Raw genomic sequence first — 57671 nt, forward strand, 5'->3', positions numbered from 1 at the left:
TCACGCCGTCGGCATGGATGTACTGGTTCAGGGTGCGCCGGTTCGAGGTGCGCTGCTCGCCGAGCTCGCGCACGTTGCCCTCACCCGCGTGGACCAGGGTGGTCGGGTAGGTCGTGTGCGCGGGCGCGGAGAACCCGTAGAACCGGGCCGGTGTTGCGGTGTCGGACGACGCGAACGTGACGTGCTCGGCGCCCCGGCCCACGTACAGGCAGGCGCCGTGACCGACTTCGTACGCTGCGCCGTCGACCGTCACGGTGCCGGGGGCACCGACGTTCACGATGCCGATCTCGCGCCGGGAGAGGAAGTGCTCGGCGCGCAGCTCCGCCGGTGCGACCAGGCCGATCGGCCGGTCCGTGGGCATCGCACCGACCAGGACCACGCGGTCGTGGTGGGAGTACGTCACGCTCACCTCCCCCGGCTGGAAGAGGTTCTCGACGAGGAACCGGCCGCGGAGCGCGTCGGTGTCCATCGAACCGATCTCGGAGGGGGAGGTGGCGTAACGGATGTCCACTTCAGGAGCCTGCTTTCGTCTCGGCTCGGCGGCGGGTGCCGCCGGGAACTGCTGACCGGTCAGCGGGCGGCGCGGCCGGCCTGGAGGACCTCGGGGTTGAGGATGTTGCGGGGGCGCTTGCCCGCTACGACGTCGACGGCGTTCTCGGCCGTGCGGCGCTTCAGCTCGGAGTAGGACTCCTCGGTGTAGAAGGCCGCGTGCGGGGTGAGGATGACGTTGTCGAACCGGGCCAGCGGGTGATCGGCCGCGATCGGCTCCTCCTCCAGCACGTCGATGCCGGCCGCGTGCAGGCGGCCCGACTCGAGCGCTGCGACGAGGGCGTCGGAGTCGACCACGCCGCCACGTGCGGTGTTGACCAGGATCGCACCCGGCTTCATCGCCGCGAACGCGGCGCCGTCGAGCAGGTGGAGGCTGGCGGCGTCGAGCGGGGTGTGCACGGTGATGACGTCCGACTCAGCCAGCAGCTGCTCGCGGGAGACCGCCTGCCAGCCCTCGGGGCGGACCTCCCCGGGGGTGAACAGCACGTCGTGGACGAGCACCGTGAACCCGAGCGCGGCGGCCTTGCGGGCCGTCGCCGACCCGATCCGGCCGCACCCGAGGACGCCGACCGTCTGGTTCGAGAACTGCCGGATCGGCAGGGCTGGTCCGAGGTCGTGCTCGCCGCGCCGGATGCCCCGGTCGAGATTCACCAGACCGCGGATGGTGCCAAGGATGAGAGCGATCGCGTGGTCGGAGACCGCCTCGGTGCCGTAGTCGGGCACGTTGCAGACGGCGACGCCGAGCTCCGTGGCGGCCTCGACGTCGACCGTGTCCACGCCGACGCCGTAGCGGCTGATGACCTTGACGTCCGGGAGCGCCTCGAGGACCTCGCGGGTGATCTTGGCGTACTGCACGATGAGGCCGTCGGCGCCCTGCGCGCCGGCGATGACGTCCGCCGGTGCGTTGGTCTGGTTGAGCGTGAACTCACCCCCGGCGGCCGCGACGACGTCGCGTTCGATGTCCAGGGTGGCGTGGTCGCAGTCGGTGACGACGATGCGCATCGGTGCTTCCTTTCAGCTAGATGAGGCCGAGTAGTCCGGGTAGCCACAGTGACAGTGCCGGCACGAACTGGATGATCAGGAGCATCACGATCAGCGATACGTAGAACCAGAGCAGCGGTTTGAAGACCTTCTCGACCTTCACCTCGGCCACCTTCGCGCCGACGAACAACACCGGTGCCGATGGTGGACTGATCACCGCGATACACATGTTGAAGACCAGCATGATGCCGAAGTGGATCGGGCTGATCCCGTACGCCTCCACCGCGATCGGCAGGAAGATCGGCGTGAAGATCAGCACCGCAGGGGTGGCGTCCAGGGGGATCCCGATGATCAGCAGGATGACCATCATGATGAGCAGGAACACGATCTTGGAGTCGGTGATCTGCGTCATCCACTCCCCGATCAGCTGCGGCACCCGGGAGTAGGTCATCGCGAAGGACATGATCGAGGAGAGCCCGATCAGGAAGATGACCACCGAGGAGGTCCGGGTGGACTGCAGCAGGATCCTCGGGAAGTCCTTGATCTTGACCGCCCGGTAGATCATCGCCAGGGCTGCGGAGACCACCACGGAGACCGCGGCGCCCTCGGTGGGGGTGAAGAACCCGAAGATGATCCCACCGATGACGATGAGCACCATGGACAGGGATGGCAGCGCGCGCCCCAGGATCGTCAGGAACACGCGGAACGTCGGGAAGCCCTTCCCGCGCAGCTCCGGCTTCTTGCGGGCGTAGAGCCAGATGATCACGGCACAGGACAGGCCCCAGAGGATGCCGGGGATGTAACCGGCGACGAAGAGCGCGCCGACGGACGCCTGGGAGACCAGTGCGTACACGATCAGGGTGTTGGACGGGGGGATCAGCATGCCGGAGGGGGCCGATGCCACGTTCGCGGCGGCCGCCCAGTGCATGTCGTGGCCATCCTTGCGCTGCTGCGGTGCCATCGAGGATCCGACGGCGGCCGCGCCCGCGAGGGCGGAGCCGGAGATCGAACCGAACAGCATGTTCGCGACGACGTTGGTCTGCATGAGGGAGCCGGGCATCCGACCGGTCATCGCTCTGGCGAGGTCGATGAGTCTTGTGGCTATGCCGCCGTTGTTCATGATGGCGCCGGCCAGCACGAAGAGTGGGATGGCGAGCAGCGCGAACGAGTCGATGCCGTTGTAGATCTTCTGGGCGCTCGTGTAGATGCCCTGGTCGTTGCCCTGGAGCAGCACCAGGCAGATCGAGGCGGGAAGCCCGATGGCGACCGAGACGGAGACACCGAGGGCCATCAGGCCGAACATGCCGATCACCATGATGAGAGTGACCATGAGTGCGTCGTTCATGTCAGATCCCCTCTTCCGCGATCTTGCTGATGTCCACGTCTTCCGGCTCCTCGTGGTGAGTGATCTCCTCAGCCGAGGCCCGCACGATGTCGATGGTGTGCAGGAGGCTGTAGATGACGATCAGTGCACCCGCGATCGGGAGCACCAGGAACGTCTGACCCTGGGTGACCGGCATCAGCTGCACGTGGTCCTCCCAGCCGGCCATGACGTTGCGCATGCCGCCCCAGATCATGATCCAGACCGCGAAGAAGGCCACGATCGCGTGGGCCAGGATCGAGACCCCCTTGACCGCCTTGACCGGGAGCTTGTTGACGAGCCAGTCGATGGCGACGTCCTCCTTCTCACCGATCACGTAGGCCGCGCCGATGATGCCCTGCCAGATGAACACGATCCTTGCGCTCACCTCGGTCCAGGGAAGTGAGACCCCCAGGAACCGGACTACCACTTGGGCAATCACCAGGCCGACCATGGCCACGAAGAGGATGACGCAGAACCAGCGCAGGAACGCGTTCAACCCCTTGTGGAACCCGTCGATGACCTTCATCGCTGCTCCGATTTCTTATCGCTCAGGTGTCGTGAACGGCCGAACGGGGGTGCGGCTGAAGTCGCCCGCACCCCCGCTCGGGTCAGTGCCTGGTCAGCTCCCGGCGGGGAACTGCTCGTTGTACTCCTGGATCGAGTCGAACAGGTCCTGGCGGACCGGGTTGCTGATGGACTCCTCGACGAGCGGGGCGACCCGCTCACGGAACGCCTCGACGTTGACGTCGTCGTTGAACTGCGCGCCGGCCTCCTCGGAGGCGGCGATCGACTCGTCGATGAACTCGAGGAAGCCCGTGTTGGCGCTCTCGACCAGGTCCGGGACCAGGCCCAGGAAGGCCTCGCGGTCCTCGTCGCTCATGTCCGCGAGGATGTCGGTGTTCATGAGCAGGTAGTCCGGGATCATGAGGTGCCGGGTGTAGGAGTAGTACTCCGCGACCTCGTCGTGGTTGAGGGCGTTGTAGACCGTCTCGTTGTTCTCGGCGCCGTCGAGCACGCCGGACTGGAGCGCGGTGTAGACCTCGCCCTGGCCCATCGGAGAGGCCACCCCGCCCATCAGCTCGATCATCCGCACCTGGGAGTCGGACTGCTGCACGCGCAGCTTCAGGCCGTCCAGGTCCTCGGGCTCCACGATCGGACGCTCCGCGTTGTACACGTTGCGGACGCCGGCGAACAGGGCCGCCAGGACCGTGATGCCCTTGGACTCCTCGATCGAGGCGAACAGATCGCCGGTGACCTCGGTGTCTGCGAACACCGCGGACTGGGCCTCGATCGACGCGAACATGTACGGCAGGTTGAACACGATGAAGTCCTCGTTGAAGGACTCCATCACGGGCCCACCGATGTACATCATTTCGACGCTGCCCTCGGAGACGTTGTTCACGACGTCCGCCTGGGTGCCGAGGAGCTCGTTGGCGTACACCTCGATGCCGTAGCGGCCGTCGGTGGCCTCGTAGAGGGCCTCACCGAGTTCGACCGCGGCGATGAACTGCGGGTGCTCCTCGGTCTGGTTGAACGCGAGTCGCCAGACCGTGTCTGCGCTCGTCACGTCGATGTCGCCACCGTCGGCTCCGTCACCGTCGCCACCGTCGATTCCTCCGCCGGAACCGCAGGCGGCCAGGCCGAGGGTGATGGTCAGGGCAGCTGCTGCGGTCGCGAGGACCTTCTTGCGTGTCATTACAGACCTCTTCGTCCGGGGATCTCACCGAATGTAGTGCGGACGACCGGCGGCCGCCCCTCGGCTCCGCGATTCTCGTGGAGCCCCCCACCATGCTAGGTCAATAGTCATATCAAAGCGGGTGGAATAGTGATATCAAAGTGCCAGCGAGTGTGCAAGTCGACGAGATCGGCTGCAGACTGCGCCTGGGCATGGACGCCCAGCGACACGACGAGAGGGACCGGGACGAAGATGACGGATATGACGAGCGGGACGAGTGGGACGGGTTCGGCAGGGTCGGCGCAGGCGCACGGCGGGGCCGTGTCGCGCGCGGCCGGCACCAGGGTGGGGGTGATCGGGCTGGGCGTGATGGGCGCGCCGATGGCGCGGCACATGGCGACGGCGGGCATCCCCACCACGGTGTGGGCCCGGCGTCCGGCGATCACGGACGCGCTTGCGGCGCACGGCGCCTCGGTGGCGGCCTCAGCCGCGGAACTGGCGGCCGCGAGTGACGTGGTCGTCCTGGTGCTGCCGGGGATGCCCGAGATCGACGCGGTGCTGGCCGGTCCGGATGGCCTGCTCGCTGGCGGGGCGAACCTGCCCGACGGCGTCGCTCGCGCCGGCGAGGTCGGCTCGCCCGAGGAAGGTCCCGACGGCGTCGCTCGCGTCGCCGAGGTCGGCTCGCCCGAGGATTCGGCTGCGTCGCAGTCCTCTCGTCTGCTGGTGATCTGCTCGACGGTATCCCCGCGGGACGTGCGGGAACTCGCGGATCGACCGGAGTTGCGCGACGCCGGCTGGCGCGTCGTGGACGCCCCGATCTCCGGCGGCGAGCAGGGCGCCGAGGCCGGAACCCTCGCGATCTTCGTCGGCGGTGAACGCGAAGACGTCGAGGTCGTCGCCCGGGTCCTGGGCGCCACCGGCAACCCGGTGCACCTGGGCCCGCTCGGCTCCGGTCAGGTCGGCAAGGCCTGCAACCAGGTGATCGTGGCGGCCACCGTCACCGCCCTCGGCGAGGCCGCGGTCCTCGCCGAGCGGTCCGGGCTGGACGTCGCAGCACTCTTCGACCTGCTCGGCGGCGGCTACGCCGGCTCCCGCCTGCTCGAGGTCAAGAAGGACCGGTTCGTCGCGCACGACCACTCGCCGTCGGGCGCCGCGAAGTACATGGTCAAGGACCTCACCGGAGCCCTCGACCAGGCCGAGGACGCCCGCACCACGCTGCCACTGACCAGGCAGCTCCTGCAGACCTTCACCGACCTGACCGCGGCCGGACTCGGGGACAACGACACCGCCGTCGTCCAGGCATGGATCGAGCGGCAGGGCGAACAGTCGTCCTGACAGGCATTGCGAACCCGGACAGGTGATTGGTAGTATCAATTCCTGCTCGGGCTCAGCCCGCAACGATGCGCACCGCGATACCCGCGGTACTCGCCCCGTCCTGACGAAGGTGACCAATGACGACTTCCCTCTTCGACCTCACCGGTCGGCTCGCGTTCGTGACCGGCTCCGCCCGCGGCATCGGCAACGCACTGGCGCTCGGGCTGGCCCAGGCCGGTGCGGACGTGGTGGTGCACGGCCGTAGCCCGGAGGCCACGGCCGAGGCGGCGGCACGGATCGCCGCCGAGACGGGCGTCACCACCCACCCGGTCTCCTTCGACGTCACCGACGCGGATGTGGTCCGCGAGAAGGTCGCCGCCCTGATCGAGGAGTTCGGCGTACCGGACATCCTCGTGAACAACGCAGGCATGCAGCACCGGGCACCGTTCAACGAGTTCCCCGCCGACAAGTGGGACCAGGTGCTCGCCACGAACCTGTCCTCGGTGTTCTACGTCTCGCAGCCGATCACCACCGCGATGGCTGAGCGTGGCTCCGGCAAGGTCATCAACGTCGGCTCCGCGATGTCCGTGCTCGCCCGTCAGACGATCGCCCCGTACACCGCCTCCAAGGGGGGCGTGGTGATGCTGACCAAGGGCATGGCGGCGGATCTGGCCCGCTTCGACATCCAGGTGAATGCGATCTCGCCGGGCTACTTCGCCTCCGAGATGAACCGCGACCTGTGGAGCGACCCGGAGTTCGATGGCTGGCTCAAGAACCGTACCCCGGCCAACCGCTGGGGCCGGCTGGAGGAACTGGTCGGCGCTGCGGTGTTCCTCTCCTCGGCCGCGTCCGGCTTCGTCTCGGGCCAGAACATCCACGTCGATGGTGGCCTCACCTCCGTCGTCTGACCACGACCCCGACCGGGCCGCGGCGCCGCGGCCCGCACTCCCACCCTCCAACAAGTCAGCAAAGGAACCCGCGTGCGCGCACTCAGCATCCACGGCAAGGAAGACCTTCGGCCCGTCGAGGTCGACGTGCCCGAGCCCGGCCCGGATCAGGTCCGGATCAAGGTCGCCTACGTGGGGATCTGCGGCTCGGACCTGCACTACTACTTCCACGGTGCCAACGGTGCGTTCGTGGTGCGTGAGCCGCTGGTACCCGGGCACGAGCTCTCGGGCACGGTCGACGTGGACCCGAGCGGCCGGCTTGCCCCGGGCACCCCGGTGACCGTGCATCCGGCCACGTTCGGCCCGGTCGTGGCCGGCCTCGAGGACGCGCGGCACCTGTGGCCCGGCGGTTCCTACCTCGGTTCGGCCTCCACGTGGCCGCACACCCAGGGCGGGATGGCGCAGTACCTGGTGGTCGGCGCGGACATGATCCGCGAACTGCCCGCGGAGCTGCCGCTGACCCGGGCCGCCCTCGCCGAGCCGCTCGCGGTGGCGCTGCACGGCGTCTCCCAGGCCGGTGGCGTCGAGGGCGCGCGCGTCCTGGTCAGCGGCGCCGGCCCGATCGGGCTGCTCGCCGCGTTCGCCGCGAAGGCGCTCGGCGCCGCCCACGTGACCGTCGCCGACGTGGTGCCCGAACCGCTCGAGCGAGCCACCGCCGTCGGCGCGGACGCCACGATCCTGCTCGGCAGCGCCGAGGTGCCCGCAGGAGCCTACGACGTGGTGCTCGAGTGCGCGGGCGTGCCCGCGTCCATCACCACCGCGATCGGGGCGGTGCGCCCCCGCGGCGTCGTCGCCCAGGTGGGCATGCTCCCGAACGCCGAGGTGTCGGTGCTGCTCGCGCCGCTGATCTCGAAGGAGGCGCGCCTGGTGGGCTGCTTCCGGTTCGACGACGAGATCGGTGAGGCCGTGCGGTTGCTGAATGAGCACCCCGAGGCCGAGGCCGTGGTGACGCACGTTATCGGCGCGGCCGACGCCGTCGAGGCGTTCGCGACCGCCAAGGACAGCCGCGCCTCGGGCAAGGTCCTCGTCGCGCTCTGAGCCTCGAGCGGTCCGGGGTCCGAGGAGGGCAGCCGCGTGGGGAATGAGGTTCAGCCGACCTCGTCCCGGACCAGCGACAGCATGGTGCGGGAGGCCTCCTCGGCTGCCTGCGCGCTGCCCTCGGACACCGCGCGGGCCGCGCTGACGTGGCAGGCCAGGGCGAGCGGGTTCGGGTGCGCCGGCGTCAGGCCGAGGTGGGCGCGACCGATGAGTACCTCGGTCACCGCCGGCTCGAGCGCGAGCAGCATCGGGTTGCCGCTGGCCCGCAACAGCGTCACATGGAACTCGACGTCCACCCGCAGGTACTCGACGGAGTCGCCCCGGCCGGCGTCCCCGATCGCGCTGAGCTGGTTGACCAGGTCGAGCAGGAGGGCGCGCTGGGCATCCGTCGCGTGCTGGGCCGCGAGCCGGGTGGCCGTGGGCTCGATGGCGATGCGCAGGTCCATGAGTGCGAGGAGCTGGGCGTCGCGGCCCTCGCCGAGCAGGTTCCACCGGATCACCTGCGGGTCCAGCACGTTCCAGTCCGCGGCGGGGGAGACGATCAGTCCCACGCGCCGACGCGCGGTGATCATCCCGAGCGACTGCAGCGCGCGCATGGCCTCCCGGGCGACGGTCCGCGAGACGCCGAACTCCTGCTCCAGGCCCGCCAGCGACATCACCTCGAGTGGCGCGAGCTCGCCACTGACGATGCGACTGCCGAGCACGTCGACCATGTGCTCGTACATGGAGGCCTTAGCCATCGTTGCCAATCTCCGAACCGGGGGGACTCGACCGCGCCACTGACATGACATCCGATCTTTACGGCCGAATCTAGCCGATTTCCGCACCGATTCCTAGTCAGGGTGGAAATTCATCGGATGACTGAATAGGGTTCTTGTGGTGCCCTTCGGGTGCCCCTGCCTGCCCGGATCCGACCCAGGAGAACCCACATGACTCGCATCGTCGCCGTCGACATCGAGGACGTCCGCTTCCCCACCTCCCTGACCGCCGACGGTTCGGACGCGATGAACAAAGACGGCGACTACTCCGCCGCGTACGTGGTGCTGCGCACCGACGGGCATGGGCCCGACGGCGTCCCGCTGGCCGGTCATGGCCTCACCTTCACGATCGGTCGGGGCAACGACATCGTCGCCGTCGCCGCGCGGGAGCAGGCCGCCCAGCTCGTCGGGCGGGACGTCGCCGAGGTCGTCGCGGACCTCGGTGGCGTCTACCGCGACCTCACGTCGGACTCGCAGATCCGCTGGCTCGGCCCCGAGAAGGGTGTGGTGCACCTGTCCCTGTCCGCGGTGATGAACGCCGTCTGGGACCTCGCGGCGCGCGCCGCCGGCAAGCCGCTGTGGCGCCTGCTCGCGGACCTGAGCCCCGAGCAGCTGGTGGACGTCGCGGACCTGCGATACCTGTCCGACGCCCTCACCCGGGACGAGGCCATCGCGATCCTGCGTGCGCAGGAGGCCGGCAAGGCCGAGCGGATCGCCGAGCTCGAGCGCACCGGCTACCCCTGCTATACCACCTCGGCGGGCTGGCTCGGCTACAGCGACGAGAAGCTGCGGCGGCTGTGCCAGGAGGCCATCGACGACGGCTACAACCACATCAAGCTCAAGGTCGGCGCGAACCTCGAGGACGACATCCGCCGCTGCTCGATCGCCCGCGAGGTGATCGGCCCCGACCGGACCCTGATGATCGACGCGAACCAGGTCTGGGACGTGCCGCAGGCGATCGAGTGGACGAACGCCCTCGCGCGGTTCGACCTGCTCTGGATCGAGGAGCCCACCTCACCCGACGACATCCTCGGGCACGCCGCCACCAAGAAGGGCGTGGCACCGATCGGGGTCGCGACCGGCGAGCACGCCCACAACCGCGTGATGTTCAAGCAGTTCATGCAGGCCGGGGCGATGGACTTCTGCCAGCTCGACACCGGCCGCCTCGGCAGCCTCAACGAGATCATCGCCGTGCTCCTGCTCGCGGCGAAGTTCGACGTGCCGGTGTGCCCGCACGCCGGCGGCGTCGGCCTGTGCGAGATGGTCCAGCACGTCTCGATGCTCGACTTCGTAGCCGTCTCCGGCACTCGCGAGGGCCGGGTCACCGAGTTCGTCGACCACCTGCACGAGCACTTCACCGACCCGTGCATCGTCTCCGGGGCCGCCTACCGGGTGCCGACCAAGCCGGGCTACTCCACGCAGATGCACGAGTCCTCGATCGCCGAGTACCGGTTCCCGGACGGTTCGTACTGGGCCGGACGGCTCACCGCGACGTCGGCATGAGCCCCGGTCCGGGGTCCGCACCGGCGCCGGATCCGCGCGCGGAAGCGGGTGACGGCCGGCGCGGGTCCCGGACCGATCATGTGGTCACCGGGATCGCCCGGCTGATCATCGACGGCGACCTCGCCCCGGGGGACCGGCTGCCCGTCGAGAAGGACCTGGCCGCCCGGTTCGACGTCTCTCGCGGCTCGCTGCGGGAGGCCGTCCGCGCACTGGCCGCCCTCGGTGTGGTCGAGTCCCGGCAGGGTGACGGCACCTACGTGACGAGCCTCGACCCGGCCCTGCTGGTCGGGCCGATCGGCCTCGCCGTCGACCTCCAGGCTGCCGGGCACGGCACGCACATCCATTCGGTGCGTCGGCTGCTCGAGGTGGAGGCGGCCGGCCTCGCCGCCAGCCAGGGACTCGCGTCGACGCCGGAGCTGAGCGACGCCGTCGACGCCCTCGAGGCCGCCGCCGACATGCTGGCGGACGTGCCGCTGGGCGGGCTCGACCGCGCGGCGTTCCTGGATCTCGACCTGGCCTTCCACCGTGCCATCGGCGCGGCCTCCGGCAATCCCGTGCTCGCCGCGCTCATCGAGGCGCTCGCCGGCCGGACCGCACGGCATCGGCTCCTGCGCAGCGCCACCGAGGCCGGGGTGGAGGACCGGACGCAGGCCGAGCACGAGGCGATCCTGAGCGCCGTCACCGCAGGCGACCCCGAGCGGGCCCGGGTCCGGATGGCCGCGCACCTGCTCGCCGTCGAGGACTTCCTGCGCGGGAGCGAGTGAGGTCCACGTCCGTGATGCGAGCCCCGATGCCACCGAACGACGGCACCTGGGCATCGAAGGTGGAAGGTACCATGTCATGGTAGAACCTACCGATGAGCCTCAACATCAAGAATGAGCGCGTCCATGCGTTGGCTCGCGAAGCGGCCGAGCGCACGGGCCGAACACAGACAGGTGCGATCGAGTTCGCGCTCGAACGGCTCCTGGCGACGTTGCCGGAGCGCGACGAACGCGGCGGAGCGCGCGTCGACCGTCTGCTCGACGACCTTCGTGGGCGGCTCGGTGATGACACCCTCACGACGGACGACCTCTACGACGAGACCGGCCTCTACAGGTGATCGTCGATAACTCGGCCGTCGTAGCCCTGATCCTTGACGAACCCGAGGCGGCTGCGATCCGCGCCGCGCTCGTGGCGGGTGCGGCGATGTCGGCGGCCACGTACGTGGAGCTCGGTGTCGTCGTCCACCGTAAGGGGGGTGAAGCCGCGACCAGAAGACTCGACGCACTGGTGGAGGAGCTCGGGATCGAGATCGTGCCACTCACGCCGCGACAGGGCAGGCTCGCCCGGGCGGCCTACGCGGAGTATGGCCGAGGCAGTGGCCATCCCGCGGCGCTGAATCTCGGTGACTGTTTCAGTTATGCACTCGCAGCCGACCGACGTGAGCAACTGCTGTTCGTCGGTCGTGACTTCGTCCATACCGACGCGGTGGGTGTGCTCTGACCCGACCGGCCCCGGGGTATCGTCACGGTTCTGCTGAGCCGGGCTCGTCCCCCGACACGCTGGCCGCGTTGACCGCGTCCGTCGGGATCGCGCTCACCGGCCTGCTTGTGACGGCTCGCCGGGCGGCGTGGGAACGCTGAGTGGCCACGGGCCCCCGTGTTGCACGTTCGCCGATGGGGTGGCTCGGTCCGTGGGCCCTCCACTAGGGTCGGCTGGCCTACGACGACGTCGCGCTCAAGACGTCGCGAAGGTGCGTGACCATTCCCCCACGATCCCCGACGACGGGAGTTGACCGACGGTGCCATTCGCCACTGACACGGTGCTGACCGAGCTGTACCTCCTCTGTATCGCGTTCGTCCTCTGTGCGGCCATCGGCACCGAGCGCCAGGTCCGCCAGAAGGCCGCGGGGTTCCGCACCCACGTGCTGGTCGGCACGGGCGCGGCGGGCTTCACGCTCGTGTCCGCGTTCGGCTTCGAGAACGTCCTGGGCGCGGACGTGAACCTGGACCCGTCCCGGATCGCCGCCCAGATCGTCAGCGGGATCGGGTTCCTCGGCGCCGGGGTCATCTTCACCCGCAAGGACGTCGTGCGCGGACTGACCACGGCGGCCACGATCTGGGTCGCCGCCGCCGTGGGCATGGCTGCCGGGGCGGGGATGGTCGCACTAGCCGGCCTGCTCACCGCGCTCCACCTGCTCTGCCTGGTGGTGCTCGCTCCACTGGTCCGGCGGATCCCGACCAAGGACCGCCGCCGGGTCCTGCGGCTGACCTATCTAGACGGCAAGGGTGTCCTGCGCCGCATCCTGGCGGCCGCCAACGGGGCCGGCTTCGCCGCCTCGCTGCTGTCCACCCGGCACACCAGGATCGACGGCGAGGATTGCGTCCTGATGGACCTCCGGTTCTCCGGCCGGTACCCGCTGGCCGACCTCATTCCGACCCTGTCCGAGATCGAGGGCATCCGCGGCGTCGCCGTGCGTGACATCGATGACGACATTGACGACGAGCTCGCCTGAGGCGGACTACCTGGCGACCGACACGGACTCTCCGATGGTCGTCGGGTCCTCCAGCAGGTCGACCATGGCGCGGGCGAGGTCGGCGCGCGCGATCAGGATCCCGCCGCGCACGTTGCCGTCGCGGCGCTCCCGGTAGCCGGAGCGTGCGCCGCTCTCGGTGAGCATGGGTGGGCGCACGATCGTCCAGTCGAGGCCGGAGTCGTGGATCACCGCCTCCGTGGCCACCATGTCCGCGAACTGCTCCCGCAGGATCCGCTGCACGATCGGCTTCGCGACGTAGCGGGTGAACGGTCCGTCGCCGTCGTCGAACGGACCGCTCGCGGTGATGAGCACCAACCGGTTCACGCCGGCGATCCTCATCGCCTGGACGGTCGCGATCGCGCTCTTCTCCATCACGCCGGCGTCCGTCTTCTCGACCGGTCCGATGCAGAACGCGACGGCGTCGGCGTCCGTCATCGCCTCGGTGAGGGCGGCGGAGTCCGTGCCCTCGGCGACGGCGCTGTTCCAGTCGGATCGGGCCTTGGCGGGATCGCGCACGACTCCGATCACGTCGTGCCCGCGGGCGCAGGCATGGTCGACGAGCTCACGGCCGGTGCGGCCGGAGGCTCCGAGAACTGCGAGTCGCATGAGTTCGGTCTCCTTTGTCACGTGGTGAGTGAGTGTTCACTCACCTATGAGCAAGGATAGGGTGAGTGGACACTCACTTGTCAAGGAGGCAGTTCACCATGTCGGCACGGGAGCGGATCCTGGACGCGGCCGCGTCCGTCATGCGCGAACGCGGCATCGTACGGGCCACCACCAAGGAGATCTCCCGCGTGGCCGGCTGCTCGGAGGCCCTGCTGTACAAGTACTTCGCCGACAAGCAGGAGATCTTCCTCGGCGTGCTGTCCGAGCGGATGCCGCCCATCGCCGGCGCCGCCGAGCTCACCGGCACGGTCCGCGAGAACCTCGAGACGCTCACCCGGGACGTGCTCGTGTTCTACGTCCGGACCTTTCCGATCGCGGCCTCGGTGTTCAGCGAGGCTGGCCTCCTCAGCGCCTGGCGGGACGGCTTGCGCGCCCGCGGCGCCGGCCCGCACGTCGTGCACGCCATCGTCGAGGACTACGTGGCGAGCGAAAGGCACGCCGGCAGGCTTCCGGCCTCCGTCGATCCGTGGGCCACGGCCGTCCTGCTCTGCGGGGCAGCGCTCCAGCAGGCCTTCCTGGCGGCGTTCGCCGGCGAGACCGAGATCCCGGACGCCGACGAGATCGCCGCCCGACTCGTCGCGGGCGTCCTCGGCCCCACCGAACGACACGCCCCGCGTAGGTGAGGCTGCCCGGACAGGTCTGGGTTTCGTCGGATTTCCATCCAAACGCGGCCGATCCGGCTCGGCGGCACCCGCGCGCCGGCGCGCGTCCGGCCGGTAGGACCCCCAGGGGCGCGGGTTCCCATGGGGCATCGGCGCTGCTAACCTCCCGAAGGTCGGAGGGATGGTGTGATGCTGCACACTCACTGGGGCACGAGTGGGGGACGAGCGGGACCCGTACTCGTGATCGCCGCCGTCATGGCGCTCCTGCTTGCCGCGCTCATCGCGCCCCACGCCGAGGCGGCGCCCGGCGAAGATCCTCGCAGCACCGTGAATCCGGACCTGGTCGCGTCCTGTGGGCTCGACATCCATGTCATCCTCGACGAGTCTGGCTCCATCGCCACTGCAGGTGCCACCGCAAACGTCCGGCAAGCGTTTCGAGGGTTCACGGACGCACTGCGCAACACCGGCTCACGCATGGCCGTGTCAGAGTTCTCGACCGTCGCCCGGCTTCCATTGACCGGCGCCGCACAGCGCACCTACACCACGGTCACCGACGCGACGATCGCCTCGACGTTCGAGCCGTACATCGCGAACGGCTTCCAGCCCCAGGGAAGCACGAACTGGGAGGACGCGCTCCGGATGGGGCGTCACTTCCTGCCCCGCCAGAGCGCTGCCGTCCCGCACCTGACCGTGTTCATCACCGACGGCGATCCGAACCGGGCCATCGGTGCCGGCGTCACGTCCACTCAATACGAGACGGTCGTCCCGCTGAGTGACGGCCAGACCGCCAGCGTGTCCGCGGCTGCAGCGACGAGTGCGGCCGTGCCGAATGCGAACGCGATCCGCGCGCAGGGATCGCACGTGCTGGCCGTCGCGGTCGGGAGCGCCCTGAACAACCAGACGTCCCTGAACCGGCTCATCCAGATGTCCGGGCCGAACGTCTACAGCGGTGCGGGCGACTTCGACATCTCGACGCACGACGTGTACCGGGTTCCCAATTTCGACAGTCTCGAGGCTGCGCTCCGGGATGCCGCATTCGACCTGTGCGCGCCATCGGTCACGGTCCGCAAGCTGATCGACCAGGACGCCGACCCCGGGCTCGGCACAACGATCCCGGGCGCCGGGTGGGCGCTCACCGGGACAGTCTCCCCGGAACCTGCCGAGTGGGTGCTGCCCGCCGGTGCCACCGGCACCACGGCGACACAGGCCACCGACGCCGCCGGATTCGCGACCTTCCAGTGGAACCCGACCCAGGCCGGGGACGCACAGATCACCGTGACCGAGCAGGACCCGGGTGGCATGGATCCGGGCTACGTCAACGTGCCCGAGCAGACGCAGTGCACGTACCGGACGCAGGCCCAGGCCGCCGACCTCCCGCTGCCCGTGGCGCCGGTCACGAACGGCTTCACGACGACCGTTCCCCAGGAGTCGATCGTCACGTGCACGATCGTCAACGAGGCCGTCCCCGAGCCGGCCGTCACCCTTCAGAAGTTCACCAACGGGGCCGACGCGAATGTCCCGCCCGGCCCTTTCATCCCAGTGGGCGAGCCGATCACATGGACCTACCTCGTCACGAACTCCGGGAACGTCACCCTCTCGGACGTCGCGGTCACCGACGACCAGGGCGTCGTTGTCGAGTGTCCCCCCGACGCCATCCCCGCCGGTGAGCAGATCACCTGCACCGCCACCGGTACCGCCACGACCGGGCAGTACGCGAACATCGGCAACGTCATGGCGACGGACCCGTACGGCACGGTAGTCACGGCCGAGGACCTGTCCCATTACGTCGGTTCGCTGCCCGGCATCGACGTACAGAAGTCCACGAACGGTGACGAATCCGATGAACCCTGGGGGCCGTTCATCCCCGTCGGGGACGCGGTCACCTGGGACTACACCGTCACGAACACCGGGACCGCGCCGCTCGCGGACGTGATCCTCACCGACGACCAGGGCGTCGTCCCGGTGTTCGAGGGCGGGGACGAGAACAACGACGGCATCCTCGACCTCGACGAGACCTGGATCTACTCGGCCACGGGCACCGCAGTCGCCGGACCGTACGAGAACCTCGCGCACGTCACGGGAACGGATGTCGCAACGGCACAGGTGGTCGCCGACTCGGACCCGTCCCACTACTTCGGTGAACTGCTCGGCATCGACATCGAGAAGTACGCGAACGGCGAGGATGCCGACGACGCTCCCGGTCCGGTCGTGGGCGTCGGCGAGGAGGTGGCGTGGACGTACCAGATCACGAACACCGGCAATTTGCCGCTGACCTGGGAGGTGAGCGACGACCGGGTCGACGCGCTCGTGTGCCCGCTGATCGGTGCCCTTGTCCCCGGTGAGTCCCTGTCCTGCTACGCGAGTGGCATCGCCCAACCTGGTCAGTACCTGAACCTCGGGACCGTCATCGGCACGAGTCCGTCCGGTGCCACCGGAACCGACACCGACCCAGCGCATTACTTCGGCCTGGCCGGTGCGATCGAGTTGGCGAAACTGACGAATGGTCAGGATGCCGACGTGCCGCCGGGGCCGGTGATCCCGGTTGGCGGCGCGGTGACGTGGGACTACGTGGTCACCAACACCGGGAACGCGTCGCTGACCGACGTGGACGTGGCCGACGACCGTGGCGTCGGCGTGTCCTGCCCGCAGGACGCCCTCGCGCCCGGCGCCTCGATGACCTGCACCGCTACGGGCACGGCCGTCGCGGGACAGTACACGAACCACGGGTCGGTGACGGCGGTCACCGAACTCGGACTCACTGTCGGTGACAGCGACCCCTCCAACCACTTCGGCGATGAGCCGGGGATCTACCTGCAGAAGCTCACGAACGGCGTGGACGCCAACGAAGCACCGGGACCGTACATCCCCGTCGGTGAGGAGGTCACCTGGACCTACGTGGTGCACAACACCGGAAACAGTGCGCTGACGGACATCGCGGTCACCGACGACCAAGGCGTGACAGTCACCTGCCCGCAGACCGGCCTCGCCGCCGGTGAGGAGATGACCTGCTCGGCGACGGGGACATCCGTCGAAGGGCAGTACGAGAACGTGGGGACGGCCACCGCGACCAGTCAGCAGGGCGAACTGACCGACTCCGATCCGTCGTACTACTTCGGCTCGGTGTCCGCACTCGAACTGGTCAAGTTCACCAACGGCGAGGACGCAAACACCGTGCCCGGCGTGCTGGTGCCGATCGGTGCGCCGGTTACGTGGACATATCAACTCGGCAACGTCGGCAACATTGCGGTGCTCGACCCGGTCCTCACCGACGACCAGGGGTTGATCCCGGCGCTGGTCGCCGGGGACGACAACGACAACGGCGATCTCGACCCCAGCGAAACCTGGACGTTCGAGGCGAGTGGCACGGCCGGGGCGGGTCAGTACACGAACGTCGCGACTGCGACCGCTCTGGACGTGCTCGAAAACCCGCTCACGGCGACCGATCCCTCGAACTATTTCGGCTCAGCGCCCACGCCCCCGCCAGAGCCCGGTCCGGACCCCGGGCCGCCCGACGCCGAACCGCCGCCTGACACAGGGCCGCTGCCGGACACCGGTTGGACGGCGGGCGGGTATGCGCTCGTCGCCGTCGTGCTCCTGCTCGTCGGCACCGCGCTCACCCTGGTCGGCCGGGCCGCGCGGCGCCGGACGCACTGATGGGGCCTCTTAGGAGGTCGAGAGTGGGACTGAATGGCCAATCCGTGATCCATGCCACCTCGGACTGGGACCGCGTGGCCTCTGAGGCCCCCCCTCACGTAGGCACCGCCAGCGCCATCACGCCGGCGACCGCAGCTGCCCCCGAGTCGCCCATCGACGCCGACAACTGCTACCGATGACCAGATCGGCGCCAAGGATCTCGGCACTGGACCGATGGCACAAACCGGACGCATGATGCTGACCCCGGATGCTCGCACGGAACGGCTGCCCAGGCATGCTCCACTACATCGGTGACCAAACTTGTCCCCCGGAATGCGCGAGTTGGGCATCGAAGTCCCGGCAGGGGCATGGCAGCGTCACCCCCGGATGGCGCGCCCGCTGAGGCGCAAGCGCCGTCACCGCGACGCCGGGTCAGAGGCCGAGCAGGACCCGGCTGCCGCGGGCGCGCACGAGGGCGGCGGCGGCGGCGATGATCCGCGGGGCGAGCGTCGTGGAGACCCCGGGCAGGGTTGCGACCAGGGCGGGGTCGGCGCCGGCGAGCGCGACGACGTCCGGCACCCCGGCGGCCGCCAGCGCCGCGGCCCGGGCCGGCCCGATGAACTCGACCTCCTCGAGGGAGGCCTCGACCACGACCTCCGCGACCAGGGCCGGGCCGGTGGCGGGGGTCCGGGCCGGCAGCCGGAACGTCGGGACCGCGACTGCGCTCGGCTGCCCGCCGGCCCGGCCGACGACCCGCCCGCCGGTCCGCACGACGCCCGTGCCGCACGAGGTGCAGATGCCCACCGAGACCGGCCGCCCCGCCGTCGAGATGGCCTGGGGCGCGCGGGGGACCGGCGCCGTCCGACCGCAGCCGCGGCAGTAGCAGGCCGTGCCGTCCTCGGCCGAGCCGGGCGGGGTCGGCGGGCAGAGCCCTTCCGGCGGTACCGGTGCCGGTGCCGTCGGCCCTTCCTCGAGGAGCACGCCGACGCCGGTCAGGCTCACCTCGCCCGGCGCCTCCGAGGCCAGGTACACCTCGACCTCGGTCGGCGAACCGAGCCGCAGGTGCAGGTCGGTGACAGTCAGCGCGCCGCCCGGTGGCACCACGATCGCGAGGATCGCCTCCACGGCGCCCGCCGGGACGACGCCGGTCGCGCCGTGGGCGTCCAGGTCGAGCGCGTCCACTCCGAGCACCACGGACGGCCCGACGGCGGCGGTCGTCTCGTCGGCGAAGCGCAGCTCGAGGCGTGCTCCGGGGGCGCCGGTCGGGACCGCCCGGAACGTCAGTTCGTAGGTGTCCCCGGCGCTCACGCCGACCACTTGCGCGAGTTCCGACGGCGTCGCTCCGCCGTTCGTGAACGTCGCCCCGCCGTCGGTCGGTGTGTTCGTCAGGGCTGCGGACCCCACCGGGCTCCAGGTGGTCCCGGCGACGTCGGCGGAGCCGGCCAGGCTGACGTCGTCGACGAGCAGGTAGGACTCGGCCGCGTGGAAGCGGACCTCGGCGCTGCGGGCGCCGGCGGGCGCCGTGAGGGCGGCCTCGTGGTGGGGGACGCGCTCCAGGACGGACCGGTCGGCGGTGTCGAACACGCTCACCGGCACCCGGTCCACCCGCTCGACACCGCAGGCGTCCCCGATCCACCGCACCTGCGCGCTGGCCCCCTCGACCAGTGCTACGCCGTCGAAGGAGAACCGGTACCGGGCGCCGCCGAGGACCGGGACCACCTGTGCGAGCGCCGACTGGATCGCGGCGCCGGCCACTGCCACCCGCCGCAGGCCGGACCCCGGTGCCGGGACGGGCGCCGGCGCCGGGGTCGGCGCGCGCCCGAAGGAGGACGGCCGGTCTCCGATCAGGGCCATCAGCCGCCCCGTCGGCAGCGCGAACGGGCGCACCTGGCCGGCGGTCAGCTCCCAGTCCGCCGGGACCGGGTCACCGATCGTGATCAGCACGGCGGCGTCGCCGAACGGGCGGGTGAGCACGGCATGGGTGCCGGGCGGGCTGACGGCGATCCCCGGGTCACCGTCGCCGCCGAGGCTGTAACGCCCCGCGCTGGTGCGCCGGGCAGCGACGTCGAGAACCGTGACGGCGTCGGCGCCCACCACGACGGCGAGGCCGCCCGCGGCGTCCAGGGCGATCGCGCTCGCGGGCGAGTTCGGCCCGCCGACGCCGACCCGCGTGCCGACCTGCAAGCTCGCAGGGCTGAGGTAGCGCACCTGGGCCGCGGTCAGCACCAGGACCTGGCCCGGCGCACACGCGACGCCGCGGGCGCCCTCGACGGACTCCGGGGCGGCCTCGCGGCGGTCCCCGGCCCCGATGGCGGCGCGGTCGTCGTAGACGAACAGGTGCGTGACCTCGTCGGCGCCCGAGGACGGCGACGGCGTCCGGGTGAGCACGGCGATCAGGCCGTCGACGCCGGTGGCCAGCGCCACCGGCACGCCGGGCACGTCGTCGCCCGGGACGTCCGCGGGGAACGGGCCACCGGTGGCGGCCGCCTCGAGCAGGGCCCAGTCCAGGTGCCGGACCACGGTGCGCCGCCCGGCCTCGCCGGTCGTCACACCGGCCAGGTGGACGCCGAGACCGTCGGCGGCCGGGGCCAGGTGCGTCACCCGGTCCGGCACCACGATCGGCTCACCGAGGGCTCTCCCGGTGGCGGCATCGACGACCACCAGTACGCCGCGCGTGACGCTGGAGGAGGACAGGCCGACCCCCCGCAGCGGGTCGATCGAGACGACCAGCCGCCGCCCGCCGGGATCGATCGCGACGGCGAGCGGCTCGCCCGCGCCGAGGTCCGTGCGCAGCAGCCAACGGCGGGAGTACGTCTCGTACGCGGTCAGCACGACGACCGGCGCGTCGTCGACGAACCGGTGGCCGATCACGAACACCTCCGTGCCGTCCGGGGCGACCACGGCCAGATCCTGGGCCACGTCGGGCGCCCCGGACAGGCGCCCGGTCTCGACCGGCTGCTGCCCCACCCGGTACCACTGCCCGAAGTCGCCGTTCGCGATCTCCTCGCCGGCGCCCGGACCACCGCCGGCGGCCGCCAGCGCGGTGTTCAGCGCGTCGGCGACCTCCGGGAAGTCCAGCGAGAAGTCCACGGCGCCGGACGGGGCGAACCGCTGCAGTGAGACCGCCACCTCCTGCCCGCCACCGCCCGCGCGCAGCTCCAGCGGCATCCGGAACCCGGTGGTGGCGTGCCGCAGCCGCAGGGCGGCGGCCGCACCGGCCGCGCCCGACCCGGCCGCGTCGACCGCCCGCCAGGACAAGCCACCGTCGCGGGTCTGCTGCAGCGCCGGGCCCGGGAGCCCGCCCTCGTCGGCGGGGCCCGGAGCGGCGCTCCACGCGGCGCGCCCGGCGGTCGCCTGCACCACCAGCCAGACCCGGCGGGCCGCCAGTTCCAGCTCCCCGGGCAGTGCCACGTTCAGCCAGGTCGGTGCGCCCGCCGTGTCCCGGTTGAGGACAAGCTCCGCGGGCCGCGGGAGCAGGCTGGTGCGCCCGGGTTTGCCGTCGTCGTCGGCGAAGAGCCCGACGGCGAGGGTCGCCTGCGCGGAGACGGAGGTCACCAGCAGGTCCACGGATGTCGCGACGAGCGGTGCGGCCGGCCGCAGTGGCTGCGCCAGCGACCCGCCGGCCTCGATAGCCACCAGGTCCACCGCCGCGGCCGCGGTCACCGGACCGTGCACCACCTGGGTCGCGGCGAACGCGCCCAGGACCTGCCCGGTCGTGCCGGCGACCACGGCGCCGGCCGGCACCGCGACGACGAGGCGACCTCCGCCGTCGGACGGGACGCCGTCGAACGCGTACTGCGCACGGACCGTGCGCACCTGCGCGGCCGCGACGGCGAGCGTGAACTCGACGTCGAGGGTGACGTCCAGGCGGGCGATCGAGTCCGAGTGCAGCACGAGCTCGAGCACGTGAGCGCCGTTCGCCACCGGCAGGCCAGGCAGCAGGGCGGTCACCACCTCGCTGAAGTCCGGCGTGGTGACAGGCCCGGTCAGGTCCCCGAAGTGGGACCAGAACACCGGACCGCCGGCGACGGCGAGGGTGAGGTTGCTCGGCGGGGAGGCGACCCGCAGCACGGACACGTCCACCCCGCCGGCGGGCACCCGCAACCCCGTGACGCTCACCCCGGGCAGCTCGGTCGCGTTCGAGAGCTCGAACGCCGGGCCGTCGGTGAAGCCGCCGTCGGCGTCGAGGCCGAGGTAGCCGCCGCCGAGGTCCACGAGCAGCGGCGCGCCGGCGAGCCCGCTGCCGGTCAGCGACGCGAGCCGGCGCCGGGCGTGCAGGTCCACCTCGAGGGCGCCGGTGCCGACCACCTTCGACGCCCCCCACGAGCCGGTTCCGGTCCCGGTTCCGAACGTCAGCGACTCCAGGAACCGGCCACCGGCGTCGGCGCTGACCGGCGTGAGGGTGAGGGTGGCCCGGCTGAGCACGGCGCCCACGGGGAGCCGGCGCAGCACCAGGCGCCGGTCCCGCTCGAACGGCAGCAGCGCACCGGTGTGCCGTGCCTGCACGTGCATGGTGACCTCCACTCGCGAGCCGGTCGGGACTCAGACCTTCAGCAGGACCATCAGCTTCAACTCGTTCTCGAACCGGCCGATGTCGTCGTTGCCGGGCAGGTCCTGGTCCGGGTCCAGCACCGGTTGGCTCGGGTCGTTGATGTAGGCCCGCGCGCGGGACTCGGGACCGTCGTCCGCGCGGTGCGGTGGCACGAACCAGAGGGCGGTCCGGTTGTTGTCCAGGTGCTGCACTCCCACGTTCGCAGGTCGGGGGAGCAGCCGGACCCCGTCGTTGCCGAGCACGTTCAGGCCCTGGAAGTTGACCGTCTTGCGTGGGTGGCTGATGAACAGGATGTCGTCCCAGTCGCCGTTGTCCTTGAGCCGCTTCACGGACTGCTGCTCCTTGCAGCAGCGTTCGAACCAGGGGGAGCGGGCGTACTGGTCGTCGCTGAACCGGTCGTTCGGGGCCGCGAAGAACGCCTGCCAGAACTCCGTCTCGAGGTCGTCGAGGCTGGAGGTGTCGGTGTGGGACACCTGGTATCGGGTGAGCATGTCCTTGAACGGGATGCCGACGTCCGGGCCGTCGGGTGGCTGGATGTCGATGGCGCGCCGTCCGCCGGAGTTGTTCGGGACCCGGACCCGGCGCTCCTCCGCCTGGCACAGGTAGAACGTGGCGAATGCGGCACGGGTCTCGTCGTCCTCGCGGGCGGCCACCTCGAAGTACTCGAGCTGGTAGAGGTCCACGAGCGGCGGGGTGCCGAGCTCGTGCTCGATGACGGTGACGTCCCCGCCCTTGAGCACCTTGAACAGCTGCTGGTAGCCAGTGCGCTCACGGACCTCGTCGAGGACCCGGCGGGCCACCTCCTCGGTGAGGGCGGCGATGTCCAGGCCGCCCACGTGGTGGGCGTCGTCGGCGCTCGCCACGTGGGTGATCGCCTCGGCGGCCGCGGCGGCCTGCGCGCGGATGTCCTCATGGATCTTCACCTGCATGGTGTTCCATGCGTCAGCGGTGACGAGATCGCCGGGCTCCTGGGTCACGTACGGGGGTGCTGTCTCGGTCATGATCATCCTTCCTCTGCGGGCCGGTCCGGCCCGGCCGGCGCTGCCGAGCTGCCGAAGCGAGCCCGGTCCCTGGTGACGACGGCGCGGATCCCGGCCGCCTTGGCGGTGCCGACCCCGATCGGGGTCGGGTCGAGCAGACGTTCGGCGAGGGTGGGTGGCTCGGGTCCGGCCACCACGGCGCGCGCGTTCTCGAAACGGGCACCGGGCAGGTGCACGGTGACGTCGTAGATCTCCGGGCCGACCACGCGCATCGACACGCTGATGTCGTTGCCGTACGTGCCCGGATCGGCCGCACGGACCTCGAGGAACCCGGGCGCCAGCCCCGGCCCGGAGACGTACATCCGGGCCGGCTGGGTGCCAGAGCCGAGGCTCAGGTGCACGGGCTCCCGGAACGGGAGCGCCACGGCGCGCCAGCCGATCGGGACGGTCGGCGCGGGCGAGCACTCGATCAGGGCGGACTCGGCGTTCACCCGGGTGATCACGTTGTCGTCGTCGCCCAGCGGTTCGGTCACCACCCCGGCGATCAGCTCCGGCTCGGCCGCGCCGAACCGGGCCTCGCCGAAGGGACGCCCGAACCGGGGGTCGAGGTCCGCGGGCAGGTTCACCTCGAATGCTCCGGCGGTGTGCGAGTCCCACGTCACGGTGACGTGCGCGCTCGCGGCGCGGTCCGCCGTCGCCGTGAACCGGGCCGGGACGGCCGCCGGGGAGAACCGGCTCACGTCGAACACCGCGTCCTCCACGCAGGGGCCACCGGCGAAGGAGTCCTCGTCGAAGACCGCCTCGTCGAACCGGGCCGCGTCGCACTCGGTCCAGCTCCACCGGTTCCGGCCCCGTCGCACGGTGAGCGGGCCGGGCCCGCCACCTGCGCTCACGTGGATCAGGGCGGGGTCCACCGGGTGCCATCCGGACGGTCCTCGCACCCGGGCACCGACGCCGCCCGGTGCCCATTCCAGGATGAGTTCCCCGCCGGCCGGCACGGTGGTGTCCACGTGCACCGACCAGCCGGCGGCCGGGTCGGTCAGCCGTGGTCCGTGCACGCCGCCGGAGGAGTCCACGCGCACCCGCCCGGGCACGTCCGCGGAGCCGGACGAGGAGAACACCAGCACCCCGCCGTGCGCGAGGGCCGCGGTCACGGTGTCCGTGGTGGGCGGGTACTCGACCACCTCGAGGTGGCGGGTCGGCACCACCTCGACGGCGCCGTCCGGCCCGGTCGTCGGGGACGTCAGCACGAGCCGGTCGGTGGCCCCGAGCGCGGCCACGCCGGGCGCCACCGCCTCGATCGCGGCGACGATCTCGGCGCCGAGCGTGGCCGACGGCGTGACCCCGGCCAGGTCCGCGTCGACCGGTTCGCCGTGGTCCAGCCGCAGCCGCAGCACGGAGCGTTCGGTCAGGTCCACCGGTGCGAGCAGGTCCACCTCGCCCTCGATCGTGGCCGGGGTGGGGTCGGTGCCGGTCACCGCTCGGCCCGCCGCCCCGAACAGCAGCGGCGCGGCGTCGCCGACCTCCGCGCGGCTCACCTCGAGCCGGCTCGCCGGTCCCGTGGTCGGGGAGGTCAGGGCGAGCGCGAGGCCGCCGGGCATCGGGACGCTCGCCGCGTCCGCCGTGGTGGCGGCGCGGATCGCGGCGGTGATCGCCGCGAGGTCGACGGGGCCGCCCGAAGCACCCGGAGCGGAGGTGAGGTCGACGTCCACCGGTGCTCCGCCGTCGACCCGTAGCCGCAGCAGGTGTCGCGCACCCAGGTCCGCGCCACCGGTGAGGTCGACCGTGCCGACCACCCGGGCCGCGGTCGCGGCCAGGCCGGTGTAGGTGCGCGGGGCGGGGATGCCCAGGACCGCCGGGGTGGCGTCGGTGCCGGCCGCGGGCGCCTCGATCACCAGCGCGCTGTCACCGCCCACGGTCGGGGAGGTGAGCAGTACGTGGGCGCCGTCGTGGGCGGCGACCGGGGCGCCGAGGGCGACGTTGATCTGGGCGCAGATCCGGGCTAGACCGAGGGTGGCCGGGGTGATGCCGTCGCCGAGCGGGACGTCCACGGGTGCGGCGCCGTCGACCCCGAGCCGCAGCGCCGCGTCGGCGGGCAGCGGTACCCCGGCCTCGAGGTCGACGGTGCCGGTGAAGTGCACGCCGGCCGCCCCGGTGCCGGTGACCGACCCGATGGCGCCGGCCCCGAGGACCTGATCGGCGGCATCCAGTGGATAAGGCGGTTCGAGCGCGACCCGGGACGCCGCCCCCGGCGTCGGGTCGAGGAGCACCACCGCGCGCCCGTCGGTGCTGACCTCCAGTCCGGGGACGCCATCGGCGAGGTGTTGGGCGATCTCCGCCGCGGTGGTCGCGCGTGGGCGCGGCCCGGCGCAGTCCACCTCGACGGCGCCGGAGTCGCCGACCACGACCCGCAGGAACGAGCCGCCGGTCAGGTCGATCCCGCCGGACAGGTCGGTGCTCGTGGTCAGGCGCGCGGACGTGCCGGGCAGCCCCCGGGCGGTGCGGGCGGTGAAGCCGAGCACGGTGGTCGCGGCCTCGTCGAGGACCCGGGCCCGGGTCACGAACCGGCGCCGCACGGTGGTGACGATCGGGTCCACCTCGAGCGATCCCGCGGCACCGGCGGTCGGCGAGGTCAGGATCAGATGGGCGCCGTCGTCTCCTGCGACGGGGTCGTCCTCGGCGCCGAGGGCGGCGTTGACGGCGTCCGCGAGCTCGCCGACGTCGGCGGCTGTCACGTCCGCCACCCCGGCGCGCAGGTCGATCTCGACCGGTTCGCCGCCGTCCACGGCCAGGCGGATCAGGTTCCGGGAGGACAGGTCCATCCCACCGGAGAGGTCCGCGGTGCCGGTCAGGTTCGCGGTCACCGGCGCGGTGCCGCGACCGGACCGGGGCCGCAGCCCGAGCACGTCGAGCGCGGCGTCGCCGTCGACCTCCTCGATGCGCAGCACCGCGGTCGGGCCCTCGGAGGAGGACGCGAGGCTCAGGCGGGCACCGTCGTGGGAGGCGCACTCGGTGCCGAGGCCCTCGTTGATCGCGGTGACCAGTTCGTTCGGGGTGGTCGCGGCGGGGTCGAGCCCGGCCACGTCCAGGGTGACGGCGGGCGCGGCGTCGAGGCCGAGCCGCAGCTGTGAGTGCCCGCGCAGGTCCACGCCGGAGCCGATGGCGCGGCCGGCGATCACCCGGGCCGGGGTGGCGTCGGTGCCGACCGCGAGCCGCGGTGCCGACCCGAAGAGGGCGGTGGTGGCGGGCTGGGCGGCGGGCTCGGTCAGCGCGACCGAGCCGGCCTCGCCGACGGTGGGGGAGGTGAGGGTCAGGAACCGACCGTCGTCGGTCGCGACCGGGACGCCGGCGCCGGCGTTGATCGCCGTCGTGATCTCGGCGACGTCCACCGCGGCCGGGTCCGCCGCACCGGCGGCGCAGTCCACCTCGGCGACGTGGTCGGCGTCGAGGACGATCCGCAGGTACCGGGCCACGCGCAGGTCCACCGGGGCGGACAGGTCCGCCCGGCCGGTGATCGTGGCCCGGCGTGAGCCGGCGCCGGTGTACCGCCGCGGCGCCAGCCCGAGCACGAGTTCGGCGGCGTCGTCCGGGCCGTCCTCGACGGCGACGGCGGAGCCCGGCCCGGTCGTGGGCGAGGTGAGGACGAGGTGGCCGGCCTCGACGGTCGCGACGGCGGTGCCGAGCTCCGCGTCGAGGGCGGCCGCGAGCTCCGCGGCGGACGCGCTCGCCGGGTCCGCGACGCCGGTGGTCAGGTCCGCCGGGATCGCCCCGCCGTCGTCGAGGGCCACCCAGAGGGTGTGCGCGCCGGTGAGGTCGATCCCGGCGCCGAGGTCCACGGAGCCGACGAGCCGGCCGGGGGCGGCGTCCCGCCCGGCGACCCGGGCGGCGCCGATGCCCAGCACCGCGGAGGCCGCGTCGGCCCCCCGGGGCGCGCTCGTGGTGAGCACGTCCACCTCACCCGGGGCCCGGTCCCCCTGTGCCCTGTCCCACCAGGCGTCGAGCGAGGCGTCCTCGATGTGCAGGCCGAGGGCCTCCGCCGTGATCCGCAGGATGCCCTGCACCGTGACGGTGCCCTCGAGGTGGGTGCGCACGAAGGCGAGCAGGTGCTCCCGGAACTCCGCCACGCTCTCGTCCGGGCGCGGCGCCAGCCCGTACAGGGCGGCGAACAGGGCCAGGTCGGTGATCGCGGGTTCCCCGGCGTCGGCGAAGGTCACCCAGTGCGCGCGCATCACCGCGATCAGGGAGTTCTCGGCGGACTGGAGCTCGCCACCGTGGGCGTCGGTGAAGGCCCGGAGCGCACTCGGGTCGCCCCGCACCGCGTAGGTGGGCGGCAGGTTCGCCAGGATGCGGTCGGCCTTAGGCATCGGCGTCCTCCGTGGCGACGTCGTCGGGCGTCATGTCGAGCGCGATCCACCACGGCTCACCCGCGACCTCGGCGCCGACCGCGAACGTGCCGGCCTCGAGCTCGGCGTCCGTGGCGCCTTCGCCGGCACGGTCGGGCGCCGTGGACACGAGCAGGGACCGGTCCGGGATCCGGCCGGTGGTGGGCGCGTTCACCCCCGCCGTGGCCACCGAGGCGGCGAGCGCGGCGCGCAGGGCCGCGTCGTCGGAGCCGTCCGGCAGGAACTGGACCGCCTGCACCAGCGCGTCGACGAGCCCGGCGTCGCCCTCCGGCCCGGCCAGGTCCGCGCGCGCGACCACGACGTCCACGATGGTCGCCTCCAGCACGTCCGGGACGGCGCGGATCACGGCGAGCAGGGCAGCGCCGTCGGCCGGGTCGCCGCGGGTGAGCCCGTCCACGTACGCCGCGACGGCGGCGACGATGTCCGCGCGCACCTGCTCCTGCCCAGGACCGGACAGACCCGCCGTGATGCTCGCGCGCACCCGCGGGGTGATGAACACGTACCGGGCCACCAGGGTGGCCACCACCCCGGCGGCGCGGGTGGCGTGCACGGCGTCGGTGAGGGCGGGCAGCCGCTCGGGTTCGGCGTCGACCACCACCGTCACCGTGCCCGGCTCGGAGCGGGACCCGAGCGGTGAGTTCGGGTCGAAGAACTCCACCGGCGTGCCGCGGCCCTCCCGGATCACCCGGTCCAGCGCGGCCAGGGTGGCCTTGCCGAGGGAACGCAGCGCCGCCTTCGCGCGGGTGCGCAGCTCGTCGTCGGTCTCGTCCGCGGCGGCGCGGACGGTCGGGTCCAGGTTGCTGACGTTCTCGATGCCGGCGATCGGCTGGGTCATCTCGGAGATCGCGCCCGCGGCCACGAGGCCCGCGTCCCCGGCGAACGTCACGTCCGCGCGGATCGGGGCGTCGATGCGGACCTGCCCGGTCTGCAGGGTGCGCGGCTGAGTGGTGGTGAACACCACGGCGTCGGGGGTGGCCAGGCGGGTGCCGGCCGGGATGTTGATGTTGCCGTCCACGCCCGCGGCCCGGAAGAACGTGGCGAGCCCTTCGGCGAACTCGGCCCGCTTGCGGGTCACCCCGAGGATCGCGACCACGTAGTCCAGCGAGGCCCCGGTCGCGGTGTCCACGAAGGCGGAGAGGTAGGCGAGGTTGATCTGCTGGTAGACCACGGCGATCTCACGCCCGATGGCCTCCGTGAGGGTGCGGGTCACGGAGCCGACGTTGATGTCGGAGAGCGGGGAGCGGGTGTCCAGGCGGAAGTAGTCGACGTAGAACGTGGACTCGTCGTCCGGGTGGGTGCCGTCCTCGAGCCAGATCACGCTGTTCGTGGCGGTCCCGCTGAACGTGAAGTCGATCGCGAGCAGGAACGTGCGCGGCGCCCCGCCCGCGGTGCCGGTGATGCCCCGGATCCCACCGGCCGGCTCAGCGAGCGGGTACGTGCCGATCTTGAGGTCGAACACGATCGGCTCGTTCACCACCCCGCCGACCACGGAGGTGAGGATGTCCCCGACCAGATCCCCGTACGGCCGGTTGACGAGGTTGACCACGTCCTCGTTCATGGTGCACCTCCCGCGAGTGGCACCCCGACCACGAGGTTCAGCTCGGTCTGGGTGCCGATGATGACGACGGCGGCGCGTACCTCCAGGCGGGTGGCGTCACGCGGGTCGGTGGTCACCGTGATCGACGCGACCCGCTCGACCCGGGGCTCCTCGGAGAGCGCCTGCAGCGCGTAGACCTTGGCCCGGTTCCGGGTGGTGGGCGTGTTCGGTTCGCCGATGAGCTCGTGGAGCCGGCTGCCGTAGGCCGGGTGGCCGAGGCGGGCGAGCTCGCCCACCTCGGTGAGGAAGCGCAGCAGCAGCGCCTGTTCGAGGTTCTCCCAGCCGGTCACCGGGAGCAGGTCGTGGCCCGGATCCGCCTGACCGGGCTCGAGCAGTTGCGGGCGAGGGCCGGTGCGAAGGTCCTCGCCCCGCTCGCGCTGGGCGGCGGTCAGCAGGTCGCCGAGCAGGCGCAGGTCGGTCCCGGCGAGCGCCTCGCGTTCGGCGGTGGGGATGCTCATCACGTCCTCCTCTGTGCTGGGGCTGCTGGGTCTGTGCTGTCCGGGTTGGGGGCGGCTGCGCCGGGGCGGCCGGCGCGGGCCGGGCCGTTCGGCACGCGCGCGATCACGGCGGCCACCCGTCGGTCACGGCGGTCGTGGCGGGCGGTCCGATCACGAGCAGGATCCCGGGCGGGGAGGGGATCCGGTCGCCGGTGCGGACCAGCCCGCGCCCGCCCACCCGGACGCCGGTGCTGGTGCCGACCGGGCCGATGACCAGCGGATAGGGCACGCCGGTGACGGAGTTGACCATGACGCAGATCGACCCGCTCGTGGCCAGCGGCTGCCCGCTCGCCGAGATGACCGGGGGCAGCACGGCGATGATCGTGCCGGTGTCCGGGGCGCCGGCTGCGCCGGGCGTCACCATGACGCTCGCGCCGATGCTCACGGGTGCTCCGGGCATGTTCGCACCTCCTCCTGCTCGCTCATGGACCGAAACTGGTCAGGCCGTTGATGGACACGGACACGCCCTGCACCCTCACCCCGGTGCCCCCGCGGACCGTCGCGGACAGACCTCCGGTGAGTTCCGCCGTCGTGCCGGCCCGGGCGGTCAGGGAGGTGCCGGCGTCCAGGGCGATCGAGCCGCCGGCCTGCAGGGTCAGGTCGCCCGAGGCCTGCAGCGTCACCGACGCCGCCGAGGTCAGGGTGGCGTCCCCGTCCTGGTCGAGGGTGACCGTGGTGGCGCCGGACTTCACCTGCACGGTGCCGCCGCTCGCGCCGGACTGGTCGAGCCGCAGCTCGGTCTGCCCGGCGGTGGCCGTCACCGTGCCGTCGACGATCCGCACGGTGATCTTCGGCGGCATCTCGATGATCAGTTCCCGGGCCGGGTCGTCGGTGGGGTGGTTGCGCAGCGCGGCGAGCACGCTCGCGTCGTCGTCGGCGTCCAGGGGCAGCCGGAGCACGATCTCGTCGGTGGTGGAGCGCGGCGGCCGGTCGGCGTCGTCATAGAACCGGGCGATCACCAGGGGGGCGTTCACGTCCCCGTGGTCGAACGCGACGAGCACCAGGTCACCGACGTTCGGGATGCCGACGGTGCCGACGTGGCCGGTGCCGACCGGGACCCGCTTGAGCAGCAGGCCGGAGTTCTTCAGGGCGACGTCCACGCCGTAGTTGTCGTCGTCGTCCGCGGTGGCGTGCGGGTACACGGACTCGACCACGCCCAGCTCGGTGCTGCGCACCGCGGCCAGCTCGTGCCGCACAATCGCGGCGATGGTGTCGACGATCGTGGTCACGGCGCACCTCCCGCGGCCGCGGCGGCGGCGCCGACCAGGCTGCGCAGCCACACGTCGGTGGTGAAGCCGTGCGTCTTCTCCAGGCGGTGCTCGACGGCGCTCACCTGGTGGTTGCCGTCCGGAATCCCCGCGTCGGGCCGGTCCGGGAAGTCCTCCAACCGCACCAGCGCGCCGAGCGCAAGCTGCGGGCGGCCCTGGATCCGGACCCGCCCGGTGACGGCAGTCGCGGCCAGGTGGTCGGCGAGCGCCTTCGCGGCGGTGGCCGCCCCGGCCGCGGTGCGCAGCGACCCGCGCTCGAGCAGCAGGGTGGGTGCGTCGGTTCCGGACGTGCCGGCGAAGGACGCGAAGTCCTTCGTGAGCCACGCCCACGACTCGTCGCCGCGGGAGCCGCCGGGGCTCTCGCCGAACGCCGTGACGGTCCCGGCGACCGGCCGGATCCGGGTCAGGTCCGCCTCCAGGACGTGCTCGCCGTAGCGCAGCACATGCACCGATCGGGTGCCGCCGAACGCCTCGAAGACGAGTTCGCCGTCGGGCGTGAAATAGGTGTCCACCCCGGCCAGGGCGGCGAGGTCGCGCACGTGCCGGCACGCGTCCCGGCGCCCGTCCACCACGTACGCGTGCAGGCTCGGGCCGGCGTCCGCCCGCGCCACCAGGACGCCGGCGGCGTCCGCGAGGGCCCGGACCACGTCCCCGGCGGTCGTGTCCTCGAAGGTACGGTCCACCCGGGTGCGCAGCAGCGCGTCGGCCTTGGAGTGGGCGATGATCCGGGTGGTCCGCAGGTCCGGCTCGACGGCGACCACGGTGCCGGTGAACACGACGACCAGTGCGGGGTCGGCGTCGGAGTAGCCGAGCTCGACGCGGGCGTCCGCCCCGGGGACGGCGGTCAGGGCGCCGACCTGGCCGGCGATGATGGTCGCCTCGTCCGCCGGGGTGCTCAGGTCCGAGCGCACCACGATCTCGACGACGGTGGACGCCTTCGGCTCGACGGTGGTGTCGATCACCTGGTCGCCGATGGTGAGCCGGTAGGCCGGTCGCAGCATGGCTCAGTCCTTTCCGCCGGTCAGCCAGTCCCGCAGGGCGGGGCTGGTGGTGGCCGGGTCGACGTCGTCGAGGGCGGCGAGGACCGCGGCGCGCAGGCCGGCGCCATCGGCGGTTGTCACGTCGACGGCGGTCGCATCGGCCGCGGTCGTGTCCGTGCCGGCGGCTCCGGCGCCCTCGGGCTGGATGCTCACCGCGGAGTCCCCGGGGCCGGCGCCGGCGAACACGTCCGCCGGGGTGAGGGGTTCGGGGACCGGCGCCCGGACCAGGTTCGGGACGAACACCTGGAGCAGGTGCGAGCGCAGCGCCCCGAGGTGGGGGTCGAGCGCGGCCCGCAGCATCGCCCGGGCCAGGCGGGCCCGGTGCGCGGTGTCGAACTCGGCGGACTGCGTCATGTCCAGGTAGGCGTTCACCAGGTAGGCCCGCTGCGCGCGGACGTCGGTCTCGGGGTGCTCGGCCACCCGCATGAGCCGGTCGAACCGGTCGATGCTCGTGCGCAACGCCTCCCGGGCGACCGTCCAGACGTACCGGGCGAACAGCCCGCCGGCGTCGCGGTGGTGCCGCTCCGCCTGCTCGAGCAGCGCATCCGCCGTCGGGTGCTCGCGCTGGAGCGAGAGCGCCAGCCGCAGGTCGGCGAGCACCGGACCGGAGGCCTCGAGCCGGAGCAGGTGCTCCTCGGCGAGCGCGTCGGCGAGGTCCCCGCCGACCCGGCTGAACGCGAGGAGGCGAGCGCCGACGTCGACCGGCACCCGCGACCACAGGCCCACCGAGCCCACCGGCCGCCCGGATGCGAGCCGCTCCTGGTGCACCTCGAGGGTGACCACGGATCGGGGGGCCTCGGTCAGGGAGCCGCGCAGCACGTCCGCGAGCCGCACGGCCAGGGTGACGCTGCGGACCTGCCGACCGGGCGCGCCGTCCCGCCAGGGCCCGAGGTCGGCTTCGTCGATGACCACCTGGACGATGGTGCTCGCGTCCAGGATCTCCGAGGTGACGGCGTTGTCGTTCATGCGCGCGCATCCCTTGCCAGGTTGTCCAGCACGGCCGGGAACCGTACCTCGATGGCGGTGTCCCCGATCGCCACGGCCGGGGACGTCAGCGTGGTGCCGGTGATGGTGGTGGTCGGTGGCACCGCGACCGCGATGGCGCCGGTGGCCGGGTCGATGGTCCACTCCCCGCGCTGGGTCCACCGCTTCTGGACGAGTGCCGTGTAGACCCGGTCGGCCGGGTCGCCGGTGGCCGCGACCACGCCGGTGATGTTCGTCCAGATCCCGAGGGTCGCGACGAAGTCCAGGCCCCAGACGAACCGGCGCAGCGTGGCCGCGGCCACGGCCGGGTGGGCGCCGGGCTCGCTGTCCCCGGGGGAGTCGATGTCCTCCACGATCCACCGCTCGCCCACGGCGAGCGCGGTCCGCCCGCGGATCCCGCCGACGCCGAACGTGGCCGTCTCGCCGCCGATGCCAACGGCGCCGACGCCGAAACCGGAATCGAGCGTCGGCGGGACGATGAGCGCGGGCGCCGGATCACCGGGCAGGAACACCGGCGCCCCGGCGGCTCCGCCGGTGGCCGCCGCCCCGTTCGAGGCGACCACGCTGAGGTCGGTGTGGGCCGCGGGCGGGGCCACCGTGTCGTCCTGGAACCGTCCGAGGATCCCCTCGGGGGCGGTCTCGTTGTTGATCCAGCCGGCGAGGTAGGCGTTCACCGAGCGCCGGCCGTTCGCCCCACCGGTGACCGCATCCGCCTGCACCAGGAAGTGGATCGCGGCGGTCGCCGGGATGGCGATGTTGAACGCCGGGTCCCCGGTGGCCACGTTGATGCCGCCCCCCGCGACCGGGGTGACGTTGAAGCTGCCGCTCTGGTCCACGCAGCTGTCGAGGAACATCGTGACGCGGCCGAGCAGCACGGTCTTGACGATGCTCGGCTCACGGTCGATGCCCACGTCGTAGCCGTCGTTGCCGTTGCCGTCCACGAACGCGCGCACCCCGAACGTGCCCACGTTGTCCGCGAGCATCGTGGCCCGCAGTGCGTTGCCCGGGTCCCGGGTCACGGTCGGCCCGTCGGCCGCGGACAGGGCGACGATCGCCGCCGCGTCGTCACCGCCGTCGGCGGCCGGGATGCCCCGCAGCCGGTGGGCGTCCCAGATCACCGGAACGCCCGCCGGCCGGACCGCCACGGTGAACTCGACCGGGCGGGCGGGGCGCACGCAGTTCTCCAGCAGCGGGATCGGCGGGTTCACGGTCGGGTTGTCGTCGAAGTCCACCGGGGCCGGCACCGCCCGGCCGGGCACCACGTGCGCCGGCACCGGCGAGTTCCCGAGCCGCGCCGTGTTCGCCTCGGTGGCGGGGATCGTCATGGTGAGGTTGCTGAGCTCGACGACCGTGAGCACGGCCCGGTCGCCGTCCGCCTCCACCCCGTCCACCCCGAGCTGCAGCACGGCGTCCCGCAGGGCCCCGCTGACCGCGGCGCCCTCGACCCAGAACGCGGTGCCGGCCGCCGGGATCCCCGCCGCGGGCAGCAGCACCGGTGCGACCACCTCGGCCTGCCCGGCGGCGGCAACCTCGTCGGCGGCGGTGAAGAACCGGGTCCGGGCGTCCATGCGGCCCAGGCTGAGCGTGCCCGTGAAGTCCGCGGGCAGAGCCTGGCGCACGGTGATCAGCGCCCGGCCGGCGTGGAAGCCGGCGTCCTGCACCTGGACGAACCGTCCCGGGGTGATCTTGTCCGCCTCGGAGAGCGCGGCCGGCGTGGCCGGTGCTGGTGGAGCCGCGGACCGGGTCTGGTGCAGGTCGAGGAACACCTCGACGGCCGTCATCTGGTGGGTCTGGCTCAGGCCGGGGGTGCCGGAGACCGTCACGGCGAGGGTCAGCACCACGTCCCCGGTCGCGGCGCTCGCGGTGCGGCCCTCCGCGAACAGGGTGACCCCCGCGGCCAGTGCGGCCGAGTCGAACACGTTGTCGACGCCGTCGAACGTGATCTCGGTGCCGCCCGCGGCGGCGTCGAAGAACCGGACCGCGTCGCTGGACGCCTCGAGGCGCCCGGATCCGGTGAACGCGGGGGTGCGCAGCACCACCGGGCGCCGCGCCGGGTTGGTATGGACCTTCCGCACCAGCACCACGTCCGGGCCGGTGATCGCCGGGACCACGTCCGCGACGGCCCGGTCCACCACGATGATCTCGGCCGGGATGCCGGAGTACCGGAAGCAGGTGGCGTTGCCGCGCACGTCGGCCAGGGACTGGGTGGCGGTCCGGAGCAGGAACGGCCCGTCCACGGAGATCACGTAGATGCCGGGACCCTTCTCCGGTGGCGTCGGCGTCGGGAAGGTGAAGTTCCCGTCGGCGTCGGTCCTGCTGCGGATCGGGGTGCCGGCGTGCGCCGCGGCCGAGGTGACGGCGACCTCGCCACCGAGGTATTCGCCGTCGGCGGCCATCAGCACGTACGGGCGGTCCGCGAACGGTGTGCCGTCGGTGAAACTGATCCGGCCGACCACGGGGGAGGTGCCGGGTTCGGCCGGGGTGCGGCACCACGTCGGCTGCGGCGGGCTGGGGCACGGCTGGCCCCACGGGACCACGAAGTCGGCCACGCCGGTGGCGGTGCCGTCGTCCAGGCACCAGCCGCCGCCGCCCGCGCCGTCGGGCACCTGGTCGAGGGTGATCGGCTCCGGCACCTGCGCCGGCATGGCGGACTCCTTGACGAACATCAGCTCGGTGCGCCGGTTCGGGCGCCACGCGCACTGGGTGCTCAGCACCGGGTCCTGCTCGCCGCAGCCGAGCCAGCGCAGCGGCCCGGAGTCGCACCCCTCGCTCGCGTTCGGCATCAGCCGTGCGGTCGGCAGGTTCAGCGGGCCGTTGCCGAGGTACTCCCGGATCAGCACCGGCCAGGTCGCGTCGCCGACGATGCCGTCCGGGGTGAGGCCGTGGTCGGACTGGAAGGTCCGCACCGCGGTGTCGGTCAGCTCCGGGTCCGCGCCCACGTTGCCGAAGAACCGCCCGAGGTCGGCCAGCATGAACTGGTACTCGCGGGTGCCCCAGGTGTCCTTGACGGTCGTGATCGTCCCGAACGGCCGGGTGCGGCGCAGCTCGTCCCACTCGGCGACGGCGGCCACCGCGTCGGAGCCGAACGTCATCATCGCGTAGGTGGCCCGGGCCCGGCGCTCGGAGAGGGACTGGTTGTAGTCGTCGCCGCCGGTCAGGTCGGTGTGCCCGACGATCAGCAGCCGCTCGTCCGGGTGCGCGTCCGAGTACGCGATCACCTGGGCGAGCACGTGCCGCTCGCACGGCTCCACGAAGGACTTGTCGAATTCGAAGGTGATCACGAAGACGGTGCCGATCTTCGCGCCGCGGCGCAGCACGATGGTGACCGACGCCGTCGCCCCCTCGATCACCCGCACCGTCGCGGACCCGGTGAGCACCTCGTGCTGCCCGCTGGGATTGCGGGTGTCGTCGACGAGCGCGCTCGCCGTGTACTGGCCGGCCGGGAACGGGTCGGCGAACCAGGTGTCCGGGCGGATCCGGTCCGTGAGCACCCGGTCCAGGGCGGCGCCGTCGTCGGTGGTGCCGGCCACGCTCACCCGGACCCGGTCCATGTCGAAGGCCGGGTCGCCCTCCACCACCACGGTGACGGCGAGCTTGCCGTCGGTGACCGTCGGCGACGGGGGCGGCGGGATGATCACCTCCTCGACGTCGATCGGCTCGGCGTCGGTGAGCTCGCGCAGCGCCAGGGTGTACTCGAACGCGCTCGGCCGGCCCGCGACCTCCCGCACGTCCATCCGCTCGACGATGACCCGGTCCACGGACGTCGCGGCAGAGATGTCCGAGACGAACGGGACCGGGTCACCGGCGTGGAACCGTTCACGGACCGCCGCCAGGTGCTCCCTGGTGTCCGGTGCGGTGAGCACGCCGGTGAGCATCAGCCGGGCCCCACGGCGCCCGAGGGCCTGCAGGAAGTCCCCTTCGAGGGCGGGCACGCGGTGGCGCACGAGTGCGTGGTCGGAGTCGGAGGAGACCACCTGCACCTGTTCCAGCTCGAGCTCACCGAGCATGGGCCGCACCATCGCTCACCCTCCTCATCCGCCGTCGCCGGGTGTTCTCGCTCAGGGCTTGAGCGAGTTCAGGTGGGTGGTGATCGCCGTGATCAGGTCCAGCAGCTCGGTCTTGACCTGGTCCACCGACGGCAGCCCGGTGACGACCGACGCCACGTCCGCGATCGATTCGATGGCACCGGTCTCACCGGGCAGGATCTTCTTCGCGGCATCGAGGAACGCCGGGATCTTCCCGGTGAACTCGGCGACCTCGCCGAGGCCCGGGATGGCGCCCACGTCGAGGTTCTGGATCTCGGTCTTGAGCTTGTTCATCAGCTCGACGAGCAGGTCGATGAGTTCGGTGACCTGCGGCACCAGGGACGCGATCGCCTGGATCGCGGGCTTGATGGTGGCCACGTTGTCGTCGAGGAACGACTTGAAGTCGGCGAGCACCGCCTTGAGTTCCTCGAAGAGGTTCGGTTCGGCCATGATCGGCTCCCGTCTGGGTGGGTCCTGCGTCGGTGTCTTCGGAGGTGGGGTCAGCCGCCGGTGGCTTCCCGGAACGCGCGCAGCCGCTCGAGGAGGCCGGTCAGCGGCGTCACGAACGCCTCCAGGCCGGTCGCGAATGGTGGCGTGATGTCGAGCCCGTCGAGGAGGTCGCCGAGCAGGTCGTCGGCCTCGCCGAGGATGTCCGCCTCGAGCCCGGCGGTGGACGCGGGCGCGACGGGCTCGGTGAACTCACGCAGGGTGAGCACGTAGGCGAACGCGCCCGGCCGCCCGGCCAGCTCACGGACCTGCAGGTCGTCCACGAGGACCTCCTCGACGGAGGTGTCCGCCGTGATGTCCGCGACGAACGCGACCGGTTCCCCGGTGCGGACCTGCGCCTTCAGCTCCTCGATGAGGGTGGCGGCGCCGGTGTCCGTGGCGACCCCGCGCACCCGCACCCCGGTGGGGGCGCGGCCGAGGTTCTGCAGCATCGACCCGTCCTTGCCGACGGCCTGGTGCTCGGCGACGGCGCGCAGGTCGCTGGTGGTCAGGTCCTGCACCTGCGGCAGTTCGAGGGTGCCCAGCATCGGTCGCATGTCACGCCTCGATCCCGTGCCGGCGGGCCGCATCGGTGAGCATCCGGGCCACGAGCCGCTCGAGCTCCGGCACCGAGGTGGCCGGCACCGACCCGCCGACGCCGGGAGCGGCCGAGCTCTCCGAGGCCGTTGCCGGCCCGGCCGGCCAGGTGGCCGGCCACCCGTGCTCGCCGCCCTCGGTCTCCTCGGCGTCCCCGGCGAGCCGGACCAGCCGGGCCGGGCGCGCGGGTGCGATCGCGAACTCCGTCCGCGGGTCGAGGCCGTGGGCGGCGGTCCGCGCGTGCGGGGCCGCGTCGCGGCCGTCCGGCGTGGGCCAGCCGGCGAGCGGCGCACCAGGCCTCCCAGCCTCCGTCGGCCCGACGGCGGAGGTGCTCGGGCGGTCGACGTCGCCGCTCGTCCGGCGTGCGTCACGGCGCTCGCGCGCCGGCCCGACGGCGGGTCCCGGCTCGCCGAATCCGGTGCCGTTCCAGGCATTGCGCCACTGACCCGCCCCACGGGTCAGTGACGCAGTGAGCGCGAGGGCATCCTCCGCGGAGGCTCGGCGCAGCGGTCGGCGCGCGGTCGACGCCGGGTCGGCGAGGGCGCCGAGCCCGGCCGCACCGAGGCCGGCCCGGACCCGCTCGAGCACGTGGTCGAGACCGGCGTCGGGCGGCGGCAGCTGGCTCGCGGCGGCCCCGGGCCGCGCGGAGGTGTCCGCGGCCGGGCGGGGGTGGGGTGGGTGGACCGGGCGAGGGGCCTGCCCTGCGGGTCTGGGCGGCCGGGATCGGCGGTCCGCGTCGCCGGGCTCGGCGAGTTCGCGCAGCCGGGCGGCCGGCGGGCACGCGTCCGGCGGCGGCAGCTGGCCGAGGTGGTTGGGCGTCCGGCCGGCCCCGGCGCCGGGGCGTTGCGGCACGGGTGCGCCGGCGTCGGGATTCCGGGCGTCGGTGTTCCGCGCGACTGGATCCGCGGCCGGCGTCCACCGGCCCGAGCCGGCCGGGCCGCCCGGGGCACCGCCACGGCGGCCGAGGCCGAACGGGTCCTCGGACCAACCACCCACCACCCCCGACGATCCCCGCCCGGGGCGGGCTCCGCCGTCGTCATCGTCGCCCGAGTGGCGCCACCGCTCCCGCCGGCCGACGGGGTCGGGGACTCCTGCGCCGTCGCCCGGGCCGCCGACGCACTCCGCGAGGGTGCGGCCGAGCATCGGGCCCTCGGCGAGCCGGGGCGGCGCGTGCGCGGCCGCGCAGACCGCGCCGACCCGCGCGTCGAGCACGTCGACGGACCGGGTCAGCCGGGCGGTGTCCCGGCACCACGCGGCCGGCCCGCCGCCACCGGCCAGGTGCCCGAGCGCGCCGCCCACCCGGGGGAGCACACCGCGCACCCCGGGCAGCACGGCATGGCCGCCGCCGGCGGCAGAGCTCCCGGCGGTGGACGACGCCCGGCCCGTGCTCATGCGACCTCCGCCGCCCGCCCGGTCATCTCCAGGTACATCAGGATCTGCCCGATCGTCATCCCGGCGACGTCCTCCGCCGTCCAGCCGAACTCCTCGGCGAGCACGAAGCACGCCTTCGCCAGCGGGGCCTGGACGAGCTCGGCGAGCCGGTCCCGGGGCGTCTCGATGCCGCTCAGCTCGTTGATCGCGTCCACCAGCACCCGGGCGAGCCCGGCCGGCAGGCGGCCGGCCTGCTCGGCCGTGAGCGCGGGCTCCACCACGGCGCGGGCGATCATCAGCCCGGCCGCGAGCTCGCGGTCCCCGCCGGCGGCGTGCGCCACCAGCTGGACGTCCCGCACGGTCAGCGGGCGGATCGTCACGGTTCCGGTGGGGCCACCGGGCGGCAGCGTCACCTCGTGGGTGAGCGCGCTGCCGGCCAGCAGCTCCTCGGCGGTCAGTGCGGTCCCTGCCATCGCAGTGCTCCGTTCACTCGGTGGCGAACGCGACCTCGGTGGGCGGCGCCTCGCCGCCACCGCCGCCGGCGCCCTCGCGGTCGAGAACACGGATGGTGAGCGCCCGGAACCGCAGGTTCTCCACCACGAAGTCGTCCTCGGGCAGGGTGTAGCGCCAGTTCTCGAACTTCACCCCGGCGATCTCCAGGGTGAGCGAGTTGCCCGGGTGCGCCGGGTCCGCCAACACCAGGTTGATCGTGAAGGCGGGCTGCACGTACGGCTCGGCCACCGCCGTCGGGGCTGATCCGCGCCCCATCAGCAGCAGGAGCAGCGCGCCGTTGACGTACGCGCGGCCCACCGTGCCGGCGATGTGGATGTCACCCGGGCTCAGGGACACGGGGTGGCGGCGGCCGACCTCGTAGAACTCCTTGAGCGCGGTGTCCACGCACACCCGCACGTCGGTGAGCCGGCCCACCGTCTGGATCGCGAACGTGTCCACCACGGCGGACGCGTCCGCGCCCTCCGGGGTGTCCTCGGCGGCCAGGGTGAGGGTGCCGTGGTTTCCGGTGAATACCTCTGTCAGTGCCATGTCGGGGGTCCTTACTCGAGGAACATCGTGACCTTGATGAAGTCGATGCTGAACGTGGGCCGCAGGAAGATGTCGACCCGGGCGATGCCTCGGATCTCGTCGTCACGGGTGGCGTGCACGTCCAGCCGGTAGCCGTTCTCGGAGGCGAGGAGCTCGTCCAGCACCATCGAGTTCAGGAAGTTGTTGATGGTGGCCCGCAGTGCGCCGCGGACCCGCTCGTTGTTCAGCAGCCCGATGTAGGGGGTGGCGGCGCTGCGGACGCCGAACTTCGCGTAGTCCACGATCCGGCGGGTGGTGATCTGCTGCCACGCCGTGTTCGTGGACGTGGTGATGCCCCGCACCAGGCGCAGGCCCTGCCGCTTCTCGACGGCGAGTACCCGGCTCAGCACCAGCTGCTTCAGCTCGGCGCTGGACAGGTCGTGCTCGAGCGCCTCGACGCCGAGGACCTTGTTCGTCAGCGAGATGTGCGGCGCCTGCGCGGAGAGCAGCCCGGCGACGGCGGCCGCCGTGTACGCGCCGGGCAGCGTCACCTTCACCGGTGGGCTGACGGACCGGTCGTCGGCGACGAAGCCGGGGCCGACCAGGACCACCCGGTCGCTGTTCAGCGCATGCCCGGACGCGTTCTGCACGAACGCGGCCCGGTCGCCGGCGAGTGCGGTGCCGACGATGCCGATGCGTTCGCGCTTGTTGTCGTCGTTCGAGGCGAGCGCGCAGTGCAGGGCGAGGTCGTCGCCGAACGTGGAGTCGGTCTGCCCGGCACCGACGATGATGTGCGCGTCGACCCCGAGCAGGGCGTCGAGGCCGCCGGCGTGCAGTGCCCCGGTGGGATCGCCCGCGCCGTTCGCGCCGCCGCCCATCGGGGTCGCCGCGAGGGTGCTCGGGACCTCCGTGGGGTTCGCCAGGGCCGTGGCCGTGACGAGCGCCGAGTCGGCGAGGTCGGCGACCAGGTCGTCGCCGGAGACCACGTTGTACTCCTCCTTCGCGCTCACCCCGAGCGTGATCGTCACCTTCACGGCGGACGCCTTGTCGACCATGTAGGTGGCCAGCACGGTGTCACCGGCCGCGGGGTCGGTACCGAACGTGAGGGTGCCGTCCGCCGTCGTGATGCCCACCTGGGTGGGGCTCGGGGCCGCGTCGTAGACGATCGGGACCACCGTGTCCGAGCCGCCGCCGCCCGGTCGCACCACGATGCGGTTCACCGCGCTGTGCAGCACTTCGGCATGGGCCAGCACGAACGGTGGACCGGCCACCGTCTCCTCGCGGACCAGGGCGCTCGCGTCGGCCGTGGAGACGGTCACCGTGAGCCCGTTCGCCCAGGTACCCGGCCAGCGCGCGTCGACGCGTACGCAGGGCCCGGTCGCCGAGGCCAGGTCCACGCCGGCCGTGGCGACGGCGCCGGGATCGGCCACCCGCACGGCCCACACGCTGGTGGCACCGAACCGGTAGGCCTGCTCCAGGGCGCGGGTCAGGGTGAGTTCGTCGTTGGTGCCGCCGTGCCACGGGTCGTAGGCGCCGAACGTGGCGAGGGCGTCGCTGTAGCTGCCGAGCAGGCGGGGCGTGCCCACCGGCCCCTTGGCTGCGGTGCCGACCACGCCGAGGTTCCCGACGGTGATCGCCCCCGGGACGATGAGGCCCTCGGGGCGCACTTCGATGAAGACGCCGGGTAGGACTAGTTCGGTCATGACTTCCGCTCCTTTTCGCTCCCTCGCTCCCACCGGAGCGCGTTCGGGGTCCTTCGTTCGTGTTCTCAGCGGGACAGCCGTAGATAGACGACGGCGGTCTGGTCCAGTCCCGGGCTCGCGCCGGGTGGGGTGTAGGTGATCTCGAAGCGTTCGCCGGCGGCGAGCAGGATCGGTGTGGTGAGCCGGCGGGCCGCGCCGGAGTAGGCGTCGACGGTGCCGTCGGTGTCCCAGTCGCCCAGGTCCGGGCCGGGGACGGCGGGCCCCAGCGCCGCGAGCGCGGCAGCGGGCGTCAGCGTCACCGTCGCGTCGCGGTGCGTGGGCACCGCACCACCGGCGGCGGTGAGGAAACCGTCGAGGTCGGCGAACGCCGTCGGGCCTGCGCCAGAGCTGCGCGCGAACGTGACCGTGCCGCCGAGGGCGGGCCCCGGGACGTACGCGATCGCGGCGATGGTGCCGACCGCCGTCGGCCCGGTGACGGTGAGCGCGGGGGCGCCCTCGTCGTCCCAGCGGCGCAGCTCGTCGACGATCGTCTGGGCCTCATTGGTGGGTGCGGCCTCGTCGCCGTGGCCGGTGGTGACCGGGATCCGGGCGATCAGGGAGTCCGCGTCGTCGTCGGCGGTGTACCGGTACTCGTAGAGGACGTCGTAGCTGGAGGCCTTGCGCCAGGCCGGCACGACCGGAATGTGCTCGGCGATCGTGGTCTGGCTGGCGGCGAACCTCAGGAATCCCTCGGCGCGGAGCGCGTCCCGGTCGTCGAGCAACGTGGACTGCAAGTCGAGCACGGCGGCGTCCACCTCGGGGGAGGAGCCGGCCCACAACTGGAACCGCACCCGTGCGTCCAGCCGGCCGCCGCGCAGCGTCCGGGTGCCGAGCGCGGGTGCACCCTCGGTGCCGATGTGGTCGCCGAGGCCGACCGGCTTGGCGGTCACCTGCTCGATGGTCACGTTGCTGTCGGGTACGCCGGGCAGCGGCGCCGGCAGCCTGGCCCCGAGGACGCCCAGCATCGCGGTGACCACGTCGGTGAGGGTCGGGGCACTCACGTCGGCCCCCACGGCGGGCACGTCGAGGCCATCGGCGCCCGGCCCCACGTCGCTGGTGAGCGCCAGGTCCACGGCACGTGCGATCTCACCGGAATGGTGCCAACCGGTGCGGGTGCCGGTCTGCACGTCGGTGACGATCCCGTGCCAGCGCGGGCCCGCCCCGGTCGCGTCCTCGAGCAGGGCGCGGACCAGGAACGACCGCGCGACGAGATTCGTCTGCGCCCCGCCGACCTGCTCGTGTCCGGACATGCCACGCCAGACTCCCCGCTCGATCTCTTCCGTGCGGGCATCGTGGACGGAGCCGGTCTCGCGGGTGTCTCCGGCGCGTCTCGGCGGCGTCTTTCACCGTCCTCGTTTCGGACTTTCACCCGACTTCGTGCGCCAATCACCCAACACGGCCCCGGGTCCGGGGCGGATAATGGGGCGAGGAACACGGCGGGGAGAGGCCAATGTCCGCGAGGAACCGCGGCCTGCCCGCCGGGCTGAGGAATCAGCAGGGGCAGCCCGACGGTGGGTCGCTACGAACGAAAGACCATCTCGGCGCAGGCGGTTCGGCTGTGCCGGACCCGGCGCGCGCCGGCCGGCCGGTCACGCGTGGTGCGCCGCCGGTGCCCGGCTCCCGGTCTCGGCCGCGCCCGAGTGGTACGCCGGCGGTGCCTGTACCCGGGGCACGGCCGCGAGGACGCCGGCGATGACCGCCCTGACGGTCCGGCTGCTTGGCCCGTTCCGCGCGCTGCGCGGCGACCGGCCGCTGCCCAGTCCGATGCTGCACAAGGCGCAGGACCTGCTCACGATGCTGTTCCTCGCGCCCGGGCATGCGCTGCTGCGCGAGTCCGCGGCGGAGTCGCTGTGGCCGGACACGGACGCGGAGATCTCCCGCAAGGCGATGCGCCAGACGCTGTGGCAGATCCACCACGCCACGGACGAGCCGGTGGCGCAGGACCGGCTGGTGATCTGCGATGGCGACGGTTTGATGATCAACCCCGAGCGGCCGGTGTCGGTGGACCTGCCGGTCTTCGTCGGAGCCGTCCGGGAGGCACAGGACACCGGTGGCCGGGTCCTTACCGATGACCGCCTGATCCGCCTGTGCACCGCGGCGGACCTCTACCGCGGCCCGCTGCACGCCGGCTGCTACGACGACTGGTGCCTGATCCCACGGGCCCGGCTCGAGGACCGGTGCCTGACCCTGCTCGACCGGATCAGCCGGGAGCGGGAACGGCGCGGCGACATCGACGGGGCGATCGCCTGGACCCAGCGGCTCCTGGAGATCGAGCCCGCGCACGAGCGCAGCCACCGCCGGCTGATGCGCCTGTTCAGCCAGGTCGGTGACCGGACCGGTGCCCTCCGTCAGCTGGCCGAGTGCCGGGCTGCGCTCGCCAGGGACCTCGGCGTGCGCCCGGAGGCCCGCACCGAGGACCTCGGCGCCGCGATCCTCGCCGACCGGATGTACCACGACTCCGGCCGGTCGGCGCTCGCGGGGGCCGAGATCCCGCCCCGCCCCGACGCCGACACCGAGCTCAACCTGCTGCGCCTGGAGGTCGCCGCGCTGCGGCAGAGCATCGAGTGCATCGGTGAGCAGCTGCGGGACGCCCCGGTGCCGGCGTCCGCTGCGGGCGTCGGGGTGGTCCCGCCGCTGACATCGCACCAGCCCGGGCCGAACGGGTGAACAGCCGCTCAGCTGTGGCAGCGCCTAGGCCAGCGGGGTGGACTCAAGTCACCCGGACCCGTCCGTTGTTGAGCGCTTGCTGGAGTGCCTCGATGGTGAGCCGACCACGATCGCCGTCGATCGTGTCCCGGTAGAGCCCCAGCCGCGTGAGCCACGTCTGCTCGGCCTTGACCGACCGCACACCGAAGAACTTCTCGTTCCTGTCGGGCGCCGTGCGGTTCGCGACGAGGAACCGCTGGTACCCGCCGATGAACTTCGGGCCGAGCACGGCGTGCTTTCGCTGATCGGCTTCGATGGCTCCGTCGTAGAAGTCGGCCCGGGCGAGCGCCCGCTGGAGCTCGGTCGCCGTGCGGTGCGCGAAGTTGCCGTCCACCCGCAGCGGTAGGAACGGACCGGATGCCGCCGCGGGTACTCCGTTGCCCGGTGACACACCGTGCCTGCTGAACGCCGCCACGGGATCCTGAGGTCGGCTGGCCCGGTCCCAGGTCTCGAAGTGCAGGTGCGGGCCGGTCTGGATCCCGGTGGCATCCGAGAACCCGACCAGCTCACCCTCCTTGACCCGGTCGCCCTTGCGCACGCTCGGTAGCACATGATCGTAGAGTTGCGCCTCGCCATCGGGATTGCGGATGACGGCACCGTTTCCGGTCCGCAGCGGCGCCCGGCCCGATGACGTGTCCCCGGGGACCTGCATCGACACGGACTTCTCCACCGTGCCGGCGAACGCGGCGAAAACCGGGTTGCCGAGCGTGCCGCCGCTCCTTGGCCTGATGTCCACGCCCGCGTGGACGAGTTGGCCGCCGCTCCTCTTGAACTTCTGGGAGATCGATCCATCGAACGGGTTCTGCATGACTGCGCCCTTTCCGCTCGAGGGGACGCGTGCTACCCCCGGACGCACTCGGCGTCTCCGTCGACGCCGGTTGAATCCCCGCCTGCATCGTGATCACACACCTGGCGGACCCCGGTGTCAAGGGAGATTCGACGGGTCAGCCGCGCAACTGCGGCAACGCCTCGGCGAGCAGGTCCACCTGGGCCGGGTCGGCCGCAGTCGGGAACAGGATCAGTTCGTCCGCACCGGCGGCGGTGAAGCCCTCGACGTACGCCCGGACGGTGTCCGCGTCCTTCGCGGCGCCGTCGATGATCATCTCGGCGTACTCGCCGAGGAAGCCGTAGTAGTGGCCGAGGTCGTCGCGGGCCTGCTGCTGCGCGTTCGGTCCGAGCGCGTAGTAGGACAGGGCCACCAGACGCGGTTTGCCCTCTCGCCCGGCGTCCTGCCAGGCGGTGGTCAGCGCGGGCAGGGCCTCGGCGATGGCCTCCGGCGGGGCGCCACCGATGGTCAGACCGTCGCCGTACCGGACCGCCCGCTGGATCGCCCGGGCGCCGCCACCGCCGATGAGGACCTGCGGGCGGCTGCCGAAGAACGGGGCGGGACCGACGCCGGTCTCGCCCGCCCAGTGCCTGGTGAGTTGTTCCAGCTGGGTGTCGAAGACCCGGCCGCGCTCGCGGAAGTCCAGGCCGGACGCGGTGTAGTCGTCCTCGCGTCCGCCGACCGCCATGCCGAGGACGAGCCGCCCGCCGGAGAGGTGGTCGAGGGTGGCGGTCTGCTTGGCGAGCAGCGCGGTGTTCGCGTGCAGGGGCGCCAAGAGGATGTCGGTGGTGAGCCGGATCCGCTCGGTGACGGCGGCGGCCGCGGCGAGGGAGATGAGTTCCTCGTAGTTGGAGTAGGTCAGTCGCCCGATCGTCCCGAGGGAGGAGAAACCGGCGTCCTCGGCGCGGCGGGCCCAGTCCACGATCCCCGCACGGTTCACCCCCGGCACCGTATTCGGCAGTCCGATTCCGATCTCCATCAGCCACTCCTCACGTCGTTGTCGCTAGGTCGTGTCAAACCGGTGTGGGGGTCGGCCTATTCCGGCAGGGCCGGCAATCCCATCCTCGGCGCCTACGCCCAGCCGGGACCCGATGGTTATGATGGCAATGGCCCAGCACGTCGTTGGCATGGATAACCGGCGTCTCGGCTATTGCCCCAACCATGCGCATAATCGGCTGATCCTCCCGTCCGGCGGGTGGCAGGCTCAACGAGGAGCGTGGGAGATGGATCCCATTCAGGTGACCGTCAACGGTGAGGTGCGGGCCGCGGCTGCGGCAGGGCCGCACACGAGTCTGCTCGACTGGCTGCGTGGTGAGGGCTTCACCGGCGCCAAGGAGGGTTGCGCCGAGGGGGAGTGCGGCGCGTGCGCGGTGCTCGTGGCCCGGCCGGAGCCCGATGGCACGACCCGATGGGTCTCGGTGAACTCGTGCCTGCCGCCGGCCCTGGCGTTCGACGGCCAGGAGGTCGTCACCTCCGAGGGCCTCGGCCGCGCCCCCGGCGCGTGCGCGATCGCGGACCTGCACCCCGTGCAGAAGGAGATGGCCGAGCGCGGCGGGTCCCAGTGCGGGTACTGCACCCCTGGATTCGTCTGCTCGATGGCAGCCGAGTACTACCGCCCCGACCGCACCTCCGACCCGGGCGACGAAGACGCACAGACGGGACCCGCCGTCGTCGGCGCGGAGCACGCAGCCGACCACGAGCACGGCCCGAACGGTTTCGACCTGCACGCGATGAGCGGCAACCTGTGCCGGTGCACCGGCTACCGGCCGATCAAGGACGCCGCCTACGCCCTCGGCCGTCCCGAGCCGACCGACACGCTCGCGCGCCGCCGCGATGAGCCGGCCCCCGCGGCCCGGCCCACCCGCGTGGTCACCGACGCCGGCGAGTTCGTGCGCCCGGCCGGCCTCGCCGAGCTCTTCGACCGGCTCGCCGCCGCCCCGGACGCCGTGCTCGTCGCCGGTGCCACCGACGCCGGCGTGGAGCGCAACATCCGCCACCTGCGCCCGCCGCTGACGCTCGCGATCGACCGGATCGAGGAGCTGCGCGGGCTGCACCTCGGCCCCGACCACATCGAGCTCGGCGCCGCCCTGACCCTCACCGAGATCGAGACCCGGCTGGCCGGGAGCGTCCCGCTGCTCGCGGACCTGTTCCCGCAGTTCGCGTCCCGGCTGATCCGCAACGGCGCCACCCTCGGCGGCAACCTCGGCACCGGCTCCCCGATCGGCGACGCACCGCCGGTGCTGCTCGCCCTGGACGCGACCGTGCTGCTGGCCTCGGCCGCCGGTGAGCGCGAGGTGCCGCTGGCCGCGTACTTCACCGGCTACCGCGAGAGCGTGCGCAGCCCGGGCGAGATCATCCGCGCCGTGCGGATCCCGCTGCCGCTGGCGCCGCGGACCGCGTTCTACAAGATCGCCAAGCGCCGCTTCGACGACATCTCGTCCGTCGCCGTCGCGGTCGCCGCCACGCTCGACGGCGGGTCCGTCGCCCGGGTGCGCATCGGCCTGGGTGGCGTGGCCGCCACCCCGATCCGCGCCCGCGCCACCGAGGACGCGCTCATCGGACGGCCCTGGACCGTCGACGTCGCCCGCGAGGCGGCCGCCGTCATGGCCGCGGAGGGCACCCCGCTCGACGACCACCGCGCCAGCGCCCGCTACCGCGCTGCGATGCTGGAGCAGACGCTGCTGAAGTTCTACGAGGAGAACCACGACGCTCCCGCCCTGGAGGTGACCCGATGACCGCCCTGTCGCAACGTCCGGCGAACCCCATCGTCGGCCTCACGGTCTCGCACGAGAGCGCAGAGCTGCACGTCACCGGCGCAGCCCTGTACACCGACGACCTCGTCTCCCGGATGGCCGGGACCCTGCACGCCTGGCCGGTGCAGTCCCCGCACGCGCACGCCCTGGTCACCGGGCTGCGCACCGACCCCGCGCTCGGCCTGCCCGGGGTGGTCCGGGTGCTCACCGCCGCGGACGTGCCCGGCGTCAACGACGCCGGCGTCAAGCACGATGAGCCGCTGTTCCCCGACGAGGTCCGCTACTTCGGCCACGCCGTCTGCTGGGTCCTCGGGGAGAGTCTCGAGGCCGCGCGGCTGGGCGCCGAGGCCGTCGAGGTCGACTACGAACCGCTGCCCTCGATCATCACCCTCACCGAGGCGATCGAGGCCGAGTCGTTCCAGGGCGCCCAGCCGACGGTCAGCCGCGGCGACGCCGGCGCGGGCCTGGCCCGCGCCACGCACCGGTTCTCCGGCGAGTTCGAGTTCGGCGGCCAGGAGCACTTCTACCTGGAGACCCACGCCGCGCTCGCGCACGTGGACGAGGGCGGCCAGGTGTTCGCGCAGTCCAGCACCCAGCACCCCTCCGAGACGCAGGAGATCATCGCCCACGTCCTCGGCCTGCACAACCACGAGGTGACGGTGCAGTGCCTGCGGATGGGCGGCGGCTTCGGCGGCAAGGAGATGCAGCCGCACGGGCTCGCGGCGATCGCGTCGCTCGGCGCCGTGCTCACCGGCCGCCCGGTGCGGCTGCGCCTGAACCGCACCCAGGACCTGACGATGACCGGCAAGCGGCACCCGTTCCACGCCGTCTGGGAGGTCGGCTTCGACGACGACGGCATGATCCAGGGCCTGCGCGCCACCCTGACCGCCGACGGCGGCTGGAGCCTGGACCTGTCCGAGCCGGTGCTGGCCCGGGCCCTGTGCCACATCGACAACGCCTACTACGTGCCGGACATCGAGGCGCACGGCCGCATCGCGAAGACGAACAAGACGTCGCAGACGGCGTTCCGTGGCTTCGGGGGCCCGCAGGGGATGCTCGTCCTCGAGGACATCCTCGGCCGGGTGGCGCCCGCGCTCGGCATCGACCCCACCGAGCTGCGCCGCCGCAACCTCTACCAGCGGGGCCAGGTCACCCCGTGCGGCATGCCGGTCCGCCACGCGGAGCGGCTCACCCAGATCACCGACGAGCTCAGCGAGCGCGGCGAGCTCGAGCGACGCCGTCGGGAGGTCGAGGCGTTCAACGCCGAACACGAGCACGTCAAGCGCGGCCTGGCGATGACCCCGGTGAAGTTCGGCATCTCGTTCAACCTCACCGCGTTCAACCAGGCCGGCGCACTGGTGCACGTGTACAAGGACGGGTCCGTCCTGATCAACCATGGCGGCACCGAGATGGGGCAGGGCCTGCACACCAAGATGCGCCAGGTCGCCGCGACCGCCCTCGGCGTCCCGCTGAGTTTCATCCGGCTGGCGCCGACCCGCACGGACAAGGTCCCGAACACCTCCGCCACCGCCGCCAGCTCGGGCGCCGACCTCAACGGCGGCGCCGTGAAGAACGCCTGCGAGCAGATCCGGGAGCGGCTCGAGGAGGTCGCGGCCCGCACGCTGAGCCTGCACCCGAGCGACGTGCGGATCTCCGGCGGCGTGGTCACGGGCCTGGGCACCCAGGACACCATCGCCTGGGCGGACCTGGTCCGTGCCGCCTACTTCCAGCGCATCCAGCTCTTCGCCGCCGGGTACTACCGCACCGAGGGCCTGCACTGGGACGCGAGCCGGATGCAGGGCGAGCCGTTCAAGTACTTCGCCTACGGCGCGGCCATTTCCGAGGTCGAGGTCGACGGGTTCACCGGCGCCTACCGGTTCCTGCGCACGGACATCGTCCACGACGTCGGGGACAGCCTCTCCCCGCTCGTGGACCTCGGGCAGATCGAGGGCGGGTTCGTGCAGGGCGCCGGCTGGCTGACCCTGGAGGAGCTGCGCTGGGACACCTCGGACAAACCCAGTCGCGGCCGCCTGGCCACCCAGGCCGCGAGCACGTACAAGCTGCCGTCGTTCTCGGAGATGCCCGAGGTGCTCAACGTGCACCTGTTCGAGCGGGCCACCGAGGACGGCGCCGTCTACGGCTCCAAGGCCGTCGGCGAGCCGCCGCTGATGCTCGCGTTCAGCGTCCGGGAGGCACTGCGCGCCGCGGCCGGCGCGTTCGGGCCGGCCGGGCACATGGTCGACCTGGGCTGCCCGTCCACGCCGGAGGCGGTCTACTGGGCGGTCGACGCCGCCCGTCGGGCCGGGCGAGAAGCGGGCGACGGCGGGGCATCGGCCCGTAGCATGGCTCCCGTCGGGAGCGGCACCGGTGGGAACGGCACGGGTGGGAACGGCGCCGCCTCCGGCACTGTCACCCCGAGCGATGCCGGCGGCGGGAACGGCACCGTCGAGCGCGAGCTCGCCGAACCCTTGGCGCCTCACGGCGTCACGGAGTGAGTGATGGACTGGCTGGGCGCCGTCCAACGGTTGCGAGCGGAGGGCCGATCCGCGGTCCTGGTCACCGTCACGTCCGTGCGCGGTCACGCCCCGCGTGAGGCGGGCGCAAAGATGGTGGTCTCCGCCGACGGCACCTGGGGCACCATCGGCGGCGGGAACCTGGAGGCCACGGCCATCGAGCAGGCCCGCGTCCTGATCGCGGCCGGCACCGTCGAACCGCTGACACTGGCCGCGGCACTGAACGAGCACGTGACCAACAGGCACGGCCAGCAGTGCTGTGGGGGCGTGGTGGACGTGCTTCTCGACCCGCTGCCGGCCCGGGCCGTGGTGGCCGTGTTCGGCATCGGGCACGTCGGGCTGGAGCTGGGCCGGATCCTGTCCCGGCTCCCGCTCGTGGTGCACCTCGCAGACAGCCGGTCCGCGCAGATCACCGCCGCGGGCGCCCTCGGGCTGGACGACGGCCCCGCCGACGTCCACCTCACCCACGCCCCGATCCCGGAGACGGTGATGAGCGCGCTCCCGGCCGGGGCGCACGTGCTGATCATGTCCCACGACCACGCCGAGGACATGGTGCTCTGCGATGCGGCCCTGCGCCGCGGCGACCTCGGCTCGATCGGCCTGATCGGCTCGTCCGCGAAGTGGCAGCGGTTCCGCAAGCGGCTGCGCGAGGCCGGCCACACCGACGCCGCGATCGGGACGATCACCTGCCCGATCGGGTTGCCGGGCCTGCACGGCAAGGAGCCGGCCGTCATCGCGATCAGCGCCGCGGCCGCGCTGCTCGAGGCGTTGCGGAGGGAACCGGGCGCGGGCCTGCACGCCGCCGACGTCGGTGCCGCGCTGACCCCGGAGCGCTCGGCAAAATAGGCGGCGCAGGCCCGACGGCCGCTGCTACCTTGTCGCGGAAGCCGTGCGAGAGAAACAGGAGGTGGTACTCGTGAACGAATCGACGTGGGTGCTCCTGTTCGGGGTCACGGTCGGGCGATAGGTCGTCCGGGAGCGCCGCAACCCGAGCACTCCCGAAAGGCACGACCATGCACTTCACTTCCGAACAGCGCCTCGACGACGGCGTCCTCGAACGCGAATTCTCCCTCGGCGACGTCCCCGGCATCCTGTGGACGCCTGCATCCGCGCCCGGACCGGCCCCGCTGATCCTGCTCGGCCACCCCGGCGGGCTGCGCGCGATGTACCCCAGGCTGGCGGGGCGGGCCCGGCACGCCGCGGCGAACGGCTTCGCCGCGGCCACCATCGAATCCCCGGGCAGCGGTGACCGGCCCCGATCGGCCGACGCCGAACAGGCTCGCGCCGAGCTGCGCCGGGCGGTGACGGCCGGCGAACCGGTCGAGGGTGAGATCGTCGACCGGCTGGTCCTCCCGCTCGTCGAGAAGGCCGTCCCGGAATGGCAGACCACCTTGGACGCCCTCCTCGCACTGCCGGAGCTCGGCGGCCCGGTCGGGTACTCGGGCGGGGTGATCGCCGTCGGGGTCCGGTTGGCGCTGGTCGAACCGCGCATCGTGGCCGCCGGCCTGTTCGCCGGGAGCTACGTACCCCGCGCCATGTTCGACGAGGCCCGGCAGGTCACGATCCCGCTGCACGTCCTGCTGCAGTGGGACGACGAGGGCAACGATCGGCAGCTGGCATTGGACCTGTTCGATGCCTTCGGCTCCCGGGAGAAGACGCTGCAGGCCAACATGGGCGGGCACACCGGCGTCCCGCAGTTCGCGGGGGAGGACGCGGCCAGGTTCTTCGCCCGGCACCTGGCGTGAGGCCGGCTCCTCGGGCCGAGGGGACCTACCCGGCCTCTTGCCGGCGAACGATCTCGGTGATCCAGGTGGGCGCGAACGGTGAGGTGCAGTTCGGCGGGGTCGGGTAGTCCTTGAGGACCTCGAGCCGCTCGCCGATGTCGAGAGCACGGGCCCGCTGCGCCGGGTGGCTGATCCCGATCTGGGCCAGCGTCTCGTTCATCGCCCACTGCAGGGGGTCCGGGGCGTCCTTCATCTGCGCCTCGATGAGGTCGAGCAGCCCGGACAGGTCGAGGCCCTCGGGGCGCTTGTTCACCCGCTCGGTGGTCAGCTCCCAGCCGGCGCTGGCCACCGCGGGGTCGGCGTCGGTGAACCAGGCGACCCGCAGGGCCTCGGCGTTCGGGTTCTTCTTCACCACGTAGTTGACCAGCCAGTAGTGCACCTTGGGCTGCGGGGACTCACGCAGCATGGCGTCCAGCTCCTCGTGGCTGAATGCCTTCGGCCGGCAGATCAGCAGGGCCACCAGCCGGGCGGCCGTGTCCCCGGTGTCCCAGAGCTCGACGGCGAGGTCCTGGTTGGTCTTCAGCTGCTTCGCCACGGCCCGCAGCTTGGTGAGGTTGACGCCGTGATCGTCGCCGTGGCGCTCGTTTACCTCGCGGATCCTCGGGTCCTCGAGCGCGGCCAGTTCGGCGAGTACTTCCGCCACGGTTACGTCAGACATCGTGGTCCTCCTGCGTTCCATCATCAGCCAACCCATGGTGGCACGCCAGGCCGGTCGCTGTGCCAGACCGACTGGGTCCTCCCAGGACTGGCCTGGCGCCCGCGGGCCCCACGCCATCCCGGTTCCCCTGGCCCCAGACGCGGGTTCCGCGCGGACCCACCCACATCTCACGACAGGGGAGTCACTCGGTGCGCGAGAGGGTTGCCGAGTGCGCGCGGCCGAGGCGTCAGAGCAATTCGGCCCGCAGTTGCGCCGGGGTCTTGGGCGAGAGCAGCCCGGGCGGCACGTCCAGCACGGTGACGGCACCGGTCCGGCCCTGCTGGTTCAGTCGGTGCACGGCCCGCGCGTAGGCGACGAGCACGCTGGCGGTGAACTCCGGGTTGCTCTCCAGGGCGAGCCGGTACTCGATCACCTGGGCCTGCGCGTCGGTGGTGTTGCCGCTGCGGATCACGAACCCGCCGTGCGGCATGGCGTCGTGGTCGCGGCGCAGCGCCTCGTCGGAGATGAACTCCACCGTGGTGTCGTAGTCGGCGAAGTAGTTCGGCATCCCGACGATCGCGGCCCGGACCTCGTCCGCGTCGGCACCGGGCTCGAGGACCACGAAGCACTCCCGGGTGTGCTTGTCCCGGGTGCTCAGCTCCGGCCGCTCGCCCGAGCGGACCCGGTCGATCGCCTCCTGCGACGGGATCGTGTACTGCACCCCGGCGGCCACTCCCGGCACCCGCCGGATCGCGTCCGAGTGCCCCTGGCTCAGGCCGCGACCCCAGAACGTGTAGGTCGCGCCGTCGGGCAGGAGCGCCTCGCCGTAGGCGCGGTTGATCGAGAACATCCCCGGGTCCCAGCCCGCTGAGATCAGGGCGGTCTTCCCACCCGCCCGGGCCGGGGCGTCGACGGCGTCGAAGTACTCCGGGATCCGGGCGTGCGTGTCGAAGCTGTCGACGGTGTTGAAGCGGGCTGCCAGAGCCGGCCCCTGCTCGGGCAGGTCCGACTTGGAGCCACCGCACAGCATCAGCACATCGATGTCGCCGGTCCGTTCACCGAGGGCATCCATCGCGAACACCGGTGCCGCCGGGTCCAACGCCGCCAGGCTCTCGGGTGGCCGGCGGCTGAAGATCCCGACCAGCGTCATGTCCGGGTTCTTCGCCAGCGCGGCTTCGACGCCGCGCCCCAGGTTGCCGTAGCCGGCGATTCCGATCCGGATGGGTGTGCTCATTGGGGTATCTGTCCTCGTTGCCATGGGTGCCGCGCGTTCGCGTTCTGGTGACCCGATCATGTCAGGGGAGCGGTTGCGGGGCAGCCTCGGCGAAGCGGCGCGAGAGGAGGCCGATGGCGTCCGCGAGTTCGCGAGGAGCGACGCAGGTGATGGCTGCGTCGAAGCGGCCGGTCGACGCGGCCAGGGCCACCCACGACCGGGAGCCGACGGTGCTGGACATCGCCGTGGTCCACCCGAGCGCCTGACCGCCGGTCGCCGGCTCCGATCAGGTCACGAGCGCCATGGTCCGCGCCAGCGGCACCCCTGGCCGGTAGGCGAGATGCTCGTGCGACGGCGCCTCCAACACGGTTAGGTCCGCGTGCGCGCCCACGCCCAGGTGCCCGACGTCGTCCCGCCGCAGGGCCAGGGCTCCGCCCGCCGTGGCCGCCCAGAGTGCCTCGGCGGGAGTCATGTGCATCTCCCGCACGGCGAGGGCGATGCAAAGCGGCATCGAACTGGTGAACGAGGTGCCCGGGTTGCAGTCGGTGGCCAGCGCGACCCGGACGCCGGCGTCCAGCAGGGCGCGGGCGTCCGGGTAGGGCGAGCGAGTCGAGAACTCGACCCCGGGCAGCAGGGTCGCCACGGTGTCGGAGCCGGCCAGGGCGTCGAGGTCCGCGTCGGTCAGGTGCGTGCAGTGGTCGACGGCGGCTGCACCCAGTTCGACTCCGAGCCGCACCCCTGGTCCTGGGCCGAGTTGGCCCGCGTGCACTCGCAGGCCGAGCCCGGCCCGCCGGCCGGCGACCAGCACCGCTCGGGCCTGGTCGCCGTCGAACGCGTGCGGTGAGCCCGGCTCGCAGAACACGTCGATCCAGCGGGCGTGCGGGGCGCACTCGGCCAGCATCGAACCCGTCACCAGGTCGACGTAGTCGTCCGCGCGGCCCGCGTACTCGGTCGGCACCACGTGCGCACCCAGGAACGTGGTCTCCGAGGTCACCTCCCGCGCCAGTTGCAGCAGCCGGACCTCGTCCACGACGGTCAGCCCGTACCCGCTCTTGATCTCGATGGTGCCGGTGCCCTGGGCGCGGGCTTCGGCGACGAACGCGGCCAGCCGCGCTCTCAGCGCTTCCGCGGAAGAGCCGCGGGTCGCCGCCACCGTCGAGGCGATCCCGCCGCCGTCGTAGGGTGCGCCGGCCATCCGGGCGGTGAACTCGGACGCGCGGTCCCCGGCGAACGCCAGGTGGGTGTGGGAGTCCACGAAGGAGGGGACCACGGCGCGCCCGTCGACGTCGATCACCCGGTCCGCCGCCGGCGCCCCGGCGGCGAGCCCCACCCAGGCGACCCGACCACCCGAGGCGGGGCCGCCGTCGGGCGTTGCGCGTCGAGTGCCTGACGCTTCCGCGGAAGCGCGCGGGTCAGGCAACGCTTCCGCGGAAGCGCCGGGACCGGATGCCGCTTCCGCGGAAGCGCGCGAGTTCGTCACCGCTTCCGCGGAAGCGCCCAAATCGACCAGCACCGCCGCGTCGCGCATGATCCCGAGCCGGCCCGCCCCGAGCGCCGGGTCGTTCGTGACCAGCTCGGCGATGCCGGTGATCAGGATCGAGCCCATCAGCCCTCCCGCATTGGCACGCGCACGCCCCGCTCGGCGGCGACCGCCTCGGCGCGCGGGTAGCCGGCGTCCACGTGCCGGATGACGCCCATCGCCGGGTCGTTGGACAGCACCCGGGACAGCTTCTGCGCGGCGAGCTCGGTGCCGTCCGCGACGCACACCTGCCCGGCGTGGATCGAGCGCCCGATGCCGACCCCGCCGCCGTGGTGGATGGACACCCAGGTCGCGCCGGACGCGGTGTTCACGAGGGCGTTCAGCAGCGGCCAGTCGGCGATGGCGTCGGACCCGTCGGCCATCGCCTCGGTCTCCCGGTAGGGGGAGGCGACCGAACCCGCGTCCAGGTGGTCGCGGCCGATCACGATCGGGGCGGACACCTCCCCGGAGGCGACCAGCTCGTTGAACCGCAGCCCGGCCAGGTGCCGCTCGCCGTGGCCGAGCCAGCAGATCCGGGCCGGCAGCCCCTGGAACTCGACCCGCTCCTGCGCGGCACGGATCCAGCGGTGCAGCTTGACGTCGTCGGGGAACAGCTCGAGCACGGCACGGTCGGTCGCCGCGATGTCCGCCGGGTCGCCGGACAGCGCGGCCCACCGGAACGGGCCCTTGCCCTCGCAGAACAGCGGCCGGATGTGGGCGGGCACGAACCCGGGGAAGTCGAAGGCCCGTTCGCAGCCGCCCTCGCGGGCCTCGTCGCGGATGGAGTTGCCGTAGTCGAACACCTCGGCGCCGGCGTCGGCGAAGGCGACCATCGCGCCGACGTGCTTGGCCATCGACGCCCGCGCCCGCGCGGTGAACTCCTCCGGTTTCGCCTCGGCGTAGGCATGCCACTCCTGCAGCGACACCCCCTCGGGCAGGTAGGAGAGCGGGTCGTGCGCGGAGGTCTGGTCGGTGACGATGTCGATCGGCACACCGAGCCGCAGCAGCTCCGGGTAGACGGTCGCGGCGTTGCCGACGATGCCCACGCTCAGCGGCCGCCGCTGCGCCTTCGCCGCCTCACACCGCCCGACGGCGTCGGTCAGGTCCTGCGCGATCTCGTCCAGGTAGCGGTGCTCGAGTCTGCGACGCAGCCGGGCCGGGTCCACGTCGACGATGAGGCAGACCCCGCCGTTCAGGGTCACGGCGAGCGGCTGGGCGCCGCCCATCCCACCGCACCCCGCGGTCAGGGTGAGCGTCCCCGCGAGGCTCGCCCCGCCGTCGTCGGCCTCGGCGAAGCCAGAGCGGGAGGCGAGCTTCGCCGCGACGGCGGCGAACGTCTCGTACGTGCCCTGCAGGATGCCCTGGGTGCCGATGTAGATCCACGAGCCGGCGGTCATCTGCCCGTACATGGTCAGGCCGAGGTGCTCGAGGCGGCGGAACTCGGGCCAGTTCGCCCAGTCCGGGACCAGGTTGGAGTTCGCGATCAGCACCCGCGGCGCCCACTCGTGCGTGCGCAGCACCCCCACCGGGCGGCCGGACTGGACGAGGAGGGTCTCGTCGTCGGCGAGCGTGGTCAGCGTCCGCACGATCGCGTCGAAACTGGCCCAGTCCCGC

Annotated in this window: 45 protein-coding genes (1 of these 45 running past the window's edge); 15 read left to right on the forward strand and 30 right to left on the reverse strand. The window is 72.5% G+C overall.

Translation table 11 applies throughout. From position 1 onward, the window contains the following. The 5 genes from KCQ71_RS26135 to KCQ71_RS26155 form a co-directional block, all read right to left on the reverse strand. A partial coding sequence (locus tag KCQ71_RS26135; RefSeq protein WP_223411610.1) for a 5-deoxy-glucuronate isomerase occupies positions 1-511 on the reverse strand: 511 nt, incomplete at its 3' end. Between the two features lie 59 nt (positions 512-570). Continuing rightward, the gene (locus KCQ71_RS26140) at positions 571-1551 is read right to left on the reverse strand and encodes a C-terminal binding protein (RefSeq protein WP_223411611.1); all 981 of its coding nucleotides are present in this window, start codon (positions 1549-1551) and stop codon (positions 571-573) included. A 16-nt stretch (positions 1552-1567) separates the two neighbouring features. Next, positions 1568-2875, reverse strand: coding sequence for a TRAP transporter large permease (locus tag KCQ71_RS26145; protein ID WP_223411612.1), 1308 nt, complete (start codon positions 2873-2875; stop codon positions 1568-1570). A gap of 1 nt (position 2876) precedes the next feature. Further along, the gene (locus KCQ71_RS26150) at positions 2877-3419 is read right to left on the reverse strand and encodes a TRAP transporter small permease (protein ID WP_223411613.1); all 543 of its coding nucleotides are present in this window, start codon (positions 3417-3419) and stop codon (positions 2877-2879) included. A 93-nt stretch (positions 3420-3512) separates the two neighbouring features. After that, a complete protein-coding gene (locus KCQ71_RS26155; RefSeq protein ID WP_223411614.1) occupies positions 3513-4589 on the reverse strand; it encodes a TRAP transporter substrate-binding protein in 1077 nt (358 codons plus the stop codon). Between the two features lie 240 nt (positions 4590-4829). On the opposite strand from KCQ71_RS26155, the gene KCQ71_RS26160 reads away from it, so the two are divergent. The 3 genes from KCQ71_RS26160 to KCQ71_RS26170 all read left to right on the forward strand — a co-directional run bounded on the left by KCQ71_RS26160 (position 4830) and on the right by KCQ71_RS26170 (position 7867). Continuing rightward, positions 4830-5903, forward strand: a complete 1074-nt coding sequence (locus tag KCQ71_RS26160; RefSeq protein ID WP_223411615.1) for an NAD(P)-dependent oxidoreductase — start codon at positions 4830-4832, stop codon at positions 5901-5903. Between the two features lie 116 nt (positions 5904-6019). Further along, positions 6020-6790 (forward strand): SDR family oxidoreductase, encoded by a 771-nt coding sequence (locus KCQ71_RS26165; protein ID WP_223411616.1) that lies wholly within the window; start codon positions 6020-6022, stop codon positions 6788-6790. A 72-nt stretch (positions 6791-6862) separates the two neighbouring features. Further along, positions 6863-7867 carry an L-idonate 5-dehydrogenase gene (locus KCQ71_RS26170; RefSeq protein ID WP_223411617.1) on the forward strand — a complete coding sequence of 335 codons (1005 nt, stop codon included), beginning with the start codon at positions 6863-6865 and terminating at the stop codon, positions 7865-7867. Positions 7868-7917: 50 nt separating this feature from the next. Here KCQ71_RS26170 and KCQ71_RS26175 read toward each other — a convergent pair whose 3' ends face one another. After that, a complete protein-coding gene (locus KCQ71_RS26175) occupies positions 7918-8607 on the reverse strand; it encodes a FadR/GntR family transcriptional regulator (protein ID WP_223411618.1) in 690 nt (229 codons plus the stop codon). A gap of 189 nt (positions 8608-8796) precedes the next feature. On the opposite strand from KCQ71_RS26175, the gene KCQ71_RS26180 reads away from it, so the two are divergent. From KCQ71_RS26180 to KCQ71_RS26200, 5 genes are all read left to right on the forward strand, one after another. After that, complete coding sequence (locus KCQ71_RS26180; protein WP_223411619.1) at positions 8797-10128, forward strand: L-fuconate dehydratase; 1332 nt, start codon at positions 8797-8799, stop codon at positions 10126-10128. Next, positions 10125-10892 carry a FadR/GntR family transcriptional regulator gene (locus KCQ71_RS26185; protein WP_223411620.1) on the forward strand — a complete coding sequence of 256 codons (768 nt, stop codon included), beginning with the start codon at positions 10125-10127 and terminating at the stop codon, positions 10890-10892. Before KCQ71_RS26180 ends, KCQ71_RS26185 begins: the two co-directional genes overlap by 4 nt. A gap of 92 nt (positions 10893-10984) precedes the next feature. After that, the gene (locus KCQ71_RS26190; RefSeq protein WP_223411621.1) at positions 10985-11227 is read left to right on the forward strand and encodes a type II toxin-antitoxin system VapB family antitoxin; all 243 of its coding nucleotides are present in this window, start codon (positions 10985-10987) and stop codon (positions 11225-11227) included. After that, positions 11224-11610 (forward strand): type II toxin-antitoxin system VapC family toxin, encoded by a 387-nt coding sequence (locus KCQ71_RS26195; RefSeq protein ID WP_223411622.1) that lies wholly within the window; start codon positions 11224-11226, stop codon positions 11608-11610. The genes KCQ71_RS26190 and KCQ71_RS26195 overlap by 4 nt, the downstream gene beginning before the upstream one ends. A gap of 298 nt (positions 11611-11908) precedes the next feature. Then, positions 11909-12622: an MgtC/SapB family protein gene (locus KCQ71_RS26200; protein ID WP_223411623.1), complete on the forward strand. Its 714-nt coding sequence runs from the start codon at positions 11909-11911 to the stop codon at positions 12620-12622. 6 nt (positions 12623-12628) lie between these two features. Here KCQ71_RS26200 and KCQ71_RS26205 read toward each other — a convergent pair whose 3' ends face one another. Then, a complete protein-coding gene (locus tag KCQ71_RS26205) occupies positions 12629-13249 on the reverse strand; it encodes an NAD(P)-dependent oxidoreductase (protein ID WP_223411624.1) in 621 nt (206 codons plus the stop codon). A 98-nt stretch (positions 13250-13347) separates the two neighbouring features. On the opposite strand from KCQ71_RS26205, the gene KCQ71_RS26210 reads away from it, so the two are divergent. Continuing rightward, complete coding sequence (locus KCQ71_RS26210; RefSeq protein WP_223411625.1) at positions 13348-13932, forward strand: TetR/AcrR family transcriptional regulator; 585 nt, start codon at positions 13348-13350, stop codon at positions 13930-13932. A 168-nt stretch (positions 13933-14100) separates the two neighbouring features. Continuing rightward, a complete protein-coding gene (locus tag KCQ71_RS26215; protein ID WP_223411626.1) occupies positions 14101-17565 on the forward strand; it encodes a CLIPPER-2 domain-containing protein in 3465 nt (1154 codons plus the stop codon). A 411-nt stretch (positions 17566-17976) separates the two neighbouring features. Here the strand turns inward: KCQ71_RS26215 and KCQ71_RS26220 are convergent, their stop codons facing one another. From KCQ71_RS26220 to KCQ71_RS26300, 17 genes are all read right to left on the reverse strand, one after another. Further along, positions 17977-22056 carry a helix-hairpin-helix domain-containing protein gene (locus tag KCQ71_RS26220; RefSeq protein ID WP_223411627.1) on the reverse strand — a complete coding sequence of 1360 codons (4080 nt, stop codon included), beginning with the start codon at positions 22054-22056 and terminating at the stop codon, positions 17977-17979. A 30-nt stretch (positions 22057-22086) separates the two neighbouring features. Next, positions 22087-23097: a hypothetical protein gene (locus tag KCQ71_RS26225; RefSeq protein ID WP_223411628.1), complete on the reverse strand. Its 1011-nt coding sequence runs from the start codon at positions 23095-23097 to the stop codon at positions 22087-22089. 2 nt (positions 23098-23099) lie between these two features. After that, a complete protein-coding gene (locus KCQ71_RS26230; RefSeq protein ID WP_223411629.1) occupies positions 23100-27440 on the reverse strand; it encodes a hypothetical protein in 4341 nt (1446 codons plus the stop codon). After that, positions 27433-29037 (reverse strand): baseplate J/gp47 family protein, encoded by a 1605-nt coding sequence (locus tag KCQ71_RS26235; protein ID WP_223411630.1) that lies wholly within the window; start codon positions 29035-29037, stop codon positions 27433-27435. The genes KCQ71_RS26230 and KCQ71_RS26235 overlap by 8 nt, the downstream gene beginning before the upstream one ends. Beyond that, a complete protein-coding gene (locus KCQ71_RS26240; protein ID WP_223411631.1) occupies positions 29034-29534 on the reverse strand; it encodes a GPW/gp25 family protein in 501 nt (166 codons plus the stop codon). The genes KCQ71_RS26235 and KCQ71_RS26240 overlap by 4 nt, the downstream gene beginning before the upstream one ends. Before the next feature lie 103 nt (positions 29535-29637). Beyond that, positions 29638-29973: a hypothetical protein gene (locus KCQ71_RS26245; RefSeq protein ID WP_223411632.1), complete on the reverse strand. Its 336-nt coding sequence runs from the start codon at positions 29971-29973 to the stop codon at positions 29638-29640. A gap of 22 nt (positions 29974-29995) precedes the next feature. Continuing rightward, positions 29996-30802, reverse strand: coding sequence for a phage baseplate assembly protein V (locus KCQ71_RS26250; RefSeq protein WP_223411633.1), 807 nt, complete (start codon positions 30800-30802; stop codon positions 29996-29998). Beyond that, the gene (locus KCQ71_RS26255; RefSeq protein WP_223411634.1) at positions 30799-31842 is read right to left on the reverse strand and encodes a hypothetical protein; all 1044 of its coding nucleotides are present in this window, start codon (positions 31840-31842) and stop codon (positions 30799-30801) included. Before KCQ71_RS26255 ends, KCQ71_RS26250 begins: the two co-directional genes overlap by 4 nt. Before the next feature lie 3 nt (positions 31843-31845). After that, positions 31846-32847 carry a hypothetical protein gene (locus KCQ71_RS26260; protein WP_223411635.1) on the reverse strand — a complete coding sequence of 334 codons (1002 nt, stop codon included), beginning with the start codon at positions 32845-32847 and terminating at the stop codon, positions 31846-31848. Further along, positions 32844-36884 (reverse strand): peptidoglycan-binding protein, encoded by a 4041-nt coding sequence (locus KCQ71_RS26265; RefSeq protein ID WP_223411636.1) that lies wholly within the window; start codon positions 36882-36884, stop codon positions 32844-32846. Before KCQ71_RS26265 ends, KCQ71_RS26260 begins: the two co-directional genes overlap by 4 nt. 39 nt (positions 36885-36923) lie before the next feature. Further along, positions 36924-37340 (reverse strand): hypothetical protein, encoded by a 417-nt coding sequence (locus KCQ71_RS26270; protein ID WP_154792429.1) that lies wholly within the window; start codon positions 37338-37340, stop codon positions 36924-36926. Between the two features lie 50 nt (positions 37341-37390). Beyond that, the gene (locus KCQ71_RS26275) at positions 37391-37933 is read right to left on the reverse strand and encodes a hypothetical protein (RefSeq protein WP_223411637.1); all 543 of its coding nucleotides are present in this window, start codon (positions 37931-37933) and stop codon (positions 37391-37393) included. Between the two features lies 1 nt (position 37934). After that, on the reverse strand, positions 37935-39365 hold the full coding sequence (locus KCQ71_RS26280; protein ID WP_223411638.1) for a hypothetical protein: 1431 nt from the start codon (positions 39363-39365) through the stop codon (positions 37935-37937). Continuing rightward, positions 39362-39817 (reverse strand): hypothetical protein, encoded by a 456-nt coding sequence (locus KCQ71_RS26285; RefSeq protein WP_223411639.1) that lies wholly within the window; start codon positions 39815-39817, stop codon positions 39362-39364. Before KCQ71_RS26285 ends, KCQ71_RS26280 begins: the two co-directional genes overlap by 4 nt. 13 nt (positions 39818-39830) lie before the next feature. Beyond that, positions 39831-40385, reverse strand: a complete 555-nt coding sequence (locus tag KCQ71_RS26290; RefSeq protein ID WP_154792433.1) for a hypothetical protein — start codon at positions 40383-40385, stop codon at positions 39831-39833. 11 nt (positions 40386-40396) lie between these two features. Further along, positions 40397-42067 carry a phage tail sheath C-terminal domain-containing protein gene (locus KCQ71_RS26295; protein WP_223411640.1) on the reverse strand — a complete coding sequence of 557 codons (1671 nt, stop codon included), beginning with the start codon at positions 42065-42067 and terminating at the stop codon, positions 40397-40399. Between the two features lie 65 nt (positions 42068-42132). Beyond that, positions 42133-43356, reverse strand: coding sequence for a hypothetical protein (locus KCQ71_RS26300; protein ID WP_223411641.1), 1224 nt, complete (start codon positions 43354-43356; stop codon positions 42133-42135). A 442-nt stretch (positions 43357-43798) separates the two neighbouring features. Here KCQ71_RS26300 and KCQ71_RS26305 point away from each other — a divergent pair, with 442 nt between their 5' ends. Beyond that, on the forward strand, positions 43799-44773 hold the full coding sequence (locus tag KCQ71_RS26305) for an AfsR/SARP family transcriptional regulator (protein ID WP_223411642.1): 975 nt from the start codon (positions 43799-43801) through the stop codon (positions 44771-44773). Positions 44774-44816: 43 nt separating this feature from the next. Here KCQ71_RS26305 and KCQ71_RS26310 read toward each other — a convergent pair whose 3' ends face one another. Further along, positions 44817-45620, reverse strand: a complete 804-nt coding sequence (locus KCQ71_RS26310) for a M23 family metallopeptidase (RefSeq protein WP_223411643.1) — start codon at positions 45618-45620, stop codon at positions 44817-44819. Positions 45621-45756: 136 nt separating this feature from the next. Further along, a complete protein-coding gene (locus KCQ71_RS26315; protein ID WP_223411644.1) occupies positions 45757-46617 on the reverse strand; it encodes an LLM class flavin-dependent oxidoreductase in 861 nt (286 codons plus the stop codon). 244 nt (positions 46618-46861) lie between these two features. Between KCQ71_RS26315 and KCQ71_RS26320 the strand changes: the two genes are divergently transcribed. From KCQ71_RS26320 to KCQ71_RS26335, 4 genes are all read left to right on the forward strand, one after another. Further along, a complete protein-coding gene (locus KCQ71_RS26320) occupies positions 46862-48373 on the forward strand; it encodes a xanthine dehydrogenase small subunit (protein WP_223411645.1) in 1512 nt (503 codons plus the stop codon). Beyond that, on the forward strand, positions 48370-50886 hold the full coding sequence (gene xdhB / locus KCQ71_RS26325; RefSeq protein WP_223411646.1) for a xanthine dehydrogenase molybdopterin binding subunit: 2517 nt from the start codon (positions 48370-48372) through the stop codon (positions 50884-50886). The genes KCQ71_RS26320 and xdhB overlap by 4 nt, the downstream gene beginning before the upstream one ends. 3 nt (positions 50887-50889) lie before the next feature. After that, a complete protein-coding gene (gene xdhC / locus KCQ71_RS26330; protein ID WP_223411647.1) occupies positions 50890-51750 on the forward strand; it encodes a xanthine dehydrogenase accessory protein XdhC in 861 nt (286 codons plus the stop codon). Between the two features lie 167 nt (positions 51751-51917). Next, positions 51918-52649 (forward strand): alpha/beta hydrolase, encoded by a 732-nt coding sequence (locus KCQ71_RS26335; RefSeq protein WP_223411648.1) that lies wholly within the window; start codon positions 51918-51920, stop codon positions 52647-52649. A 25-nt stretch (positions 52650-52674) separates the two neighbouring features. Here the strand turns inward: KCQ71_RS26335 and KCQ71_RS26340 are convergent, their stop codons facing one another. The 4 genes from KCQ71_RS26340 to hutU form a co-directional block, all read right to left on the reverse strand. Continuing rightward, positions 52675-53346, reverse strand: a complete 672-nt coding sequence (locus KCQ71_RS26340; RefSeq protein WP_223411649.1) for a DNA alkylation repair protein — start codon at positions 53344-53346, stop codon at positions 52675-52677. A gap of 226 nt (positions 53347-53572) precedes the next feature. Beyond that, a complete protein-coding gene (locus KCQ71_RS26345; RefSeq protein ID WP_223411650.1) occupies positions 53573-54559 on the reverse strand; it encodes a diaminopimelate dehydrogenase in 987 nt (328 codons plus the stop codon). A gap of 265 nt (positions 54560-54824) precedes the next feature. Further along, positions 54825-56144, reverse strand: a complete 1320-nt coding sequence (gene hutI, locus KCQ71_RS26350; RefSeq protein ID WP_223411651.1) for an imidazolonepropionase — start codon at positions 56142-56144, stop codon at positions 54825-54827. Beyond that, on the reverse strand, positions 56144-57671 hold the 3' portion of the coding sequence (gene hutU, locus KCQ71_RS26355; protein ID WP_223411652.1) for a urocanate hydratase. 161 nt of this gene lie beyond the right edge of the window; 1528 of the gene's 1689 nt are visible here — the last part of the coding sequence; its start codon lies beyond the right edge, outside the window; its stop codon occupies positions 56144-56146. The genes hutI and hutU overlap by 1 nt, the downstream gene beginning before the upstream one ends.

This window comes from Occultella gossypii (assembly GCF_019947135.1).
GTDB classification, from domain to species: Bacteria; Actinomycetota; Actinomycetes; order Actinomycetales; family Beutenbergiaceae; genus Occultella; species Occultella gossypii.

Coding starts and splice junctions, on each gene's coding strand:
- KCQ71_RS26140 (WP_223411611.1), bottom strand. CDS start 1,551: ATGCGCATCGTCGTCACCGACTGCGACCACGCCACCCTGGACATCGAA.
- KCQ71_RS26145 (WP_223411612.1), bottom strand. CDS start 2,875: ATGAACGACGCACTCATGGTCACTCTCATCATGGTGATCGGCATGTTC.
- KCQ71_RS26150 (WP_223411613.1), bottom strand. CDS start 3,419: ATGAAGGTCATCGACGGGTTCCACAAGGGGTTGAACGCGTTCCTGCGC.
- KCQ71_RS26155 (WP_223411614.1), bottom strand. CDS start 4,589: ATGACACGCAAGAAGGTCCTCGCGACCGCAGCAGCTGCCCTGACCATC.
- KCQ71_RS26160 (WP_223411615.1), top strand. CDS start 4,830: ATGACGAGCGGGACGAGTGGGACGGGTTCGGCAGGGTCGGCGCAGGCG.
- KCQ71_RS26165 (WP_223411616.1), top strand. CDS start 6,020: ATGACGACTTCCCTCTTCGACCTCACCGGTCGGCTCGCGTTCGTGACC.
- KCQ71_RS26175 (WP_223411618.1), bottom strand. CDS start 8,607: ATGGCTAAGGCCTCCATGTACGAGCACATGGTCGACGTGCTCGGCAGT.
- KCQ71_RS26180 (WP_223411619.1), top strand. CDS start 8,797: ATGACTCGCATCGTCGCCGTCGACATCGAGGACGTCCGCTTCCCCACC.
- KCQ71_RS26185 (WP_223411620.1), top strand. CDS start 10,125: ATGAGCCCCGGTCCGGGGTCCGCACCGGCGCCGGATCCGCGCGCGGAA.
- KCQ71_RS26190 (WP_223411621.1), top strand. CDS start 10,985: ATGAGCCTCAACATCAAGAATGAGCGCGTCCATGCGTTGGCTCGCGAA.
- KCQ71_RS26205 (WP_223411624.1), bottom strand. CDS start 13,249: ATGCGACTCGCAGTTCTCGGAGCCTCCGGCCGCACCGGCCGTGAGCTC.
- KCQ71_RS26210 (WP_223411625.1), top strand. CDS start 13,348: ATGTCGGCACGGGAGCGGATCCTGGACGCGGCCGCGTCCGTCATGCGC.
- KCQ71_RS26215 (WP_223411626.1), top strand. CDS start 14,101: ATGCTGCACACTCACTGGGGCACGAGTGGGGGACGAGCGGGACCCGTA.
- KCQ71_RS26220 (WP_223411627.1), bottom strand. CDS start 22,056: ATGCACGTGCAGGCACGGCACACCGGTGCGCTGCTGCCGTTCGAGCGG.
- KCQ71_RS26225 (WP_223411628.1), bottom strand. CDS start 23,097: ATGACCGAGACAGCACCCCCGTACGTGACCCAGGAGCCCGGCGATCTC.
- KCQ71_RS26230 (WP_223411629.1), bottom strand. CDS start 27,440: ATGCCTAAGGCCGACCGCATCCTGGCGAACCTGCCGCCCACCTACGCG.
- KCQ71_RS26235 (WP_223411630.1), bottom strand. CDS start 29,037: ATGAACGAGGACGTGGTCAACCTCGTCAACCGGCCGTACGGGGATCTG.
- KCQ71_RS26240 (WP_223411631.1), bottom strand. CDS start 29,534: ATGAGCATCCCCACCGCCGAACGCGAGGCGCTCGCCGGGACCGACCTG.
- KCQ71_RS26245 (WP_223411632.1), bottom strand. CDS start 29,973: ATGCCCGGAGCACCCGTGAGCATCGGCGCGAGCGTCATGGTGACGCCC.
- KCQ71_RS26255 (WP_223411634.1), bottom strand. CDS start 31,842: ATGCTGCGACCGGCCTACCGGCTCACCATCGGCGACCAGGTGATCGAC.
- KCQ71_RS26260 (WP_223411635.1), bottom strand. CDS start 32,847: ATGAACGACAACGCCGTCACCTCGGAGATCCTGGACGCGAGCACCATC.
- KCQ71_RS26265 (WP_223411636.1), bottom strand. CDS start 36,884: ATGGTGCGGCCCATGCTCGGTGAGCTCGAGCTGGAACAGGTGCAGGTG.
- KCQ71_RS26270 (WP_154792429.1), bottom strand. CDS start 37,340: ATGGCCGAACCGAACCTCTTCGAGGAACTCAAGGCGGTGCTCGCCGAC.
- KCQ71_RS26275 (WP_223411637.1), bottom strand. CDS start 37,933: ATGCGACCGATGCTGGGCACCCTCGAACTGCCGCAGGTGCAGGACCTG.
- KCQ71_RS26280 (WP_223411638.1), bottom strand. CDS start 39,365: ATGAGCACGGGCCGGGCGTCGTCCACCGCCGGGAGCTCTGCCGCCGGC.
- KCQ71_RS26285 (WP_223411639.1), bottom strand. CDS start 39,817: ATGGCAGGGACCGCACTGACCGCCGAGGAGCTGCTGGCCGGCAGCGCG.
- KCQ71_RS26290 (WP_154792433.1), bottom strand. CDS start 40,385: ATGGCACTGACAGAGGTATTCACCGGAAACCACGGCACCCTCACCCTG.
- KCQ71_RS26295 (WP_223411640.1), bottom strand. CDS start 42,067: ATGACCGAACTAGTCCTACCCGGCGTCTTCATCGAAGTGCGCCCCGAG.
- KCQ71_RS26300 (WP_223411641.1), bottom strand. CDS start 43,356: ATGTCCGGACACGAGCAGGTCGGCGGGGCGCAGACGAATCTCGTCGCG.
- KCQ71_RS26305 (WP_223411642.1), top strand. CDS start 43,799: ATGACCGCCCTGACGGTCCGGCTGCTTGGCCCGTTCCGCGCGCTGCGC.
- KCQ71_RS26310 (WP_223411643.1), bottom strand. CDS start 45,620: ATGCAGAACCCGTTCGATGGATCGATCTCCCAGAAGTTCAAGAGGAGC.
- KCQ71_RS26315 (WP_223411644.1), bottom strand. CDS start 46,617: ATGGAGATCGGAATCGGACTGCCGAATACGGTGCCGGGGGTGAACCGT.
- KCQ71_RS26320 (WP_223411645.1), top strand. CDS start 46,862: ATGGATCCCATTCAGGTGACCGTCAACGGTGAGGTGCGGGCCGCGGCT.
- xdhB (WP_223411646.1), top strand. CDS start 48,370: ATGACCGCCCTGTCGCAACGTCCGGCGAACCCCATCGTCGGCCTCACG.
- xdhC (WP_223411647.1), top strand. CDS start 50,890: ATGGACTGGCTGGGCGCCGTCCAACGGTTGCGAGCGGAGGGCCGATCC.
- KCQ71_RS26335 (WP_223411648.1), top strand. CDS start 51,918: ATGCACTTCACTTCCGAACAGCGCCTCGACGACGGCGTCCTCGAACGC.
- KCQ71_RS26340 (WP_223411649.1), bottom strand. CDS start 53,346: ATGTCTGACGTAACCGTGGCGGAAGTACTCGCCGAACTGGCCGCGCTC.
- KCQ71_RS26345 (WP_223411650.1), bottom strand. CDS start 54,559: ATGAGCACACCCATCCGGATCGGAATCGCCGGCTACGGCAACCTGGGG.
- hutI (WP_223411651.1), bottom strand. CDS start 56,144: ATGGGCTCGATCCTGATCACCGGCATCGCCGAGCTGGTCACGAACGAC.